Source organism: Phenylobacterium sp. (assembly GCF_036264965.1).
Lineage (GTDB): Bacteria > Pseudomonadota > Alphaproteobacteria > Caulobacterales > Caulobacteraceae > Phenylobacterium.
Genome location: NZ_DATAPY010000127.1, coordinates 1 through 53793, shown reverse-complemented (window position 1 = coordinate 53793; position 53793 = coordinate 1). Strand labels below are relative to the sequence as shown.

The window sequence follows — 53793 nt, the reverse complement described above, 5'->3', positions numbered from 1 at the left end:
CTACGACCCGGCCAACTGGCAGCAGACCAAGCTGACTTTCACGGCCGACCCGAAGTCGGTCGACACCAACGATTCCGCCTTCAACAAGCAGATCGCCGGCTACCTCGACGCCGACAAGTTCCCGGCCATCACCTTCGTCTCGACCGCCGTGGCGGGCGGAGAGGACGGCAAGGGAACCGTGACCGGCGACCTGACCTTGCACGGCGTCACAAAGCCGGTGACCCTCGACGTCACCTTCGACGGCGCGGGCCACGGGATCACGCCCTTGGGCACGCGTCTCGGATTTTCCGGCTCGGCCAGGATTAAAAGGTCGGATTTCGGAGTCAGTAGCGTGATCCTCAACCAGTTCACCGGCGACGACGTCGACGTGATCTTCGAGGTCGAGTTCGAGAAGAAATAAGCCCCAGGAAGGCCCCGAATGACCGCCACTCGTTTCGCTCCAGTCGGCCGCACCCGCTACGCCACAGTCGCGATCGTCCTGCACTGGATCATCGCGCTGGCCATCGTGACCCAGGTGAGCCTGGCGTGGCGCTTTGCCGACGACCGCAGCCCGACGGGCTTCGCGCTCACCCAGCTGCACAAGTCGATCGGGGTGACGATCCTGTTCCTCAGCCTGATCCGGCTGGGCTGGCGCCTCGCCAACCCGCCGCCGCCGGAACCGGCGGGCCTGGCGACCTGGGAGCGCGTGCTGTCGAAAGCCGTCCACTGGGGCTTCTACGCGATCATGATCGGCATGCCGCTGACCGGCTGGCTGATGGTCTCGGCCAGCCGGACGGCGATCCCGACGGTGCTGTTCTGGACGGTCCATCTGGCGAACATCCCCGGCGTCGATAATCTTTCGCCGGCGGCCAAGGGCATCGCCCGCAGGATCGGCCAGACGAGCCACGAGCTGCTGGCGTTCGGCTTCTACGGGCTCTTCGTTCTGCATATCGGCGGGGCGCTGAAGCACCAGCTCTTCGAGCGCAACATCCCGGTGCTGGCGCGCATCGCGCCGGGCTCGGTGTCCGGCCGCTGGTGGGAGCCGCGCCTGTGGCTGATCGCGCTGGCGGTGGTCGGCGCCGCCGCCTTCGGCTGGCTGGTCCAGCCGCCGCATCCGGCCTCGGGCCCGGCGCCGGCCGAGGCCGCCCCTGCGGAACCCTTCTTGCCTGAGGCCGCGCCCGCGGCTCCGGGGACGCCCGCGACCGCCGCGCCGCCGGCGGCCGGCGCCAAACCGGCCGCGGCTGCCCCGACGGGCGCCGTCGCCTGGAAGGTGGCGCCCGGCTCCAGCCTGAACTTCCAGACCAGCTGGAGCGGTGACGCCGTGCACGGCCGGTTCAACAGCTGGAAGGCCGACATCCTCTTCGGCCCCGACGCGCTCGATAAATCCAAGGTCGTCGTCACCATCGACATGACCTCGGCCAAGACCGGCGACGATCAGCGCGACGCCTCCCTGCCGGCCAGCGACTGGTTCGACGCCGCCGCCCATCCGAAGGCGGTGTTCACCGCCACGAAGTTCGAGAAGAAGGGCGAGGGCGCCTACGTCGCCCACGGAACCCTCGACCTGCGCGGGGTGAGCAAGCCGGTGGACCTGCCGTTCAAGCTGAAGATCGTCGGCGACAAGGCCCAGATGAGCGGCGAGACCAGCCTCGACCGGACCCTGTTCGGCGTCGGCCAGGGGGAGTTCACCGCCACCGACCAGGTGCCGGCCAAGGTCACGGTTCGCGTGCAACTGAACGCCCAAACGACCGCGGCGGGCGACAAGCGGTAGGTCCGCGCCGTTGACAGGGTGAGGCGGTGGCCGGAGCTTTCCGTCAGCTTCGCCACATGACCGTTAGGACCTGACGATGAGAACCCTGCTCCTGGCCGCCTGCGCCGCCGCCAGCCTGGCCGCGGCCGCCGTGGTCGCCGCGCCGGCGGTCCCCGCCTATGTCTCCGCCGCCGTCGCCGACAAGGGCCGCGACGACGACCGCGACGCCGATGCGCGGCGCCATATCGCCGAGGTGGTCGCCTTCTCCGGCGTGAAACCCGGCGACAAGGTCGTCGACCTGATCCCGGGCTCCGGCTACTTCACCAAGGTCTTCTCGAAGATCGTCGGCCCGAAGGGCCACGTCTACATGATCTGGCCAGACGAGTACGCCAAGGAGGCCCAGCCGGACCCGATCAAGAACCAGGGCCTGGCCCGGACCGGCTATCCCAACACCTCGGTGATCCTGCAGCCCGGTGCGGCCTTCGCTGCGCCCGAGCCCGTCGACCTGGTGTTCACGGTCCAGAATTATCACGACTATCCGGACAAGTTCATGGGCAAGATCGACCTGATGGTCTTCGACCGTGCGGTGTTCAAGGCGCTGAAGCCGGGCGGGACCTTCTTGGTGGTCGACCACACGGCCGAGGCCGGTTCGGGCCTGCGCGACACGGACACCCTGCACCGCATCGACCCGGCCATCGTCAAGAAGCAGGTGACCGACGCCGGCTTCGTCTTCGAGGGCGAGAGCACGGCGCTGAAGAACCCCGCCGACGACCTGAAGAAGATCGTGTTCGACAAGGCCATCCGCGGCCACACCGACCAGTTCATCTTCAAGTTCCGCAAACCCAAGTAGGCGTATCGGGCCTGGGCGGTGTAACCCACCGCCGTGGACGACGCCGCCGACATCGCAAACGCCGCCGCCGCTCTACGGGCCGGCGGCCTGGTTATCCTGCCGACCGAGACGGTCTACGGGCTGGCGGCGGACGCTTCCAATCCGCGCGCGGTGGCGAAGGTCTATGAGGCCAAGGGCCGGCCGGCCTTCAATCCGCTGATCGCCCATGTGGCGGACGTGGCGACCGCGCGCCGGATCGCCCGCTTCGACGACCGGGCCGAGCAGCTGGCAGCGAGGTTCTGGCCGGGGCCATTGACCCTGGTGCTGCCGGTGGCCGACGCGGCCGCGGTCTGCGACCTGGCCCGCGCTGGCCTCGATACGGTGGCCGTCCGCGCGCCGGCCCATCCCCTGGCCCACGCCCTGCTGGACGCCTTCGGCGGTCCGCTGGTCGCGCCGTCCGCCAATCGCTCGGGTCGGCCCAGCCCGACCTCCTTTGCCGACGCCATGGCGGAGACCGGAGCGGCCGCCGCCGCAGGTCTCGACGGCGGGCCTTGTCAGATCGGGCTGGAGTCGACGGTGGTGGCCCTGCTGGACACGCCGCGCCTGCTGCGGCCAGGCGCCGTCACCCGCGCCGAGATCGAGGCGCTGATCGGGCCGCTTGCGGAGGCCGAGGCCGACGCCAGGCGTTCGCCCGGCCGGCTGACCCGCCACTATGCGCCGGACCTGCCCCTGCGGCTGAACGCCACCGCGCCGCGCGACGGCGAGGTGTGGCTGGGCTTCGGCTCGGGCTTCCCCGAGCCCCTGAACCTCAGCCTGACCGGCGATCTGGCCGAAGCCGCCGCCAACCTCTTCGCCTATCTGCGCGCCGCGGACCGCTCCGGCGCTCAGGGCATCGCGGTGGCGCCCATTCCCGACGACGGGCTCGGCGAGGCGATCAACGACCGCCTGCGCCGCGCGGCGGGGTTTGTGGGCTAGGATCGCGGCGCTACACTGCGGCCATGACCGCTCCCGTTCCCGCCGATGTGCTCTCCCGCCTGAAGGCCGTGTTGGGCGAGGGCGGCTGGAGCCAGGACCCGGAACGGCTGGCGCCCAAGCTGCTGGAATGGCGCGACCGCTGGAGCGGGGAGACGCCGTTCCTGGCGCTTCCGAAGACCACGGCGGACGTCGCGGCGGTGGTGGGCATCTGCTTCGAATCCGGGACCCCGATCACCACCCAGGGCGGCAACACCGGCCTGGTCGGCGGCCAGATCCCGCAGGGCGAGGTGCTGCTGTCCACCGAACGGATGCGCGCGATCCGCGAGAGCGACGCCTTCGATGATGTGCTGGTGGCCCAGGCCGGCGTCACCCTGTCAGCCATCCACGAGGCGGCCGCGGCGATGAACCGGCGTTTCCCTCTCGGCCTGGCGTCGGAGGGCTCGGCGACGGTCGGCGGCTTCGTTTCCACCAACGCCGGCGGCACCCAGGTGCTGCGCTATGGCATGACCCGAAACCTGGTGCTTGGCCTGGAGGCGGTGCTGCCCAACGGCGAGGTCTGGAATGGCCTGAAGCGCCTGCGCAAGGACAACACCGGCTACGACCTGAAGCAGCTGCTGATCGGCGCGGAGGGCACGCTGGGCGTGGTCACCGCGGCGGCCCTGAAGCTGTTCCCGGTGATGGCCTCGCGCGCCGTGGCGATGATCGGGCTGAAGAGCCCGGAGGCCGCGCTGAAGCTGCTGGTCCGCGCCAAGGACGAGACCGGCGGGGCGGTCGAGGCCTTCGAGCTGATGGGCCGCCTGGGCGTCGATTTCGCGCTCAAGAACATCGCCGGCACGCGCGACCCGCTGGCCGGCGTGCATCCCTGGTACGTCCTGGCGGAGTTCTCTTCCGGCGAGCCCGGATCGGCCGAGGCCTCGATGGAGCGCTTCCTGGCGTCCGGTCTGGAGGACGGGCTGATCGCCGACGCCGTGGTCGCCCAGACCGACAGCCAGGCCAAGGCGCTGTGGGCGATCCGCGAGAACCAGTCGCCCGCCCAGAAGCCGGAAGGCGCGACCTGGAAGCATGACATCTCGGTTCCGGTGAGCCGGGTCGCCGACTTCCTGCGCGAGGCGACCGCGGCGATGGAGGCCTTCGCTCCCGGCTCGCGCATCGCCGCCTTCGGGCACATGGGCGACGGCAACATCCACTACGACGTCCTGCGCGGCGACGGCGCGCCGGACGCTCGCCACGCTGCCAAGCGCGACGAGGGATCCCGCATCGTCCACGACATCGTCGCCTCCATGGGCGGCTCGATCAGCGCCGAGCACGGCCTGGGCTCGATGAAGACCGAGGAAGCCCGGCGCTACAAATCTCCCGTGGAGATTGAGGCCCTGTCGGCGATCCGCCGCGCGCTCGACCCCAAGCGGATCATGAATCCGCGGGTGCTATTCTAGCGGGCCGCCTTGGCCGCCAACTTGGCGACCAGCGTATCGCCCCACTCGCCGATCGCCTTGGCGTTGAAATAATAGAGCGCCTGTCGCGCCGTCGGCTGCTGGGCTGGGTCGAGGCCGAGCCGCTTGAGCAGCCAGGCCGACTCCGCAGGATTGGCGCAGCCGATGCCGTTGGAAAAGAACGCGAGGCGCCCGTTGGCGCGCACGCAGGCGGCCACGTCTGTGGGCGCGGCGGCCCAGGCAGCGTCGAGCTTCGGCCTGTCCAGCCGCCTGGCCGCGAGCAGCGAGGCGGCGGCATAGGTCTGCACGGCTTCCGATCCGGTGATCGTCTGGATCCAGTCCGGCGGGATGTCGCTTCGCCTGGCGCAGAGCGCGGCCTTGGCCTTGAGCGGGCCACCGAGCTTCTCTAACGCGGCCGCGCCGGCGCCCATATCCAGCTGATAGGCCGCCAGGATCCGGGTGTGCTCGGCCGACGAAAGCTTGGACCAGATGCAGGCGCCTAAGGGTCCGGCGCAGGCCGCGCCGCTCAGCGCGACTGCCGCCGCGAGGCCGAGGAACAGCGCCCTGGCGGCGCGTGGGAAAGTCATGGCCGCGGTGATGATCCACAATGGCTTGGCCATCAAGACGGACGATCGGGTCGTGGGCTCTTGGCTTGGCCTGCGGGACACGGCAAAGCATCGCGCGATGCTCATCGTCCTTTCCCCGGCCAAGGCGCTCGATTTCACCACGCCGCCGTTCAGCGCGCCGATGAGCGCGCCGCAGATGGCCGACCACACCGCCGAGCTGGCGGCCGTCGCCAAGAAGCTGCGGGTCATCGACCTGAAACGGATGATGGACCTCTCAGACACGCTGGCGAAGCTGAACCGCGAGCGGTTCCAGGCCTTCCAGCCGGCCAGCGAGGAGGGCCTGCAGGCGGCCTTCGCCTTCAACGGCGACGTCTACCTGGGCCTGAAGGCGCGGGAACTGGACAAGCGGGCGCTGGGTTGGGCGCAGGACCACCTGCGCATCCTGTCCGGCCTCTACGGCGTGCTGCGACCGCTCGACGCCATCCAGCCCTATCGGCTGGAGATGGGCGTGCGGATCAAGACCAGGCGGGGCGCCAGCCTCTACGACTTCTGGGGCCCGCGGGTGTCGCAGGCGCTGGACGCCGCGCTGGCCGGCCACCGGCGCAAGGTGGTCATCAACTGCGCCAGCCAGGAATATTTCGGCGCCGTCGATCGCGCGGCGCTCAAGGCCGGCGTCGTCACCTGCCGCTTCCTGGAAGAGAAGGACGGCGAGGCGCGGATCATGTCGTTCTTCGCCAAACGGGCGCGCGGCGCCATGGCCCGCTTCGCTATCGACAACCGGATCGACAAGCCGCAGGACCTGAAGGCCTTCGACATCGACGGCTACCGCTTCGTCCCGTCGCTTTCCGGCGAGGACGAGTTCACCTTCGCCCGGCCCCAGCCGCCGCCGGTCGCTCAGGTGCGCGCGGCGGCGAAGGCGCGAGCCTGATCAGCGGCCCTTCGGAAGGCCGTCGATCGTCTCCAGGATGGCGCTGAGCGGGGGGCGGACCTTGTAGTCTTCCTCCGCCAGCTTGGCCTTCAGGACGCCCTGGGGCGAGATCACATAGATCGAGGCGTAGGGCACGCCCCAGGCGAAGGTGTCGGGCTTGTAGCGGATGTCACGCAGCTTCCAGGCGTCGATGGTCACCGAGCCTGGATCGGACAGCAGCGGATAGGGGATTTCGCGCTTCTCGGTGAACTGGGTCAGGACATCCGTCGGGTCATAGCTGATCGCGGCCAGCTTATAGCCGCGCGCCCCTAGCGGACCGGGCGCGTCTTTCATGTCCATCAGCTGCTTCTGGCAATAGGGGCACCATTTGGCGGACCGGAAGAACACCAGGACGAGGCCGTTCTTCCCGGAGAGCCCGCGCACATTGACCGGGGCGCCCTTGAGGTCGGTGGCGTGCAGCGCCGGGACCTTGGCGCCGAGCGGCGGACCCACGTCCCAGGCCGCGGCGCTCGCCGCCAGGGGCAGCAACAGGGAGACAGCGAGGCTGAGGACGGCGGCGAGTTTCATGATGTTCTCCGGCGTCCGCACGACGCCCCAGGTCATTCGCCGCACGGGGATGCACGGTTACATCGTCGCGCGCTTGACGGGGCGCGACGATCCGGGGCTTTTGCCTCCCAACGCTTGTTTGAAAAACGCAAAGGGGAGGCATCGGTCATGGCGTTCAAGCCGTTCGATCTGACGGGGAAGGTGGCGCTGGTCACCGGCGGCAATGGCGGCATCGGCCTCGGCATGGCCGAGGGCCTGGCCGCCGCCGGCGCCAAGGTGGCGATCTGGGGCCAGAACCCCGACAAGAACGCCAAGGCCGAGGCGGCGCTGAAGGCCTACGGCGGCGAGGTGCTGGTCCAGAAGGTCGACGTGGCCGACGAAGCCGCGGTCGTGGCCGGCGTCGCCGAGGTGATCAGGACCCTGGGCCGGCTCGATTTCTGCGCCGCCAACGCCGGCATCGGCGGCGGCGCGCCTTTCGACGAAATGACCACCGAAAAGTGGCGCCGGGTGACCACGGTGAACCTGGACGCGGTGTTCTGGACCTTCCGCGAAGCCGTCCGCCACATGGTCGAGCGCGCCAAAGACGGCGACCCGGGCGGCTCCCTGGTGGTGACCTCCTCGACCTCCGCCATTCACGGCGCGCCGCGCAACGAGGCCTATGCCTCCACCAAGGCCGGCGTCCTGGCCATGGTCCGGGGCCTGGCGGTCGAGTACGCTCGCCACGGCGTGCGGGCCAACTCCATCCTGCCCGGCTGGATCGCCACGGACATGACCGCGGGCGCCCAGGGCAACGACAAGTTCAACGATCAGGTGATCCGCCGGGTGCCCTTCCGCCGTTGGGGCGAGGGCGACGACTTCTCCGGCATCGCGGTCTATCTGGCCTCGGACGCCTCGCGCTTCCACACCGGCGACAGCTTCGTGATCGACGGCGGCTACACGATCTTCTGATCCTTGCTTGTTGCTGCGCAGCGGCGCCCGTCGATTTTGACACGAGGACCACCAAGGACACGAAGATCACGAAGAGGCAGTGCGCTTCGCGAGCGATGAGAGCTGTCCTGCTACGCCATCGTCTGGCTTTGGCCTGCGGCCGGCGAGCTGGCAGAGCGCCTTCGTGGTCTTCGTGCCCTTGGTGGTCCTCGTGTTTTTCTTTCGGGCCTTCGGCCGGACAACCGCCCTGGGCTATGCTTGTCCCAACCAAGAAACGGGAGGCCATCGATGACCCTGCACACCGAGCTCTGTGACCTCCTGGCCGTAAAGCATCCGATCATGCTGGCCGGCATGGGTGGGGTTTCCTACGCCGAGCTGGTCGCCGCGGTCTCGAACGCCGGCGGCTATGGCGTGCTGGGCATGGCCGGCCGCTCGCCCGACTTCATCCGCGACGAGATGCGCAAGGTGAAGTCGCTCACCGACAAGCCGTTCGGCGTCGACCTGCTGGCGGCCAGCCCCGACAGCCTGACCGCCAGTGTGGAGATCATCATCCAGGAGGGCGCGTCCGCCTTCGTGGCGGGCTTGGGCGTGCCGATGCCGATCATGGAGAAGCTGAAGGCGGCCGGCCTGAAGGTGATGGTAGTCTGCGGGGCGGTGAAACATGCGGTGAAGGCCGAACAGGCCGGCTGCGACGCGGTCATCTGCCAAGGCGGCGAGGGCGGCGGACATACGGGCTTGGTCGGCACCATGCCGCTGGTGGCCCAGGCCGTGGAGGCCGTGAAGATCCCGGTGGTGGCCGCGGGCGGGCTCTACGACGGCCGCGGCCTGGCCGCCGCGCTCAGCCTGGGCGCCGTGGGCGTCTGGATGGGCACGCGGTTCATCGCTTCGGAAGAAGCCCACGCCGGCCAGATGTACCGCGAGGTGATCGTCGAGGCCTCCGACGAAGACACCATCCGCACCCGCAGCTATTCAGGCAAACCCATGCGGGTAAAGAAGAACCCCTACGTCGAGGAGTGGGAGAGCCGGCCGGCCGACATCCAGCCCTTCCCGCAACAGGCGATCCTGTCCAGCCGCGCCGGCGTCATGGGCGGCATCGGCGGCCAGGTCGAGGGCCTCGACATCGACCGCTCAGCCTTCGCCATGGGCCAGTCGGCCGGCGGCGTCCGCGACGTCGCCCCGGCCGGCGAGATCGTGGCCCGGATCATGGCCGAGGCGGAAGCGGCGATCGATCGGGTGGCGGGGTTGCGGGCGAGGGAGGTGGCATAAGCCCGGTTTAGGGCAATCTGCTGCCGTGAACGCGTTTCACGGGGATGGCGTCCAGGTCCACACCGTCGAGGCACCGAACGTTCACCGCCCAAAGATTCGGCGCTGTTCGAGGGCGCCTGAAGGGGAGGATTCCGCAGTTAGGACAGAAGTAGTCCGTGGCTTGGCGCGTGTGAAATTTGTAACGGGAGAGATTTTCCAGCGGCGTGAGCAGTTTGAAGTCCGAATCCAAGACGCGGTGGATTAGCGCCCCGCGCCGCCGGCATATTGAGCAGTCGCAGACTCGTACATGATCGAGTTCGACCTGGACCTCGAACCGGACGCGACCGCAATGACAACTGCCGCTGTAGGTCGCCATGGTCCTGATCATGCATCGCTCTGTGCCAGTTGCGAAGACGGCGTTGTCGGTGGCTTGTCTTTGGAAAGGCGTCCCTCCGGAGGGACCGAACCATAGATTTCATGGCGGCCAATCTGCCTTCCCGTCTCGGCAACTGAAGGACGGCGCGGAGCGCCGCCGCGGGGCGGCCGGCCAGGGGCCGGTCCTTGACTTGCCGAGACCGGAAGGCTCGCATCTCCCGTGAGATTTAAGGCGGGGAAGCGCCGAAGGGCGCTCCCGCAACGGGCGACAGGGCCGGCGATTGAAGTCGGAATTTCTCGACTTTTCTCGACGCCGGGCCTACCGCGAACATAACGAGAACTACCGCTCTTTGACAATGTGCGAAGGTGGCAGAGGGCGCATGCGACTCTCCCTGCCATCGTACTATCTCGGGACAGGGCTCACGATCCGCTCCTCTCCCCCGACGCGGCACGCGCGGGGGGAGAGGAGGCTCCGCTGAATGTCGATCGCCCCTACGGCGCGCTCGCCAGGTACCCGTTCGGGTCTTTCAGGAAGTTGCGGAACTCGGCGATGCAGCCGGTCCAGGCGGCGACCTGGGTCTTCATCCGGTCGCGGCCATCGTCCTCGAACAGCAGGGTCGAATAAATGACATGCGGCTTCGCCGATTTGTCCTCGTAGCCGCGGCACATGGCCGAGGTCTGGTTGAAGGCGTTGAGCTGGGCGAAGGTCGGCCCGGCCTGGTCGACCATGTTGTCGAACAGCACCGCCTTGCAGACCCGCCCCTGGGCGTTGCAGCCGGCGTACTGGGCGGAGAAGTTGGCGGCCGCGGAGGTGACGGTGACCATGACCGCGTCGTCCTCCCGGCGCGACACCACGCCCTTGGCTCCGACGGTGGCCAACAGCGTCACCAGGCTGGCCGGGTCGCGGGCGTCGAAGGGCTCTTCGGGCTTGGCGGCGGGCTTGGCCGGCGCGGCGGCGGTCGCGGCCGGCGGGGCGGCCGGCGTCTTGGGCGCGGCGGGTTTGGGCGTGGCGCCCATCGCCAGGACCGCGCAGGCCAGGAGGGCGGTGGTCTTCCAGAACATGGATCGTCGCTAGCAGACCTCGCCGCGGGTTTCCATGGCGCGGGCCTCCAGCCGTGACTAAGCTCGCTCCAAAGTTGAGGGGAAGTCCATGGTCATCACGATTGTCGCCGCGATCTTCGTGATCCTGGCCCTGTTCGTCGCGGTCGGGGCGATCAAGATCGTGCCGCAGGGCCGCGAGGTCACCGTCGAACGGTTCGGCCGCTACACCCGCACCTTGAAGCCCGGCATCAGCTTCCTGACGCCCTTCGTCGAGGGCATCGGGCGGCGCATCAATATGATGGAACAGGTGCTGCAGGTGCCGCAGCAGGAGGTGATCACCAAGGACAATGTCACCGTCCAGGTCGACGCCATCGTCTTCATCCAGGTGATGGACGCCGCGGCCGCGGCCTACCGGGTCAGCCAGCTGGACTTCGCCATCACCCAGCTGACAATGACCAACCTGCGCACCGTGGTCGGCAACATGGAACTCGATGAGGTGCTGTCGCAGCGCGATCACATCAACTCGCGCCTGCTGGAGGTGATCGACGCGGCGACCAATCCGTGGGGCGTCAAGGTGGCGCGGATCGAGATCAAGGACCTGCAGCCGCCGCCGGACATCACCAACGCCATGGCCCGCCAGATGAAGGCCGAGCGCGAGCGCCGGGCGGTGATCACCGAGGCCGACGGCGAGAAGCAGGCGGCGATCACCGTGGCGGAAGGCCAGAAGCAGTCGGCGATCCTGCAGGCCGAGGGCCGCAAGGAGGCCGCCTTCCGCGACGCCGAAGCCCGCGAACGGTCCGCCGGCGCCGAGGCCAAGGCGACGGAGCTGGTCTCCACCGCCATCGCCAAGGGCGACGTCAACGCGATCAACTACTTCATCGCCCAGAAATATGTGGAGGCCTTCGCCAAGCTGGCCGAAAGCCCGCAGCAGCGCACCGTGATCGTGCCCGCCGACATGGCCTCGCTGGTCGGCTCGATCGCCGGCATCGGCGAACTGGTGAGGACCGCCCAGGCCGAGCAGCCGCCGATCCCGCCGCGCCCGGCCAATCCGGCGGCGCGGTCGGCAACGCGCGGCGGCACGGCGGTCCCGCCGGCGGGGAGCTGAGCCATGCCTGACCCGATGAGCCTCTATCTCGCGCACCCGTTCTGGGCCTGGGCGGCGGTGGCGGCCCTGTTCTTCGTGGCCGAAGCGATGACCGGCTCCGGCTGGCTGTTGTGGCCGGGCGGCGTCGCGGTGCTGGTGGCCTTCCTGGCGACCTTCGCGGGCCTGACGCCGTTCGACGCGGTGCTGGTCTGGGTCCTGCTGACCATCTCCTCGATCCTGCTGGCCCGGCGCTACCTGCCCAAGTCGCTGTTCCGACCGCTAGGCGCCGACATCAATGACAGCGCCGGGCGCATCATCGGCCACCAGGGCCGCGCGGTCGTCGCCTTCGTGGGGCGCTCCGGCCGTGTGTTCGTCGACGGCAAGGAATGGGCGGCCGAGCTTGAGGACGGTGAGACCCTGGCGGCGGGCGCGCGAGTCGAGGTCACCGGCGTCGCCGGAGCCCAGCTGCGGGTTCGCGGAGCCTGAGCGAAGGCGCCCGTCCAGCGTGCAACGCTGTTGGCTAAGCCTTTGGAACCGCGCCGAAGTTTCACATCGGAGCGCCCTCGTCTTGACCCCCATGCGGTTCCTGGCGCTTATGTGCGCCGAACGGGTCGAGCGCCCGGTACAAACGTCCAGGAGAGACTGAAGTCATGAGGCCAATCGGATTGGGGCTCCTCGTCGCCCTTGTCGTCGCCGTGATGGCGCCGGCCGCCGCCATGGCGGCTCCGGCCGTCAAAGCGCCCACCGTCGACGCCGCCGCGCGCAAGCAGGGCATGGCCGACGCGCCCGCGATCATCCAGGCGGCTGGAATCGAGTGCCCGGTGTCCGACGCCCGCCTGGCGGGCAAGGGCGCCAAGGACCCCAAGACTGGCCTCCAGCCCAGCGTCTATGAAGTCGCCTGCGGCCCGGGCTCGATCGGCTTCCTGCTGCAGACCAACGGCACCGCGCCGCCCAACGTCTTCAGCTGCCTGGTGGCCAACTATCCGGCTGACATGACCAAGCCGGGCAACCCCTGCATCCTGCCGGCCAACCTCGACCTGATGCCGGCGATCGCCACCCTGGCCGCCAAGGCGAAGGTGCCCTGCACGCCGGACGGCGTTCGCGGCATCGGCCAGACCGCCACCAACACCATCTTCGAAGTTTCGTGCCCTGGCGGGGCCGGCTACATGGTCACCGCCAGCGCCCCGCTGCTGGTGTCCAAGGACGCCAGCGCGCTGAACTGCCTCGCCTACGACGCGGCCAACGCCAATGTGAAATGCATGATGGGCACGCCCGCCGCGCGCCTGGCGATCGCCGACAAGTTCGCCGCGACCGCCAACGTCGGCTGCACGGTGAAGGACCGCCGCTTCGTCGGCCTGCTGACCGACGGCACCGAGGGCTATGAGTTCTCCTGCGCCGACGGCAAGGGCTGGATCGTCAAGGCGAACACGACCGGCCAGGTCACCCAGAGCCTCGATTGCGCCAAGGTGCCGCCCGGCACCTGCACGCTCACCGACACCCGTGCGGCGACCGCCGAACAGGCCGGCCTCTACACCAAGCTGGCCAAGGGCGCCGGCTCCAACTGCGCCGTGACCCGCTACGCCATCTTCCCGAGCCAGGGCGACAAGGAAGTCGCCGAGCTGGTATGCGGCGATGGCAATGGCGCGATCGGCATCTTCCCGGCCAGCGGCAAGGGGGTGGTCTACGACTGTGGCCACGCGTTGCTCGCGGGCTACCGCTGCACCCTCGGCAAGGTCGACTACGCGGGCCTCACCGCCGACCTGAAGAAGTTGGACAAGAAGGACTGCACGGTGTCCGCGACGGGCCAGCCGCTGAAGTCGACCACCGGAAGCATGCGTCTGGAAGTGGCCTGCGCCGACGGCCTGCCGGGCTACATGGTGGAATACACCGACCCGGGCACGCCGAAGGAAGCGGTCGCCTGCTCCTTCGCCGGCAACTGCATCCTGCCGACCAATAAGAAGAAGGGCTGACCCTTCCCTCATCGGCCAAGATCGGGGCCCGCGGTTCGCGCCGCGGGCCTTTTTCTTTGTCTGCTAGATCGCCGCTTCGATGAACATCGGGCCGCGTTGGGCCATGGCCGCGGCGATGGCCGCCTCGAACGCTTCGGCCGTCTCGCAGCGCACGGCGGGCAAGCCCAGACCCTCGGCCAGGGCGACGAAGTCGATCTTGGGATCGCCGAGGTCCAGTAGCTTGCGTGCTTGCGGCCCGGCATCGCCGGCGCCGGTGCGCTGCATCTCGATGTTGAGGATGCGGTAGGTGTAGTTGGCGAACACCACGACGGTGATGTCGAGGTTCTCCCGCGCCATCGTCCACAGCGCCTGGATCGTGTACATCGCCGCCCCGTCGCCGTTGAGCGACAGCACCTTGCTGTCGGGGGCGGCGACGGCCGCGCCGATGGCCAGCGGCAGGCCGGCGCCGATCGCGCCGCCGGTGAGCGCCAGAACCTCGTGCGGCCGTGCGGTGACCGCGGCCGCGGCGACGCCGGCCCCGGAGGTGACGCTGTCATCGCAGACGATCGCGCCCTCCGGCATGTGCCGCGCGATCGAGGCTCCGACGGCATAGGCTGTGAGCTTACCGGTCGGCGCGGCGTCGGGCAGCGCCAGCGACTGGACCGGCCCCGCCTTGGGCGCGCCGAGCGCGTCGGCCAGGGCGGCTAGGCCGGCGACGGCGTCCTCGCTGCGTTGGGCCAGAGTCAGGGTCTCGCAGCCCTCGGGGACCAGGACGCTGGGGCGGTTCGGATAGGCGAAGAAGGCCACCGGCATGGCGGTCCCGGCGTAGACCATCAGGTCGACGCCCTCGAGTTCGGCCAGGGCCATCTCGCCGAAGTATTGCATGCGCTTGGGCGCGAAGGCGCCGGCCCCCCGCGAGGTGCGGGCGATGAAGGTGTCGCTGTAGATCGTAACGCCCGTGGCCTGCAGGCGCGCAGCCTCCTTTAGGCCGGCGGCGAGGCAAGCCTGGCCGCCGATCAGGATGACGGGGTTCTTCGCCGCCTTGATGGCCCGCGCAGCGGCCTCGACGGTTGACGCGGCCGGCGCCGGGCGCATCGCCTTCTGGGCGATCACGGGCTCGCCCTCGGCGGGGAGCCAGGCGCTATCCGCCGGCAGGATCAGGCTGACGGGGCCGCCCGGCGGACCGTAGCTGGCGGCCACCGCTTCGGCGGCGAGGCTGGCGACCGTGTCCGGGCTGTCGGCCGACCTGGCCCACAGGGAGTTGGGCTTCACCAGGGTGGCGATGTCGGAGTTGAGCGGCGCGTCGTACTGGCGGTGGTAGGTGGCGTGGTCGCCGATCACGTTGACGATCGGGGTGAAGGCGCGGCGCGCGTTATGCAGGTTGGCGACCCCGTTGCCGTAGCCTGGTCCCAGGTGCAGCAGGGTGCAGGCGGGCTTGCCGGCCATGCGACCGTAGCCGTCGGCGGCGCCGGTCGCCACGCCCTCGAACTGGCAGAGGACCGGGCGCATGTTCGGGTTGCGGTCCAGGGCCGCCACGAACTGCATCTCGCTGGTGCCGGGATTGGCGAAGCAGGCGGTGACCTCATTGGCCACCAGGGTCGAGAGCAGGGCGTCGGCGCCGTTCATCAGAACACCATCACGTCGGAGGAGGGAGGATTGGCGAACAGCCGCTCGATGGCCTCGGCGCGCCTTTGACGGGCCAGGGCCTGGGCGATGTAGCCCTTGTCGGTGATCTCGCCGGAGACCGGGTCCGGCGGGTCGGGCAGGACCAGGGCGCGGGCCACCCGGCCGCCGGAGCCACGGGCCTTGGCGTTGAAGGTGGTGAGGCCTGCGCGCACGGCCTCGGCGATGGCGTCCGCCGTCAGCTGCGGGTTGGGGTAGAGCAACAGGCCCACGGCCTCCTGGCCCTCGCCGCAGACCACCGCATCGGTGACTGCCCCGCCAATGGCGCCCACCGCGCCGATGCGCAGATCGCCGACGCCCACGAAGGTGCCGCTGGCCAGCTTGAAGTTCTCTGACAGGCGCCCGTCGAAGACCATCCCCTGCGTCGGATCGGCCGGATCGACCAGTCGCGCCGCGTCGCCCAGGATGTAGAAGCCCTCGTCGTCGAAAGCCTCCGCCGAGCGCTCCGGCAGGCCGAGGTAGCCGGCGGTGATCTGCGGCCCCTTCACCCGGAAATCGAGCTTGCCGGCCATGGGGACCAGCCGCACCGACGTCCCCGGGACGGGCAGGCCGATCAGGCCCATGATCTCGTTGGGCCAGTGGACGTTGCAGGCCGTCGGGCCGGTCTCGGTGGCGCCGTAGCCGGAGGCGAAGCTGATCTTCTCGCCGACGGTGCGGACGGCCACCGCCTGGATGCGGTCAGCGGTCGCCTGGCCCAGCGCCGCGCCGCCGTACTGCAGCACCCGTACGCGCTCGAAGAACCGCCGCGCCAGAGCCTCGTCCTTCTCCAACTCGTCGACGAACAGCATCCAGCCGGCCGGCACCATGTTCTGATAGGTGGGCGAGACCTCGTGCAGGTTCCTGACCGTCTCGCCGAACCGCGCGGCTGTCGGTTGGCCGTGGTCAATGTAGAGGTTTCCGCCGCGATAGAGCGACATGTGCAGGATGGAGTTGGCGCCGAGGCTGTGGCTCCAGGGCGCGGAGTTGACCATCACCGGCGGATCGGGGTCGTCGAAACAGGCGGCGATCTGGGCGGAGTTCAGCGTTACGTTGGCGTGGCTGCAGATCACCGCCTTGGGGTGGCCGGTCGAGCCGGATGTCAGCAGGTACTTGGCGGTGTCGGAGGGGGTCGCGGTCGCGGCCGTGGCGGGCCCGCGCGCCAGGTCGGCGAAGGCGGCGTCGCCGGCGCGGGCGTTCTGCGAGGCGATGACTGGCAGGCCAGCCAGATGCGGCGCGGCCAGACCCTCGGCGAACAGGGCCGCGTCGTCGGTGTAGACCGCGCAGGGCTTCAGCACCTCGCAGGCCCGCGCCAGCCGCTCCGGGTTGGCGCCCTTCAGCCCATACTGCGGCGAGACCGGCGCGATCGGCACGCCCCGGCTCATGGCGGCGTAGGCGATCAGGGCGTGCTCGACGCCATTGTGCGCCAGGATCAGCAGCGGGCCCGGCCCTTCGACGCCGAGGGTCTTCAGGCCGCCCGCGAGCGCCATCACCTGCTGATGCGCTTCGGCGAAGGTCACCATGCGCCAGCCCTCGCCCGACCGCTCGGCCAGCCACACGCGATTTGGCGCCGCGTCCGCCCAATGGACCAGCGGCGCCGTCATGGTCTGGAACCGCGTCGAATAGGGCGTGGGATTGGTCAGCATCATTTCGCCGCCGTCGCGGTGCTCGACCTCCAGCCGACGCAGCGCGTAGCGCGGGTCGCGGAAGGGCGCAGTCGTGGCTCTGAGTTCGCCGTCCATACGGAGCCTTATTCCAAGCGCCGCGCGCGAAGGAAAGGCGCTAAGCGCTCAACTCAGCCAGCCGGCGTACCAGGAAGAGCCGCTCCGCGGGCGCAGGCTGCAGGGCCAGGGCCGCGCGCAGGGCTTCGGCCGCCTCGGCGTCACGGCCGGCCTTGGCGAAAAGGCCCGCGCGGGCGGCCTGATAGGGGAGCCAGCCCGCCAGGCGCTCCGGGCCTTCGACGGCGCTGAGCGCGGCCAGGCCCGCGTCGGGCCCCTGCGCTTCGGCCAGAGCGACGGCGCGGTTGACGGCGGCGATCGGCGAGGGGCGCACGGTCAGCAGCGCGTCGTAGAGCGCCACCACATGGGCCCAGGCGGTGAAACCCGTCTCCAGGCGCGTGGCGTGGACGCCGTGGATCGCGGCCATCAGCTGATAGGGGCCGCTGCGGGCCAGTTCGGCGGCGCGGCGCAGCAGGGCCATGGCCTCGCCGATCAGGCGGCGGTCCCAAAGGCGCACGTCCTGTTCCGAGAGGGGGATCATGGCCCCGGCGTCGTCCAGCCGGGCGGGACGGCGCGCCTCGGTCAGGCGGATCAGGGCGGCCAGGCCCAGGACCTCCGGCTCGTCAGGCGCCAGCTCTGCCAAGAGGCCCGAAAGGCGCAGGGTCTCGGCGGCGAGGTCGGCGGCGTCGCCCGCGCCGGCGGCGTCCTCGTAGGCCTGGGCGTAGGCGATCTCCAGAGTGGCCAGCACGGCGTCCAGCCGCTCGGGCCAGGCGTCGGGTCCGGGGATCTCGAAACGGATGCCGGCGTCGCGGATCTTGCGCTTGGCCCGCGTCAGGCGCTGCAGCGTGGCGACCTCGGTGGTCAACCACGCACGGGCGATCCGTTCCACGGAGAGGCCGTAGAGTGTACGCAACGTCAGCGCGATCCGAGCCTCGGGCGCGAGCGCGGGGTGACAGCACACGAAGATCAGCCGCAACCGCTCGTCTGGGATCGGTTCGAAGGCCGCCATCAGGATGGTCTCCGGGTCGGGCTCCGGCTCCGGCGCGTCGCGGACCGCGTCGGCGCGCACCTTGGCCCGACGGCCAAGGTCGAAGGCCCGACGGCGGCCCACAGCATAAAGCCAGGCGGCCGGATCGCGCGGCGGTCCGTCGCGCGACCAGGTCTCCACGGCCCTGAGACTGGCGAAGGCGAAGGCCTCCTCGGCCATGTCCAGGTCGCGGAAGCGCATGGCGAGCGCCGCGCGGATGCGGTCGCCCGCCTCGCGCACGGCCTCGTCCAGGATGCGCTCCGCCTGCACGGCTCAGCCCCTTAGGCCTCGCCGAGCGGCCAGATCGGGCGCACCTCGACGGCGTAGTTCGGCCCGCCGGGGATTTTCTTGGCCCAGCCCACGGCCGCGTCGAGGTCGGGCGCCTCGACCAGATAGTAGCCGCCCAGCTGCTCGCGGGTCTCGGCGTAGGGGCCGTCGTGCAGGCTCTGCACGCCGCCGGTGGTGCGCACGGTGGTGGCGGTGTCGGAGGAGCGCAGGCGGTTGCCTCCGACCATGGCGCCGCTCTCCTGCAGCTCCGCGCCCAGGCGCATGTGGGCGGCGGTGATCTCCTGCATGACCGCCTGGTCGCGCAGGGCCTCGTCGCCGTAAATGATCAGCAGATATTGCATGGTCTCGTCCTCTTGGAGTGCGGCCAGCTTGGCCGACGCGAAGGGTCGCGTCACGGGAGAGACGCGCCGCCTGGCTCGGATTCGACAGCTGTCCTGGACGCCGCCCCCGCGGGCGGTGAGTAGTTCTCGATCAGCTTGCGCAGGTCGGCGATGGCGTAGGCGGCGGGCGAGCGACGCTGACGCCAGACGAGCAGGCCGACCGCGCCCAGGGTGGCGGCGATGAACGGGATCGGGCCGAACAGCCAAGCCGCGGCCGCGAGCGCGAAATAATAGCCGCGCACGCCGGCGTTCACCGAATGCAGCGCCGGGTTCAGCAGCCGGCCCGCCGCGTCGCCGAACGCATGGTGCGTGTCGTCGTCGGCATGCTCGGGCGTCGCGCCGATGGCGGCCAGGACATAGTTCAGCTGGCGGATGCCCCAGATGAAGTCGAGCAGGCCCCGGGCGAGCGTGACCACCACCAGGGCCAGCTCAAGTTCGAACAACAGCCGCGAGGAGGTCTTGATCACCGCAAGGCTGGAGACGTTGCGGAAGCTCGCCTGGCCGCCGAACAGGACACCGGCCGTGGCGGCGATCAGGATCAGGTTCGACGAGGCGAAGAAGGATGACGAGCTCAGGGTCTGGGCCAGCAGCTGGCCATCCATGAAGCGGTTCTGGCGCTTGGCCATATTGTGCATCCAGGCGCTGCGCACCACCGCCAGGTCGGTGTTGATCACCGCTCCGCCTCGGCGGCCCAGCAGGGTCAGCAGGGGCTGGTAGAACAGCCAGCAGACGCCGAACAGGCCGAGTGCGGCAATGTTCAGCGGGCTAAGATCGATGGGTCCAAGGTCAATCATCGGCGATCAGGCTGGTCACGTTGGTGTTGCGAAGCCGCGCCGCGGCTATGGCGCCGGCCATCATGACGATGGCGACGTAGATGTAGAAGCCGCTCTCGATCCTGGCCTGCTTCAGCCACTCGGCGACATATTCCGCCGTGCCGCCGAACAAGGCGTTGGCCAGCGCATAGGGCAGGGAGACGCCCAGCGCCCGCACATGGGCCGGGAACAGCTCGGCCTTCACCACCGCGTTCACCGCCGAATAGCCGGAGTGGCAGAGGATCAGGATCATGATCAGGCCGAACGCCGCCCATGCCGAGGTCGAATGCGAGATGGCGGTCATCACCGGATAGGTGGCCAGCGCGCCCAGGCCCAGGCCCACCGCGATGGTGGTCCTGCGGCCCACGAAGTCGGACAGCCAGCCGACCAGGGGCTGGATCGGCATATAGACCACCAGCACCGCGGCCATGATCGCCGTGCCGGTGTCCTTGGAGAAGCCGGCGGTGTTGACCAGGAACTTCTGCATGTAGGTCGTGTAGGCGTAGAAGGCCAAGGAGCCGGCAGCGGTCAGGACCAGCACGATCGCGAACTCGCGCGGGTGCTGGCGGATCAGCGTCAGGGTGCGCCCGCGCTCAGCCCGGGAAGCCGTCTCGTTCAGATAGGCGCGGGTCTCGTCGAGGCCGGTGCGGATCCAGAAGACGACGATCGCCAGCAGGCCGCCGACCGCGAAGGGGATGCGCCAGCCCCAGGCTGCCAGGTCGGCCTTCGACAGCACGTGCTGCAGGATGACCAGCACCAACAGCGCCGCCACCTGGCCGCCGATCAGGCTGGTGTACTGGAACGAGGACCAGAAGCCGCGGTGTTTGCGGCCGGCCATCTCCGACATATAGGTGGCGCTGGCCCCATACTCGCCGCCGAGCGACAGGCCCTGGACCAGGCGCGCGGCCAGGAGGCCCAGCTGCGCCAGGACCCCGATCTGGGCGAAGGTCGGCAGGACCGCGATGGCGAAGGAGCCCAGGCTCATCAGCGCCACCGATAGCGTCAGCGCCGCGCGCCGCCCGGCCCGGTCAGCATAGACCCCCATCAGCCAGGCGCCGGCCGGCCGCGCCACGAAGCCGGCGGCGAAGATGGCTGCCGTCTGCAGCTGCTGGGCGACGGCGTCGCCCTTCGGGAAGAAGTGGGCGGCGAAATAGAGGCTGGTCGAGGAATAGGCGAACCAGTCGTACCACTCGACCAGATTGCCGGCCGAGCCGCCGAGGATCGCCTTGATCCGCTGCAGTGGCGACATCCGCTCGGTGGCGCCCACCGTCGCTGCGACTTCAGCCATGCATCCCCCGATTGCTCCGAGGGATGCTAGGCGAGTTTGATCGCTACGTCAGGGTGCGCGGAAGCTAGATGCGTCCGAGCAGCACCAGAACGATGATGATGACCAGGATCAGGCCGAGGCCGCCGCTCGGGAAATAGCCCCAGCTGCGCGAATGACCCCAGGTCGGCAGGGCGCCGACCAGCAGCAGGATCAGGATGATGATCAGGATAAGGCCCACGCGTCTCTCCTCCGTGTGACGTCCGAGGCCACGCCAACGGACGGCTACTGCGGAGGTTCCGGCGGCGGACTAGTCTGCGAGATCGGCGGTATGCAGGTGGGCGTCGGTGTCCTTCACGCCGAGCGAATACATCAGTCCGATCCACCCGCCCTTCACCCGCGGCAGGACGGTCAGCGTCAGAACCGCGAGCGCGACCAGGATGATCGGTAGCGAGATGGCCGGGTTCGAGCGCCAGACGACGGAGAAGAACAGCATCGGGGCCACCACCAAGTGGCCGATCAGCAGGATGGTGACATAGGCCGGGCCGTCGTCCGCCGGGTAGCGAGCCAGGTCGGTGTCACAGACCTCGCAACGGCCGTTGACCTTCAGGTACTTCCAGAACAACGCGCCCTTGCCGCAGGCCGGGCAGTGGCCCGACAGGCCCCGGAACACCGAGCGCCGCAGTGGATAAACGATCTCTGCCATGCCGGCCGATATGGGCCTAGTGCAGGCATAAAGAAACCCTGGCGGGCGATCCGTCGCACCGCCGCGAGCGTTCTTTTTTCGCCGCGTTCGTGAGTTTTGGGCCGCGAAGGCCCGAACGCCTAGTGCTTGGCGTCGTCAGCGGTCCTGGTGACCGCGTGGCCGGCGGCCGAGACGTCCTTGCCGACGCCGGACACGGTATTGCAGCTGGCCACCAGCAGGGCCGAAGCGGCAGCGAACAGAACGATCAGGTTACGCATCGAATTCCCCTCCGAATGGGCAGGCATTTCGCCGCTGATCGGGCGACAGTCAAGCTCCCGGCTTGTCCGGCGCTGTCTGAAGCGTGGCCGACCTGTCGTCTTTTCCGTCGGCGCGGCGAACTTCGAGCGGCCGTCAGTGGTTGATAGGGCGGACCGGGGAAGGCGTCTCCGGTCCGGAACCCGAAAATCGGCAGGACGCGATCGCTGTGAGGCAAAGCTCCGCCCCTATCACGATCGAATTCCTGCTCATCAGGAGGAGACAGGCGGATGCCTACTGACAGTGGTCGTTTCGATGCGCCGGCGGACGCGGCTCTCATGCCGTTTCGCTGTTATGCCGCGTTCCTGGCGTCGGCGCAGGAGGGCGCCCTCGCGTTCAGCCAGGCGGCGACGGAGATGACGGCCGGCGCGCTGTCCCTATGCGCCCAGCAAGCCCAGGCCCGCCTGGGTTGGGCGCAGGCCGCGGGACAGGCGCTTGGGGACCTGTCGAATCCCACGATGGCCGCCTATGCGGCGGCCGGAAGACGTCTTGAGTCGGGGAACCACACCCAGGAGGTTGCGATGAAAGTCAGTGAGTGCATGACGCGCGAGGTTCAGATCGTCGACCCCAACGAAACCATCGGTGGCGCGGCGAAGGCCATGGCGAAGCTCGACGCCGGTATCTTGCCGGTGGGCGAGAATGATCGGCTGGTCGGCGTGATCACCGACCGCGACATCGCCATCCGCGCGGTGGCCGCGGGCATGGGGCCGAACGCCAAGGTCGGCGACGTGATGAACTCGGAGGTTAAGTATTGCTTTGACGACCAGGAGATTGACGAGGTCCTGCGCAACATGGGCGAGCTCCAGGTGCGCCGGTTGCCGGTGCTGAACCGCGCCAAGCGGCTCGTCGGCATCGTGTCCCTCGGCGATCTGGCGGCGAACGGCCAGGCCGGGCGCGCCGCCGACGCCCTGAGCCACATCTCCCGACACGGCGGTCTCCACTCGCAGACCGCCCACTGAGCGGGGGCTTCGGCAATAGGGAGGAATCTGCCGGCAGGCGTCCCTTCTCCGGCGACAGGAGGCGGGACACACTCGCCGCCATGAGTTCCGGAGCCCTCGGCCAGATGATCCTGGCCGTCCATCTGCTGGTCATCGCCTTCAACGGGCTGGGCCTGATCGCCATCCCGCTGGGCGCGGCGCTGGATTGGCGGTGGGTGCGTGTGCGGTGGTGGCGGGCCCTGCACGTCGCGTCATGGGCGGCGGTGGCGCTGCAGGCGGCGCTCGGCCGGGCCTGTTTCCTGACGATCTGGCAAGACCGGCTCACCGGCGCCGCGTCGGCTCCGCCGCTGATCCAGCGCTGGGTCGATCGGGCGATCTACTGGCCCCTGCCGATCTGGGTGTTCGCGGCGATCTACCTGGCGCTGTTCGCGATGGTCGTAGGATTGTGGTGGCGGGTTCCGCCGCGCCTCAGTGCTTGGCCAACACGACGCCCATAAGCCAGCCGGCGCCCTGGGCTGTGACGAAAACCTCGTGCGGCGGCAGGGCGTCGATCTGCCGGACAAAGTCGGGAGGTAGGCCCGTTGACCTGACCTGGCTGCGCGACCAGGCGAAAGCGACGCGGTTCGCCTTCAGGAAGTTTTCCACATCCGGCAGGGTGTGCAGCGGTCCCAACTGCTTCACGAACTCGTCCGGCAGCGGCCCCGTCCGCAAGGTCTCCATGTCGTAGATCGCGGGGATCGGTATGGGGACCACGCCTGGTGTCGGCTGGGCGCCGGCAGCGCCGGCCGCCATGGCCAGGGCGGCGGCGAGGATCGGCAGGCGGCGCGGCTGGGCCATGCTAGTCGGCGTCCATCTTCAGGGCGGCGATGAAGGCTTCCTGCGGGATCTCCACCTTGCCGAACTGGCGCATGCGCTTCTTGCCGGCCTTCTGCTTGTCCAGGAGCTTGCGCTTGCGGCTCATGTCGCCGCCATAGCACTTCGCGGTGACGTCCTTGCGTAGCGCCCGGACCGTCTCGCGCGCGATGATCCGCCCGCCGATCGCCGCCTGGATCGGGATCTGGAACATGTGCGGGCTGATCAGGTCCTTCATCTTCTCCACCATGCCGCGGCCGCGCGCCTCGGCGCGGTCAGCGTGGACCAACATGGAGAGCGCGTCCACCGGCTCGGAATTCACCAGGATGGTCATCTTCACCAGGTTGCCGACCCGATAGTCCTCGATGGCGTAGTCAAAGGAGGCGTAGCCCTTCGAAACCGATTTCAGTCGGTCGTAGAAGTCGAACACCACCTCGTTCAGCGGCAGGTCGTAGACCACCAGGGCGCGGGAGCCGACGTAGGAAAGCTCGCGCTGCGACCCGCGGCGATCCTGGCAGAGCTTGATCACGCTGCCGAGGTACTCATCCGGGGTCAGGATGGTGGCCTTGATCCACGGCTCGGCGATGGTGGCGATCTTCACCGGATCGGGCATGTCGGCGGGGTTGTGCAGCTCGACTTCCGTGCCGTCGTTCAGGCCGATCTTGTAGATGACGCTGGGCGCCGTCGCGATCAGGTCGAGGTCGAACTCGCGGCTGAGACGCTCCTGGATGATCTCCAGATGCAGGAGGCCCAGGAATCCGCAGCGGAAGCCAAAGCCCAGCGCCGCCGAGGTCTCCATCTCATAGCTGAACGAGGCGTCGTTCAAGCGCAGGCGCCCGATGGCGGCGCGCAGGTCCTCGAAGTCGGCGGCGTCGACGGGGAACAGGCCGCAGAAGACCACCGGCTGCACGTCACGGAAGCCGGGCAGGGCGGTGGCGGCGGGGCGTTTCTCGTCGGTGATGGTGTCGCCGACCGCGGCCTGGGCCACTTCCTTGATCTGGGCGGTGATGAAGCCGATCTCGCCGGGGCCCAGCTCGTCCACCTCGGTGCGCTTGGGGTTGAACACCCCGATCCGATCGATCAGGTGCGTCGAGCCCTGCTGCATCATCTGCACCCGCTGGCCCTTGCGCAGCGAGCCGTCGATCACCCGCACCAGCACCACCACGCCCAGGTAGGCGTCGTACCAGGCGTCGACCAGCAAGGCCTTCAGCGGCGCGGCCGCATCGCCCTTGGGCGCCGGGAGGCGGTGGACGATGGCTTCCAGCAGTTCGTGGATGCCGGCGCCGGTCTTGGCCGAGGTCAGGACGGCGTTCGAGGCGTCGAGGCCGATGACGTCCTCGATCTGCTGGCGGATCCGCTCGGGCTCGGCGGCCGGCAGGTCGATCTTGTTCAGGACCGGGATGATCTCGTGGTTGTTGTCGATGGCCTGGTAGACGTTGGCCAGCGTCTGGGCCTCGACGCCCTGGCTGGCGTCCACCACCAGGATCGAGCCTTCGCAGGCGGCCAGCGACCGCGACACCTCGTAGGCGAAGTCCACGTGCCCGGGCGTGTCCATCAGGTTCAGGACATAGGTCTGCCCGTCGTCGGCCTTGTAGGAGAGGCGCACGGTCTGGGCCTTGATGGTGATCCCGCGCTCGCGCTCGATCTCCATGTTGTCGAGCACCTGCTCGGTCATCTCGCGCTGGGTCAGCGCGCCGGTCTCCTGGATCAGACGGTCGGAGAGCGTCGACTTGCCGTGGTCGATGTGCGCCACGATGGAGAAATTGCGGATTTGGGAAAGCGGGGTGGTCATGTTGCGCCCGCGTCTAGCACATTCCTTCGCCTCCGCGAGAGAGACGCCCCGGCGAGTTCGCCAAACACGGTTAATCGGGCGTTAAGGCGACACAATCCATCACGACTCTTGGGCGGATTCGAAATCTATGACCTGAGGAGGACTTTGCGCCCATGGACCGTCGAACCCTTATCGTTTCGGGGCTGATGACCCTGGGGGCCGCGCGGCTGGCGAACGCCGAGCCGATCATGCTGCCGCCGGCCCGCAAGCGCGACGTGGCCGCCGCCTCGCCGACGTCGATCGACGACCAGCTGGCGCAGGCCCAGCCGCCGCCTCAGGCGCCGCCGCCGCCCAATTCCACGCCCAGCTATCCGACGGCAGGTCCCACGGACACCTCGGGAACGCCGGCCGTACAGCAGTCGACCTATTCCGAGGATGAGATCGTCCACTCGGTCTCAGATTTCATGGGCGTTACGGCGGAATCGGCCGGCGGCGCGGTGGAGCGGATCTTCAAGAAGAACGGCCGGCCCACCGCCTATATCGCCGGTGAAGAAGGCTCCGGCGCCATCGCCGTCGGCGCGCGCTACGGCCGCGGCCTGCTCTATATGAAGGGCCGCCAGCCGATGGAGGTCTTCTGGCAGGGCCCGTCGGTGGGCTGGGACTTCGGCGGCAACGCCAGCCGCGTGTTCACCCTGTGCTACATGCTTGAAGACCCGCGCGACATCTTCCAGCGGTTCCCGGGCGTCGAGGGCTCGGCCTATTTTGTCGGCGGCCTCGGCGTGAACTACCAGCGCGCCAACGACATCATCCTGGCGCCGATCCGCGCCGGCGTCGGCTTCCGCCTGGGCGCCAACGTCGGCTACCTGGCCTACACCCGCAAACGCAGCATCATCCCGTTCTAGAGCCCTTCCCACTCAGGTTGGATCAACCTGAGTGGACAAGAAGGGCTCCAGATATGGACGACGACCCTGTTCTTTCCCGGCTGACTTCATTCAAGTCGGCCGGGACAGGGTCTAGGGCGGAAGCTCAGCTCCTGAGCTTCGCGCCCAGGGCCTTTTCCGCCGCCATGACGATGCGGGCCGACAGGGCCTCGATCTCCGGGTCCGCGAGCGTCTTTTCCGTCGGCTGGACGGTGACCTCGACAGCGACGGACTTCTGGCCTTCCGGTACGCCCTTGCCCTGGTAGACATCGAAGACGCGAGCCTCGGCGATCAGGGCCTTGTCGGCGCCCAGGATCGGCCGCACCAGCTCGCCAGCCGGCGTCGCCTCGTCCACCAGGAAGGCGAAGTCGCGGCTGAGCGGCATGAGCGGCGAGAGCGTCAGGGCAGCCTTAGTCTTGGTGGCCTTCTTCTTCGGTTCCGGGATGGCGCCCAGGTCCAGTTCGAACGCCAGCATCGGCCCTTCGGCGTCGAGGTCCTTCAGCACCCGCGGGTGCAGCTCGCCGAACTCGGCGACGACGTTCTTGGGCCCGAGCTGCAGACGTGCGGAACGGCCTGGATGCCACCACGGCGAGGCCTGGCCCTGCACGATCTGCAGGCTGGGCGCGCCCATCTCCTCCAGCAGAGCCATCAGGTCGGCCTTCAGCGCGAACAAAGGATCGGATTTGTCGCCCGCCCAGCTGCGCGCCGGGTGCGGGGCCACCAGGGCCGCGACGACGGTCAGCTGGTCGCCCGGCTGGTCGCCCTTGAAAGTCGGGCCGACCTCGAACAGCGCGGCGTCCGCGAAACCCCGGCGCGCGTTCCGGGCCGCGGCCTCGATCAGGTTCGGCAGGATCGACGGACGCATGCAGTCGAGGTCCGAGGCGATCGGGTTGGTCAGCACCAGTTTCGGATCGCCGCCGCCGAACATCCGCGCCCAGGCGGTGCGCATGAAGCTCCAGGTGACGGCTTCTTCGTAGCCGCGCGCGGCCATGGCGCGTCGCGCGTTGCGCATGCGCGCCTGGCGTACGGTCAGCACGCCGCCGGCCGGGCGCGGCATCTCGGGCAGGGGCTCGGCGGGCAGGGCGCCGAAGCCCTCGATCCGGGCCACTTCCTCCACCAGGTCGGCCTTGCCGTCCACGTCGCGCCGCCACGTTGGCGGCGTCACCATCTCGCCGCGCACCGCGAAGCCGAGGGCCGTCAGGATGGCGTCGATCCGCGTGCTGGCCACATCGAGGCCCGACAGCTTCTTCACATAGCCATGGTCGAACTCGAAGGCCGCCGGCGGAGCGGGCGCGTGGCCGGCGACGCGGACGTCGCAGGGCTCGCCGCCGCAGAGGTCGAGGATCAGCCGCGTGGCCATCTCCAGGCCGTCGACCACGAAGCCGGTGTCGACCCCGCGGGCGAAACGGTACTGGGCGTCGGACGTGATCCCGAGCGTGCGGCCGGTCTGGGCCGTGCGGATCGGGTCGAAATAGGCGCTTTCCACGAAGACGTCGGCAGTAGTCTCGCTGACCTTGGTGCTCTCGCCGCCCATGACGCCGCCCAGGCCCACGGCGCCGGAGCCGTCTGCGATGACGCAGACCTCAGGGCCGGCTTCGTAGGTCCTGCCGTCGAGGGCCTCGAGTTTTTCGCCCTCCCGGCCCAGGCGCGCTTCGATGAAGCCGCCACTGAGCTTGGCGGCGTCATAGACGTGCAGCGGCCGGCAGCGGTCGTAGGACATCAGGTTGGTGATATCGACCAGCGCCGAGATGGGGCGCAGGCCCACCGCCGTCAGCTTGCGCTGCAGCCAGGCGGGCGAGGGGCCGTTCTTGACGCCCCTGATCAGCCGCCCGGCGAAGATTGGGCAGGCGTCGCCGTCGACGCGGATCTCGATCGTGGTCGGGCCCTTGCCGGGCACGGGCGCGACCGAGGTGTCCTTCAGCTGGCCCAGGCCGGCCGCCGCCAGGTCCCGGGCGACGCCCACGACGCCCAGCCAGTCGGGCCGGTTGGGCGTGACCTCGAAGTCGATCACGGCTTCCAGGCCGAAGGCGTCGGCGGCGGGCAGGCCGACTTCCAGGCTGTTCGGCAGTTCGACGATGCCGTCCGCCTCGGAATCGATCTCCAGTTCGCGGCCCGAGCAAAGCATACCGTTGGAGACCACCCCGCGCACCGGCCGCGCCTCAAGCGTGATGCCGGAGCCGGGCACGTAGGCGCCGAGCGGGGCGTAGATGGTCGTCAGGCCGGCCCGAGCGTTGGGCGCGCCGCAGACGATCTCCTTACGACCGTCGACCGTGTCGACCTGGCAGACGCGCAGGCGGTCGGCGTTGGGGTGCTGCACGGCCTCGACGACCTTGGCCACCGTAAAGGCGGCCAGCCTCGCCGCTGGGTTTTCCACGTGCTCGACCTCCAGGCCGGCCATGGTCATAGCGTCGACGACCTGATCGACCGTGGCGTCGGTTTCCAGATGCTCCTTGAGCCAGGAGAGCGTGAACTTCATGGCGCTCTCCTCAGCTCAGGCCGGTGGCGGGATTGGGCGCGGCGAAGGCCGAGAAGCCGTAGTGCTCCAGCCAGCGCACGTCCGATGCGAACATGTCGCGCAGGTCGGGCATGCCGTACTTCAGCATCCCCAACCGGTCGATGCCGAAGCCGAAGGCGAAGCCCTGCCAGATGTCGGGGTCGAGGCCGCAGTTGCGCAGCACATTGGGATGCACCATCCCGCAGCCGACCACCTCCAGCCAGTCATCGCCCTGGCCGATCTTGATGTCGCCGCCGGAGCGATCGCAGCGCACGTCCATCTCCGCCGACGGTTCGGTGAAGGGGAAGTGGTGTGGCCGGAAGCGGGTCTCCACCAGGGGCGTCTCGAAGAACCGGGCGATGAAGGTCTCCAGGGTCCACTTCAGGTGGCCCATGTGGATGGCCTTATCGATCACCAGGCCCTCCATTTGGTGGAACATCGGCGTATGGGTGGCGTCCGAGTCCGAGCGGTAGGTGCGGCCGGGCACGACGATGCGGATCGGCGGCGTCTGGCTGGTGGCGATCCAGGACGGCAGCCTGTCGTTCTGGCCCTGCTGCATGGTGCGGATCTGCACGGGGCTGGTGTGGGTGCGCAGCACCTTGCGCTCGCCCTTCTCGTCCTCCGGCAGCCAGAAGGTGTCGTGCATCTCCCGCGCCGGGTGCTTGGGCGGGAAATTGAGGGCCGTGAAGTTGTGGAAGTCGTCCTCGATGTCGGGGCCTTCCGCCAGGCCAAAACCCATCTCGGCGAAGATGGCGATCATCTCGTCCTGAACCTGCATGGTCGGATGCACGCGCCCGCGGCGTTCCGGCGGCGGCGGCAGGGTCAGGTCGACGCGCTCGGCGGCCAGCTTGGCGTCCAGCTCTCCGGCCTCCAGCTCGGCTTTGCGCGCGGCGATGGCGCCGGCGATGCGGTCGCGCAGGCCGTTGATCAAGGGGCCCCGCTCGCGGCGTTCGTCCGGGCTCATCGAGCCCAGGGTCTTGAGCAGCTCGGAAATGGAGCCGGACTTGCCGAGCGCGGCGACGCGCACGGCTTCCAGCGCCGCCACGTCGGACGCGGCGGCGACAGCTGCCGAAAGTTCGGCCTCGAGTTTGGTCAGATCGGTCATGTGACGGGTGTCCTACCCTGCGGTCTTCATGGGGAGAAGAGGGCAGCAAAAAGCCCTCCGGCTGTTCGGCCGAAGGGCTTTGGAATGCTTCGAGGTCTAGACGACCCTCAGCCTCAAGCCAGCGCGGCGCGAACCTTCTCTGCGATGGCCTTGAAAGCGGCTGGGTCGCTGCCCGCGATATCCGCGAGGACCTTGCGGTCCATTTCGATCCCGGCCCGATCAAGACCGTGGATAAATCGGGCGTAGGTCATGCCCTCTTCGCGGGCCGCGGCGTTGATCCGTTGGATCCACAGCGAGCGGAACTGACGCTTGCGGACCTTGCGGTCGCGGTAGGCGTACTGGCCGGCCTTGTCCACGGCCGCCTTGGCGGTGCGGATGGTGTTCTTGCGGCGCCCGTAGAAGCCCTTGGCCTGCTCGAGAACCTTCTTGTGCTTGGCGTGGGCGGTGACGCCCCTTTTCACGCGTGCCATCTGTCAGCGCTCCTTAGCTGAGACCGTAGGGCAGGAAGATCTTGATGGTCTTCGCGTCGGACGCGCTCATCACCTTCGTGCCACGGTTCTGACGGATGTACTTGGCGTTGTGGGAGAGCAGGCGGTGGCGCTTGCCAGCCACACCGGCCTTGATCTTCCCGGACGCAGTGAGTTTGAAGCGCTTCTTAGCGCCTGACTTCGTCTTCAGTTTCGGCATTTCACTGCGGAGCGATGAAGCCCCGTCCTCTGGCGTATTGATGAGCCGCCCTGGCATGCCATGGGCCAGGCGGCTCCGAAGGGTGGGGCTGATAGACGAAAGACCTCGCGAAAGCAAGGGTCGGCGCGCGGCGGCCTCGATCAGCCGGGCGCGCCGAGTTGGCGGCTCGGGTGGGCATTGGCGAACGCTTCCAGGGCGTCGCAGCGTTCGATGATCCGCGCGACCGTGGGCGTCTGCGCAAGGTCGATCCGCAGGTTGCGGGCGGCGATCCCAAGATTGCCCAGGCAGATGTCGGCGAAGGTGACGCTGTCGCCGTGGCAGAAAGCGCCGGTCGCTGAGGCGCCGGCCAGCCGGGTTTCCATGGCGGCCAGGCCGCGGGCCACCCAGTGGGTGCTCCACGCGTGCACGGCTGCCTCGCCGAGCCCTGCCTCGGCCGCCAGGTAGGTCCGCACCCGCGGCACGATCAGCGGGTGGGTGTCGCTGACGACCAGAGCGGCCAGCGAGCGCACGCGGGCGCGGCCGCGCAGGTCGGCGGGCAGCAGCGCCGGTTGCGGATAGCGTTCCTCAAGATATTCCAGGATGGCCATCGACTGGGTGAGCGGCGCCTGGCCGGGCTCGATCAGGGCCGGCACGGCCCCTTCCGGGTTCACGGCCAGGAAGTCCGGTGCGAACTGCTCGCCGGCGTCGAGGTCGATGGCGAGCTCGCGCACGGCGACGCCCTTCAGGGCCAGGGCCACCCGGACCCGATAGGCCGCCATGGAGCGCCAGAAGCCGTAGAGGACGAGCGAGGGTTGATCGGGCATGGCCAAGTTCTCCTCTCCGCCGCGCGTCACGCGACGTTATGCACCCGCTGGCGCACCTGCGCTGCGAACCAGAGCCCTGGCAGGATCAGCAGCGCCGCCACGGCGAACGGCGCGCCGATGCTCAGCGAAAAGAGCTCGCCCGCCAGAACCGGGCCGCCGATGCGGGCCAACGCCATGCCGCTCATATTGAGGCCCAGCATCTCGCCCTGCCGGTCGGGCGGTGCGGCCTGCGAGATCAGGGCGGTCAGGTTCGGGAAGCAGATCGACTGGCCGATGCAGACCAGGGCGAAGCCTGCCATGGCCACTGGCCAGATCGGCGAGAGCCACTGCACCACCAGGCCAAACCCCATCAGCACCAACCCGCCGGTCAGCGTCCTGGGCTCGCCGTAGCGGCGCACGAGGCGGCCCGACAGCCAGCCCTGGCAGAAGGCGCCCAGGAGGCCGATGCCCATGAAGGCCAGGCCGATCTGCCGGGGACCCCAGCCGAAGCGAGCCTGGGTCCAGAGGCCGTAGGTCGCCTCGATGCCGGCGAAGCCCACAACGACGATGAAGCTGATCGCCAGGATGCGGCTGATGACGTCGTGCGCCCAGGCCTCCTTCAGACCTTCGATCCGCGGCCGGTGCGGCCGATGCGACGAAGCTTCGGGCCGGCTCTCGCGCACGAAGACCACCACCGCCAAGGCCGAAGCCACCGCGAAACCCGCGGCCACCAGTAGGGGCAACTGGAAGCCCAGCGCGCCGCGGCTGGGCTGGGCCAGCAGGCCGCCGATCGCCGGGCCGGTGGTGAAGCCGGCGCTGAAGGCCGCGCCCATGATCCCCATCCGCGCGGCGCGCTTCTCCGGCGGGGTGATGTCGGCCATCGCGCCTTGCAGGGTCGAGATGTTGCCGGCGAAGATGCCGGTCATGAAGCGGATCGCGAAGGCCGCCCAGATGTTGGGCGCGAAGGCCAGGGCGGCATAGCTCACCGCCACCGCGGCGATGGTGACGATCAACACCGGCTTGCGCCCGATCCGGTCCGACAGCCGGCCCCAGAACGGCTCGCCCAGGAACTGGCCGAAGGAGAAGGCCGAGAACATCAGGGTGACCTGCCAGGCCGGGGCGTTGAACGCCTTGGCGAAGAACGGCAGCAGGGGGATCACCAGGCCGAAGCCGGCGATCATCAGATAGATCACCGTCAGCAGGACGATCAGCGCCCGGCGCTCGGCGGCGGCCTCGGGCGTGATCGCGCTCATCCCTCGGCCTCCCAGCCGACATGGCCCTGCACTGTGCGCGGCGGCGCCCGGCGCGCGGCGCTGAGCGCCAGGAGGATCGCCGGCGCTACGATCAGCGCCCCCTGGATAAAGGGCGCATTGATGCTGATGTTGGCGAAGGTCAGGCCGGCCGACAGCGGCCCCACGAACCGTGCGAAGGCGCCCGAGGCGTTGTTGAGGCCGAGGATCTGGCCCTGCCGATGCGGGTCGGCGGTGCGCGAGATCAGGGCGCCTACATTGGGCCAGGCCACCGACTGGCCGATGGCGGTGACGCACATCAGGGCGGTGGTCATGACGAGGCCCGTGGAGAACGGTTGCAGCACCGAACCCAGCGCATTGACGCCCATGCCGATGGCCAGCATGCGGCCCTCGCCGAACCGCTCCGACAGCGGGCCGGTGATGAAGAACTGGGTGAGGGCGGCGACCAGGCCTACGGCGGCGAAACAGACGCTGATCTGGCGCGGGCCCCAGCCAAACCGCGCCAGGCCCCAGAGGCCGAAGGTCGACTCGATGCCCGTGAAGGCGAAACCCACCAGGAAGGTTAGCAGCATCAGCCGTCCGATCACCGGATTGCTCACTGCCTCGCCGATGGCGGCCCAGCGGCTGGGCCGATGGCTGATCGACTGGTCGCGGATTTTGCTCTCGCGGATGAAGAGGATGATGCCCGTCACCGCCACGGCCGACAGCGCCGCGGCGATGAACAGCGGAATCCGGAAGCCGATCGGCCCCATGTCGGTGTGAGCGAAGGCGCCGCCGACCGCGGGGCCCACGATCATGCCGACGTTCCAGGCCGCGCCCTGCCGCGACAGCATCCGCGCGCGCCGCTCCGGCGGCGTGACGTCGGCGATATAGCCCTGGATCACCGCGCCATTGCCGCTCATCAGCCCGCCCAGGAACCGGATCACGAACGCCGCCGCCACATTCGGCGCGAACGCCAGCGCCAGGTAGCAGAGGCAGTTGCCGGTGATGGTCGAGATCAAGAGCGGCTTTCGCCCATAGCGGTCCGACAGCCGCCCCCAGAAGGGCTCGCCGAAGAAGCCGCCCATGGCGTAGGCCGAGAAGATCAGCGCGATCTGCCACGGCGCCGCGTGCATCGACTTGGCATAGAAGGGCAGCAACGGGACGATGATCCCGAAGCCCAGCATGTTGATGAAGATGACGGCGATCAGCGACGGCGCGGCCCACTGGGACGGCGTCGACGCCTCCCGCGGCGCAGTGTCGGACATGGGCGGGTTGGTAAGCCTGGCGTGTTGCAACGGCAAGGCTGGTGGCGCGCGCTTCGGCCGATCGTGGCCCCGCGTTGGCGCCGGGCCACAGTGCGCGCGCTTACGGGTTCTGCTTTTTCAGCTCTTCGCGGAAGTGGGCGTCGGAGCGGTCGACGAAGTTGCGGCAGCCGGCGGGATCGACGAAGGCGTCGGCCTTGCCGGCGTCCAGCGCCGCCTTCTTCGCCTTCATGTTGAAGAACGAGCCGTGGCTGGCGATGAACACCTCGCACGGTGCGCTGCGCCAGAAGGCGAAGCTCTTGCGGTAGTCCTCGGTCTGGCCCGGATAGGTCTCGGTCTTGCCGAGCTTGTAGCCGGGCAGCACCGAGGCCGAGCAGAGGTCCAGCGCCTGGCGCACCTTGCCGGCCACGGTGACCGGGAAGGTCCAGGTGGTGCAGCCCGCGGTGTGGCCGCCGGTGATGTGGGCGGTCAGCGTCCAGCCGCCCAGGCTGACCTTGTCGCCGTCCTTCACCGTCACGTCCGGCTTCACCGCCTCGTAGTAGAAGCGGTCGCCCTTGAGGAACGGGTCGCCGTGGCCGCCGGCGGCGACGATCGCCCCGTCCGCGGCGCTGGCGTAGAACTTCACGTCCGGCGCGGCGGCGCGCTTGATCTCCGCCAGGCCCGCGGCGTGGTCGAAGTGCTCGTGGGTGTTGAGCAGGATTCTGATGTTCTTAGGGTCGAACCCCAGGGTGCGGATGTTCTGCAGCACCTGATGGCCCACCGGCGCGTCGCCGCCGTCGATGACGATCAGGCCGGCCTTGGTGACGATCAGAAAGGACGTGTAGTCCGAGGCCCCGACATAATAGAGCCCCTCGCCGATCTTGAACGGTGCGAAGGGCTCGTGGCCGGACTCGATCGACTGGCCATGGGCCGAAAACGCGAGAGCGGCCGCCGTGACGGCGACCGCTCCCGGGATCTTCAGGTTTGCCCGGCTCACCGAGGGGCCAGGATCATGATCATCTGGCGGCCCTCCATGCGCGGTTCGTACTCGCACTTGGCGATGGGCTCGAAATCCGCGCGCACCCGTTGCAGCAGCTTCATGCCGAGCTCGGGGTGGGCCAGTTCACGACCGCGGAAGCGCAGGGTGACCTTCACCTTGTCGCCCTCCTCGAAGAAGCGGTTCATCGAGCGCTGCTTCACTTCATAGTCGTGGATATCGATATTGGGGCGGAGTTTGATCTCCTTGATTTCCTGAACCTTTTGCCGCTTCCGCGCCTCGTTCTTCTTCTTCTGCTCCTGGAATTTGAACTTGCCGTAGTCCAGGATCTTACAAACGGGCGGATCCGCGTTGGGGACGATCTCGACCAGATCGAGGCCCGCCTCCTCGGCGGCCTCCATGGCGGAAGATGTGGGCATCACACCCTGCTTCTCGCCGTTCTGATCGATGAGCAGAACCTTGGGGACGCGGATTTCATCATTGATGCGCAGCCCGTCCTTGACGGGAGGGGCGTTCATGGGACGGCGAATAGGCGAGGCTCCTAAGGTTGTTTCAACACAAACACCGGCGCACGCGAACGGGCTCCGGCCGACACAACCTATATGATTTAGCGCCTCTGCGCTATCAAGCCGCGCCCCGGCCGGAGGGCAGCAGAGAGGCCGCCGCCTGCGCCACTTTCGCCACAGGCAGTTCGGCCAATTTCGGCGCCTGCAGCACCGCCACCTTGCCGCGCGGCGCCGATAGCTCAGGGTCCGACGCGCTGGAGAACAGCACCACCGTCGGCGCCCCGGCCGCGGCCGCCAGGTGCAGCGGCCCGGTGTCGTTGCCGACCGCCAGAGCCGCCTTGGCGCCCAGGATGGCGATGGAGGCGAAGTCGGTGCGGCCGGTCAGGTCGCGCGTGCCGGGCGCCTGGCGCTGGATCGCCTGGGCGAGCGCCGCCTCCTGCGGTCCGCCGATCACCACGATGTCCAGGCCGCGCGCGTAGAGGATGCGGGCCAGCTCGCCGTATTTCTCCACCGGCCAGCGCTTCTCCGGGCGGTGCGCCGAGCCGCCGGGCACGAACATGGCGTAGGGCTTGGGCCTCACGCCCGCCGCCGGCGGCCGCGCCCCGGCGCCGCCCGCCAGCACCCAGGCCAGGTCCGGCGCGGGCGCGGTCCCAGGCTCGGTCGGCGCGTCCGGCCAGATGCCGGCGTACATCAGTTGGTCGGCCTGGCGCTCCAGAGTGTGCATGCCGTTGCGCAGGGGATTGCTGTGCGGCAGCGACGCCCCGAAGGCGACGCCCGACCACGCCGGCGGATGGGGCCGCATGACCTGGAAGATGCGGTTGGAATGGCCGGAGGTCTGCAGATCGTAGACCCGGTTGAAATGGGCGTCGCGCAGGCGTTTGCGCAGCGCGATCCACTGGGCGAACCCCTCGGGCCGGCCGTCGGTCCACACCGCGTTGAAGTAGGGCGAGGCCTTGGCCAGGGCCTCGAAGGGCGGGGTGGTCAGCAGCGTGATGTGCGCCTTGGGATGGGCCTGCCGGATCTTCTTCATCGCGGCCAGCGCCAGGACGAAATCGCCCAGCGCGGAAAGCTTGATCACCAGAATCTTCTGAACCTCGCGCCGGGCCATCAGGCGGCCTCGTGCGGCTGGCGCCGCGCCTCCAGCACGCGCTCGTAGGCGGCGAGCGTCGCGGCGCACATCACATCGACCCGGTAGAGCTGACGGGTCCGGTTCATGCCGGTCTCGCCCATCTTGGCGCGCTCGCCGGCGCCTAAGTCGATGGCCCGAGCCATGGCGGTCGCCCAGGCCGCGGCGTTCTCCGGTGGGACCAGCCAGCCGGTGATCCCGTCGACCACCGTCTCGGTCGTGCCGCCATGGTTGGAGGCGATCACCACGCGGCCCATGGCCTGCGGTTCGACGGCGGTGCGGCCGAAGCTTTCGGGGACGGTGGTGGGCAGCAGCGCGACATCGGCCAGCAGGAACGCGGCGGGCATGTCATCACAGTGTCCGACCAACCGGATCTGCTTGTCGAGCCCGGCTGCGGTGATCGCCGCGATCAGCTCCTCGCGATATTCGGTGCGGCCCTGATCGTCGCCGGCGAAGAGGATCAGGAAGTCGTCGCGGCCCTGGGCGGCCAGCCGCGCGGCGGCCTCGATGATCGTCAGGTGGCCCTTGAGGCGGGTCAGCCGCCCGGCCAGCAGGAAACGCGTGCGGCGGTCGGCGATGTCGATCCCCCAGGCCTCGCGCAGCGCCGCCATCCGGTCCGGCGTCACCCACGCGGGGTTGAACCGGTCCAGGTCCACGCCGCGCGGAATGGCGATCACCTTGTCGGGGTCAACGGCATGTTCGGCCAGAACGTGGCTGCGGGTATAGTCGGAGTTGGCGATCACCAGGTCGCCGCGGGTCATGACCGCGTTGTACCAGCGCTTCAGGCCGCTCTGGGCCTTGTAGACCCCGTGATAGGTGGCGACGAATGGCGTGCCCGTCGTCCGCGCTGCCCAAAGGGCCGCGAAGGCCGGCGCGCGGGACCTGGCGTGAACCAGGCTCACGTTTTCCGAGCGGATCAGGTCCACCAGCCGCGCGGCGTTGCCCAGCATCACCAGCGGGTTCTTCGACTGCACCGCCATCTGGGCCAGACGCCCGCCGTCGGCTTCCAGCCGCGCCGTCATCCGCCCGCCGCGGGTGGCGACGAAGGCGCGGCCGCCGCCGGCGATCACCGCGCGGGCGACGTCGATGGTGGTCTGCTCAGCGCCGCCGGTTTCCAGCTCCGGGACGACCTGCAGCAGAGTGAAGTCAGGGGGAAGGGCCACACCCTTCACTTACCCCGAAACGAGGTGGCGTAAAGGCCGCCGCGCGCTATCTGTCGACGGATGAGTGAACGCGCCGGTACCCTCGACCGCCCCGACGGCGAACGCCTGGCTTGGCGCGCGGTCGATGGCGTCGGCCCGACAGTCGTCTGGCTGGGCGGATTCCGCTCCGACATGACCGGGACCAAGGCCGAGGCTTTGGCCGAATGGGCGCAGGCGAAAGGTCGCGCTTACCTGCGGTTCGACTACCTCGGCCACGGCCAATCCAGTGGAGATTTCCAGGCCAAGGGGACGATCACCCGCTGGCGCGAGGACGCGCTGGCGGTGCTGGATGCGTTGGTCGACGGCCCTGCGATCCTGGTGGGCTCGTCCATGGGCGGCTGGATCGCCTGCCTGGCCGCCATGGCGCAGCGCGGGCGGGTCGCCGCGATGGTGCTGATCGCGCCGGCGCCCGACTTCACCGAGAAGCTGATGGCTCCTGAAATTCCGCCGGAGGGCCGCGCGGCCCTGGCCGCTGACGGGGTCTGGCTGCGGCCGTCCGAGTACGGCGATCCCTATCCGATCACCCGGGCCCTGCTGGAGGACGGGGCGCGCTGGTCGATCCTCGGCTCCGAGCCTGTGCCGATCGAGGTTCCCGTGCGCATCCTGCAGGGCGGCGCCGACCCGGATGTGCCGTGGCGCCACGCGCTCGAACTGGCCAATGCGCTGAGCGGCCAGGACGTCACCTTCACCCTGATCAAGGACGGCGACCACCGGCTGTCACGGCCCCAGGACATCGCCCGCCTGATCGCGGCGGTGGAGGAATTCTAGCCGCGCTCCGCCGCCAATATCGCCGCCAGCCCCTCGCGATAGGTCGGATAGGCCGGACGCCAGCCGAGCTCGGCCTTGGCCCGGGCGTTCGAGACGCGCTTGCTCTCGGCGTAGAAACGCAGCGCCGCTGGCGACAGTCCGGCCTCGGCGAGCGGGACTTCCGGCGGGATCGGCAGGCCCAGGAGCCGCGCCGCATAGGCGATCACCGCGCTGTTGGGGCAGGGCTCGTCGTCGCAGAGATTGTAGACGCCGCCCGCGCGCGGCCGCGCGATCGAGGCCTCAAGGCCGGCGGCGAGGTCATCCACGTGGACCCGCGAGAAGACCTGGCCGGGGCTCACGATCCGCCGCGCCTGCCCGGCCCGCAGGCGGTCCAGGCCCGAGCGGCCGGGGCCGTAGATGCCGGGCAGGCGAAACACCTGCACAGTGAGGCCCATGCCGCGGCCGATCTCCAGCCAGTCGCGTTCCGCGCTCACCCGGCGCGCGCCCTCCACCGATTGTGCGGCCAGCCGGCTGGTTTCCGTCACCCAGCCGCCGTGGCGGTCGCCGTAGACCCCGGTGGTGGAGAGGTAGCCGATCCAGTCCGGAAAGGCGTTCGCCGTGGCGAGGGCGGGGACCAAGGCCTGCAGACCCGGGCAGCCCTGCGCATCCGGCGGCGAGGTGACCAGCACGGCCTGGACATCGCGCAGGGCGAGCGCGAGGGCGCGTTTGTTCCCGGCGGGGATAGGCGTGACGCCTTCGACGTCCAGCTTCGCGCGATCGGCCGGATGGCGGATCGTCGCCGATACGCTCCAGCCCTGAGGCTGTAGACGCCGGGCCAGGGCTCGGGCCGAGAAGCCATAGCCGAAGACGAACAGCCGCAACCGCTATTCCGCCGCCTGCAACGCGCCGGTGTCCTGCGCGGCGTCTTGGGCCGCCTGGGCCCGCTCGGCGTTCCAGCAGGAGACGCAGGGGATCTTCGACAGGTCCGCGCGGTGGGCGTAGCGGCGGGCGATCTCGGCGATATCCAGCATCAGCCCATCCTGCAGGGTGATCGGCTCCAGGCCCAGCCCCAGGAGCCGGCGGTTCTCGACCAGCAGCTCGTTCTCCTCAGCCTCCTGGCGTGGATTGGGCAGGTGCGCGACTTCGGCGCCGGTCAGGGCGGCGACCATTTCAGCCAGATCGCGGACCCGCCAGCACTCGGTCATCTGGTTCATCACCTTGACCCGATCGCCGCGCGACGGCGGGTGCTGCAGCGCCAGTTCCACGCAGCGCACGGTGTCCTGGATGTTGATGAAGGCCCGCGTCTGGCCGCCGGAGCCGTGGACGGTCAGCGGGTAGCCCACGGCCGCCTGCATCAGGAACCGGTTGAGTACGGTGCCATAGTCGCCGTCGTAGTCGAAGCGGTTGATCAGGCGAGGGTCCAGCCGGGTCTCTGCCGTCTGGGCGCCCCAGACGATGCCCTGGTGCAGGTCGGTGATCCGCATGCCGTCGTTCTTCGCGTAGAACTGGAAGGCCAGCGCATCCTGGGTCTTGGTCAGGTGGTAGATCGAGCCGGGGCTGGCCGGATAAAGGATCTCGCGCTCGGCCCAGCCGTCGCCGGTCTCGACCTTGACCGTCAGATAGCCCTCGGGGATCGCCACGCCGGCCGTGCCGTAGCCGTAGACCCCCATGGTGCCGAGGTGGGCGAGGTGGATGTCGAGCCCGCTCTCGACGATGGCCGCCAGGATGTCATGGGTCGCGCCGACATTGCCGGCGACGGTGTAGCGCTTGTGCGCCGCCGACTTCATCGAATAGGGCGCGGCCCGCTGTTCGGCGAAGTGGACCACGGCGTCCGGGCGAAAGCTCCTGAGCAGGCCCACCAGGGCCTCGAAGTCGCGCCCGACCGTCAGGTCGTGGGCGGCGATGCTGCGGCCGGAAACCTCGCGCCAGGCGGCGAGCCGGGTCTCCAGGGGCTCGATGGGGGTGAGCGAGCCGGCGCCCAGCTCCTCGTCGATGCGGCGGCGCGCGCCGTTGTCGACGATGGCCACCTCATGGCCGCGGGCGGACAGGTGTAGCGAGGTGGGCCAGCCGCAGAACCCGTCGCCGCCGAGGATCAGAACGCGCATTCCCCGCTCCGTTCGATGTCCCCCGCAACTGCGCTAACGCGCGAACGCGGCGTTCGCCAAACCGAATCTGGATGAAATCCGGTTCCTCCGGGCTAGGCCGCCCGTGCGACAGTCCGGTGACGCCGGTTACAGCAGCGCCTTGATCGCCGCCCGCGCCTCGTCGGCCAGGTCGGGGCGGCGTAGGGCGAAGGCGACGTTGGCGCGCAGGAGGCCGATCTTGTCGCCGCAGTCGTAGGTCGTCCCCTCGTATTCCAGAGCGTGGAAATCTTGGGTCTTCATGAGACTTGCCATTCCATCCGTCAGCTGGATCTCGCCGCCGGCGCCGCGCGGCTGGGTCTCCAGGATGTTGAAGATCTCCGGCTGCAGGATGTAGCGGCCCGAGATGAACAGGTTCGAGGGCTCGGTTCCCAGCGGCGGCTTTTCGACCATGCCGGTCATGCGGTTCAGCCGCCCGTCCTGCGCATCGAGCGCGACGATGCCATACTTGTTGGTCTCGCCCTCGGGCGCCGGCTCCACGACCACGATGTTGCCGCCGACCTTGTCGTAGGCGTCGACCGCCTGGGCCAGCGCAGCGCGGTCGGCGGCCATCAGCATGTCGGGCAGCATCACCGCGAAGGGCTCGTCGCCGATCACCTCGCGGGCGCACCAGACCGCGTGGCCCAGACCGAGGGGCGCCATCTGGCGGATGAAGCTCATCTCGCCGGGCGTCCCTAAATCGCGGCGGACGTCGGCGAGGATGTCGAGTTTGCCTTTGGCTTCCAGGGCGTTCTCGACCTCCGGCATGGCGTCGAAATAGTCTTCGATCGCCCCCTGGCCGCGGCCGACAATGAACACGAAATGCTCGATGCCCGCGGCGCGGGCCTCCTCGACCACATAGGACAGGATCGGCCGGTCGACGACGTTCAGCAGGTTTTTTGGCGTGGTCTTGGCGCCCGGCAGCACCCGCGTGCCCAGCCCCGCCACCGGCAAAACAGCCTTGCGAACCCGCTTGCTCATCCAGGACCCTCTTACGATCGACAAGTTCGGCGACGCCGCCTTCGGTGCTAGAGGAGTAGGGCCTTGAAATCCACCGCGGCTGCGACGAAAAATCGCGTTGGACGCACGATCACGATTTCGGGAACTCACGAAGCCGTGTAAGAGTCGTGACGTTAGTCGGGGGATCGTCCCTCCATAGTCCTCCAGGGGAGCCTTTCCATGAATATGCGTATCATCACCTCCGTCGCCGTCGCCGCTGGTCTGGCCCTGAGCCTCTCCGCTTGCCAGAAAAAGGCCGACGACGCCGCCACCACGACGACCACGACCGCCACGGATTCGGCGGCGGCTCCGGCCGCGGCGACCCCGCCGGCCGCTGACGCTTCCGCGACCGCTCCGGCCGCTGCCGCTCCGGCCGCTCCGGCCGCCGACGCCGCTGCCGCTCCGGCCGCGCCTGCCACGGGCTCGATGTCGTCGACCACGACCACGACCAAGAAGTAAGTCTTAAGACCCTCTGGGTCTGGACTAGGCGCGGCCGCCCCCTAACCGGGGCGGCCGTTGTCGTTTGGGCCCTATTCGACGGTGACCGACTTCGCCAGGTTCCGGGGCTGGTCCACGTCGGCGCCCTTCTGGACGGCGACGTAGTAGGCCAGCAGCTGGATCGGCGCGGCCATCACCAGCGGCGCGATCAGGGGATCGCTCTTAGGCGCGGTGACCACCACCCGCGCGCCGGCCGGGGCGTGTTTCTGGCCCTCCGGATCGGTGATGAACACCACCTGGCCGCCGCGGGCCATGACCTCGCTCATGTTCGAGGCCGACTTCTCGAAATAGCTGTCGAAGGGCGCCAGGATGACGATCGGGGTCTTTTCGTCGACCAGAGCGATGGGGCCGTGCTTCAGCTCGCCGGCGGCGTAGCCTTCGGCATGTATATAACTGATTTCCTTTAGCTTTAATGCCCCCTCCAGGGCCAGAGGGTACATCGGCCCGCGTCCCAGGAAGAGCACGTCGCGCGCCTTGGCGATCTCCACCGCCACGGCCTTCACGGCGTCTTCCAGGTTGATCGACTCGGCGATCAGCCGCGGCGCGCCCAACAGCACGCGCACCAGGCGCTGTTCTTCCGCCACATCGATCCGGCCCCGCGCGCGGGCGGCGGCGACCGCCAGGGCCGTCAGCACGCTGATCTGCGCGGTGAAGGCCTTGGTGGAGGCGACCCCGATCTCCGGCCCGCAATGGATCGGCCAGACTACATCGACCTCGCGGGCCATGGTGGATTCCTGGGCGTTGACCACGGCGGCGGTCTGCATGCCCTTGGCCTGGCAGAGGCGCAGCGCGGCCAGGGTGTCGGCGGTCTCGCCGGACTGTGACATGCCGATGGCCAGGGTGCCGGGCTTCAGCGCCGGCTCGCGGTAACGGAATTCCGAGGCGATCTCGACGTCCACCGGCAGGTCGGCCAGCTGCTCGATCAGATATTTGCCCAGCAGACCGGCGATATAGGACGTGCCGCAGGCGACCACCTGGATACGCTCCAGCGCGGCGAAGTCGACGCCCCCGGGCATGGCCGCGCGGTCAGCCAGGGTGTCCACATAGGCCGCGATCGTGCGCTGGCACCCCTCCGGCTGGTCGTGGATCTCCTTTTCCATGAAGTGGCGGTAGTTGCCCTTTTCCACGAGGGCGGCGGAGGCGGCGACGGTGCGAACCTCGCGCTCCACGGCGTGGCCCAGGGCATCGAAGATGCGGGCCTTGCCGTGGTCGATGGCCACGTAGTCGCCTTCCTCGAGGTAGGCGATCTTGTTGGTGAAGGGCCCGACCGCCAGGGCGTCGGAGCCGATGAACATCTCCCCTTCGCCATAGCCGACCACCAGGGGGCTGCCCTTGCGGGCGCCCATCACGAGCTCATCCTCGCCGTCGATCAGCACCCCGATCGCGTAGGCGCCGCTAAGCTGGTCGAGGGCGGCCTTCAGCGCAGCTACCGGCTCCTTGCCCGACGCCAGCTCCGAATCGATCAGGGCGGCGATCACTTCGGTGTCGGTCTCGCTGTCGAACGTGCGGCCATCCGCCTTCAGCATCTCGCGCAGCTCGGCGTAGTTCTCGATGATGCCGTTGTGCACCAGGGTCACACGACCCTGGGTGTGCGGGTGGGCGTTACGGGTCGAAGGCCCACCATGGGTCGCCCAGCGGGTGTGGCCGATGCCGACGGTGGCGTTCAGCGGGTCGGCGGCCAGCACCTCTTCCAGCGCCTTGATCTTGCCCGCCGCTCGGCGGCGCTGGACATGTCCGTCCACCACGCCTGCGACGCCGGCCGAATCGTAGCCGCGGTATTCAAGACGCTTCAGGCTGTCGATCAGACGTTCCTGTACGGAGCTTCGCCCAACGATGCCGATGATGCCGCACATGGGGTAAGACGTCCTTATGTGGTACTGCGTCACGGGTTGAGCCGCAGCGAAGCGGCTTTATCATCCGCCGCAACCACGTCGACTAAATCTGGGTTTCGGATCGTTTCGAGAGCACCCGATGAGCAAACGCGCCTACTTCGGCACTGATGGCATTCGCGGCGAAGCCAACCGCTTCCCCATGACCGCGGAGGTGGCTCTGCGCGTCGGCATGGCGGCAGGCAAGCTGTTCATGTCCAAGGATGACCGCCGCCATCTGGTGGTGATCGGCAAGGACACCCGCCTGTCGGGCTACATGATCGAGCCGGCTCTGGTGGCGGGTTTCACCTCGGTGGGCATGGACGTGCGTTTGTTCGGGCCGTTGCCGACGCCAGGCGTGGCCATGATGACGCGCTCGCTGCGCGCCGACCTGGGCGTGATGATCTCGGCCTCGCACAACGCCTTCTCCGACAACGGCATCAAGCTGTTCGGCCCCGACGGCTACAAGCTCTCCGACGGCCAGGAGCTGGAGATCGAGGCTCTGATGGACCAGGGCCTGCAGGAGAACCTCGCCCAGCCTATGGGCCTGGGTCGCGTGCAGCGGATCGACGACAGCCAGGCGCGCTATGTGGAGATCGCCAAGGCGACCTTCCCGCGCCGGCTGAGCCTGTCGGGCATGCGCATCGTCATCGATTGCGCCAACGGCGCCGCCTACAAGGTCGCCCCCGAGGCGCTCTACGAGCTGGGCGCCGAGGTCATCCCAGTGGGGGTCAGCCCCAACGGCTTCAACATCAACGAAGAGGTCGGCTCCACCTCCCCGGCGGCCATGCAGAAGCTGGTCAAGGACTACCGGGCCGACATCGGCATCGCGCTGGACGGCGACGCCGACCGGCTGGTGATCTGCGACGAGAAGGGCCTGATCGTCGACGGCGATCAGATTATGGCCCTGATGGCCGCCGACTGGGCGCAGCGCGACAAGCTGCGCGGCGGCGGCGTGGTGGCGACGGTGATGTCGAACCTCGGCCTCGAACGGTTCCTGAAAGCCCGAAAGCTGACGCTGGAGCGCACCCCGGTGGGCGACCGCGCGGTGATGGCGCGCATGCGCGAGGGCGGGTTCAACCTGGGCGGCGAGCAGTCCGGCCACATCATCCTCTCCGACTTCTCCACCACCGGCGACGGCCTGCTGGCGGCCCTGCAGGTGCTGGCCGTCCTGAAGGAGAGCGACAAGCCGATGAGCGCACTGGCCCGTCAGTTCGAGCCCGTGCCGCAAAAGCTGGAGAACGTCCGCTTCGCCTCCGGCAAGCCGCTGGAGAACGAAGAGGTCATCGCCGTGATGGCCAACGCCGAACAGCGGCTAAACGGGTGCGGCCGCATCCTGGTCCGGGCCTCAGGCACCGAGCCGCTGATCCGAGTCATGGCCGAGGGTGACGACGAGAAGCTGGTCTCCCAGGTGGTGAAGGAGATCGTCGGGGCGGTGAAGAAGGCGGCCGTCACCGCCTGACAGACCGGCGTTAACCTTTACGCACGGCAACCCTACCCAAGCACTAAGCATTGTGACATTCTCGTAATGTCCGAGCCGCTCGACCGGCTCGGCGTAAAAAGACTGCTTGGGAGCAAACATGGCCTACCACGTCACCTACGGGGGTGCGTCGAGGCGTCGGGCGAAGGGATTAAGCTCCTTGGCCTGTCTGGCGTTCGTCGCCCTTCTCGGAATGGCCTTCTGGGCCGGCGCGGTCTGGATCGGCCAGGCGCTGTTGCAGGTGCTGGCGCTCGGGTCCTAGCGACCGCGGCAGACCAGGCCCTCCGCCCGGGCCGTTTTAGGCGCCGGGTCGTCCCACGCTGCTGTAGGCGAAGCCCCGCGCGCGCATGTCGGCGGGCTTATAGATGTTGCGCAGATCGACCATCACCGGGGCCTTCATCAGGAGCTTGATGCGGTCCAGGTCGAGCGCCCGGAACTGATCCCACTCGGTGATGATGACCAGAACGTCGGCGCCCGCGGCCACGTCGTAGGGATCGTCCTTGAAGTCGACGCCGGTGAGCATCTGGCGCGCCTCATGCCCCTCGGGATCGAAGGCCTGCACCTTGGCGCCCTTGTCCTGCAGCGTCGGGATGATGGCCAGCGACGGCGCGTCGCGCATGTCGTCGGTATTGGGTTTGAAGGTGAGCCCGAGCACGCCGACCGTCTTGCCCTTCACGTGGCCGCCCAGCGCCTTGACCACCTTGCGGGCCATGGCGCGCTTGCGCTCGTCGTTGACCTTCACCGTAGTCTCGACCAGCTCCAGCGGCGCGCCGGCGTCGCGGGCCGTGCGGACCAGGGCGATCGTGTCCTTCGGGAAGCAGGAGCCGCCATAGCCGGGGCCGGCGTTCAGGAATTTTCCGCCGATGCGCCCATCCAGGCCGATGCCGCGGGCCACCTGCTGCACGTCGGCGCCCACCGCCTCGCAGAGGTCGGCCATCTCGTTGATATAGGTGATCTTCAGGGCCAGGAAGGCGTTGGCGGCGTACTTGATCAGTTCGCTGGTGCGTCGGTTGGTGAACAGGATCGGCGTCTCGTTGAGATAGATCGGGCGGTAGAGCTCGCGCATCACCGCCTGGGCCCGTTCGTCCATCGTGCCTACGACGACGCGATCCGGGTGCTTGAAATCCTCGATCGCCGCGCCCTCGCGCAGGAATTCGGGGTTCGAGACCACAGCGACGTCGGCGTCGGGGTTCACGCGCTTGAAGATCGCCTCGATCTCGTCGCCGGTGCCCACCGGCACAGTGGACTTGGTGACGACCACGGTGAAGCCTTGGACTAGGTTCGCGACCTCTTCGGCCGCGGCGTAGACGTAGGAGAGGTCCGCATAGCCGTCGCCGCGCCGCGACGGGGTTCCGACGCCGATGAACACCGCATCGGCTTTGCGCACGGCCTCGGTCGCGTCGGTCGAGAAGAACAGCCGCCCAGCCTTCACATTGCTGGCCACCAGCAGGTCCAGGCCCGGCTCGTAGATCGGGATGCCGCCTGACTGCAGGCGCTCGATCTTGCCCGCATCCTTGTCGATGCAGGTCACCGAGTGCCCGAAGTCGGCGAAACAGGCGCCGCTGACGAGGCCCACATAGCCCGTCCCGATCATCGCCACGTGCATTCAGGACTCCTCAAACCGGGGGTGCGGCGTGCTTTCAGCACGCCCGCGTGAATTCCGCCAGCCGAGGCGCGGCACAGAACGGAATTATATCGTGGGCCGGCGTTCCATTCGCGTTGCGACTTGGATCTTCGCCGCAAACCTGACGCGATAGCGCCTTGGACCTGACCCGAACCGGACATCGATCTGAACCATCGTTCGGCGAGACTAATGGCCTGAAGTTGGGTGTGGGCACGAAAGGTTCGATCAAAGGCATGGCTACTCGCAAGACTCTCACGACCTACGCGGTCGCGGCCGCGGCCCTGTGCGCCGCCGGCACGGCCGGCTACGCGGTGCACGCGGGCGTCGGTCCGGATGGTGCGGTGAATGCGCGTCCGATCCCCAACACGTCGGCGGCCGCGCCGGCGTCCTTCGCCGACATCATCCAGCGCGTGGCGCCGACGGTGGTGTCCATTGAGGTCGAGGGCAAGATCGGCCCGCGACAGATCGGTCTGGACGGCGATGACCAGGGCGACGGCGGTCCGCCGCAAGGCCTGCCACCCGAGCTGCGGCGCTTCTTCCAGCAGATGCCGCAACAGCAACAGCGGGCCCAGCCGATGCATGGCGCCGGCTCCGGCTTCTTCATCTCCGCGGACGGCTACCTGGTGACCAACAACCATGTGGTCGAAGGCGCCGACAAGATCACCGTCCACACCTCCGACGACCGCACCTTCACCGCGCGGCTAATTGGCCGTGACGCCGCCACCGACCTGGCGGTGATCAAGGTGGACGCGCGCGACCTGCCGTTCGTCAGCTTCGAGGAGCGCGGCAAGCCGCGGGTTGGCGACTGGGTGGTGGCCGTGGGCAACCCCTTCAACCTGGGCGGTTCGGCCACGGCCGGCATCGTCTCGGCCTTGGGCCGCAAGAACGTCTCCGGCTCCAACTACGTCGACTTCATGCAGATCGACGCCCCGATCAACCGCGGCAACTCCGGCGGGCCGACCTTCGACCTGTCCGGCCGGGTGGTGGGCGTGAACACCGCCATCTATTCGCCGTCCGGCGGCTCGGTGGGCATCGGCTTCGATATCCCCGCCGACGTCGTGGCCTCGGTCTCCAGGCAGCTGATCTCCACCGGCAAGGTGACCCGCGGCTTCATCGGCGCGTCGGTCCAGGACGTGACGCCGGAGATCGCCGACAGCCTGGGCCTGAAGGGCAAGGGCGCGCTGGTGGCGGAAGTCACCGAGGGCGGCCCGGCGGCGGCGGCGGGCGTCCAGCCCGGCGACGTGGTGCTGCAGGTCAACGGAACGCCGATTTCCACGGCCTCGGATCTGACCCGCGCTGTGGGTCTGGCCCGCGCCGGCGAGCCGATCCGCCTGCAGGTGCGCCGCGAGGGCCAGGTGCGCGAGATCACTGTGCGCTCGGGCCTGCGGCCCTCCGAGGAGTCGCTAGCCTCCAACGACCGCACCGCACCACGTGGCGGAGCGGCTGACGAAAGCCCCATGCTGGGCGCGCTCGGCCTGCAGGTCGCGCCCGACACCCAGGGCAAAGGCGTCCGCGTCGCGGGCGTCGATGACAGCTCCGACGCGGCCCAGAAGGGTTTGCGCCGCGGCGACCTGATCCTGCGGGCCGGCGACCGGGCGACCAACTCGCCCACCGACCTCAAGGCCGCCGTCGCCGAGGCCAAGAAGGCCGGCAAGAAGTCGGTGCTGCTGTTCGTCGCCCGCGGCGCCGTGCACACCTTCGTGCCGGTGGAGATCGGCCAGGGCTGATCGCCCTCCCGATCCGAACGGATATCGGCCTCCCGTCCCTCGGACGGGAGGCCGTTTTCGTCTGCGGGCCGTGTTCGCGGCCTAGATCAGGTTGGTGACCCAGGAGGGAAGCTCGGCGAGCTGGGTCTGCAGGCCGGCGACGTCCACCGAACCCTCGCCGTGGGCGATGGCGGTGTAGATTCCGCCGCCGCCCGGCCCCGTGGCGAACACTTCGAACGAGGTGTGGCTGCCGTGGTTCGTGGTCTCCTCGACCAGCCCGGAGCCGATCTGGGCGAAGCTCACATGGCCGCCCAACGCGATGCTGCTGGTCGTGCCGTCGGCGTTCACCTGCTCGGCCGCCGTGACGGAACCGCCGGTGCTGAAGGTGAACGCGGCCCGCTCCTGAGGCTCGACATCGAGGGCGGTGGCCGCTGAGCCCAGCGGGACGAACGTGGTCTGGTCGGAGGCGAGCGCGTAGAGCGTCTGGCCGCTGGGCTGGACGAAGGTCAGCGTCTCCAGCCCGTCGCCCTGGGCGAAGGTCTCGGTGATCACGCCGGTTCCGACCGTGAACATCGCGTCGGGCGGGATCGGCACGGCCTCGCTGTGGCTGTGCCCGCCCTCGCTGGTCGTGAACTGCTCGGCCGTCACCGTATTGCCGGAGACTGTGAAGGCGAACCCGCGGCCGCCGCCGTCGCCGGTCAGCGTCGTGGGCGAGTTCACGGCCTCGGTGACGCTGGCCACCTGATAGACGGCGGGATTGGACGCTTCCGCCGCGTAGTCGATCGTGGTGGTCGAATGCACGCCCGCCAGGGTCTCGGTGACGGTCCCGGTCCCGACCGTGAAGGTCGCGTCCGAGGGGATGTGCGGACTGAAGGTCTGCGATCCATCAGTCACCTGGATCGCGGTCACGGTCCCGCCGGCGATCGTGAACTGCAACGTCCGGTCGGCGTCTGCTTCGACGCGGTCGTCGAGGCCGCCCAGCAACAGGCCGACACCCAGGCCTTGCGGGCCGGCGTTCATGCCAAGGGCGTCGTCGCTGGGGCCCTGGCTGTCATTGCCATGGTCGCCGCTGTCGCCTTGAGCGTTTTGGGATTGGTCGTGGCTCATCGGGCATCCTCAAACGGGCGCGCGCGCATACGCACGTCACAACGATCAGCCCCTTGGGCGCGACAATGCTCGAGGTCGACTAAGGCTCCACGAAATCGAGTCCGGGCGGCGGGATTTCAAATAGAAACCCCACGGACACCATGGGCGCGGCTCAAATCTCTTGGTTGTAGGCGCCGACCTGCGGGCGCTTGGCGAGGCGCGGCTTCACCTCTTCGCGGAACAGGCGGCGCATGTCGTCCTCGCTTTGGGTCGACTCCACGACGACCACGATCTCGGGCTTGTTGGACGAGGCGCGGACCAGGACCCAGGACCCGTCCTCGAGCGCCACGCGCACGCCGTTGACGGTGATCAGGTCGGCGATTTTGCGGCCGAGGATCGTACCGCCGGCGTCGCGCAGCGCGGTGTATTCGGCGACCACCTCGTCCACCAGGCCGTACTTCACCTCGTCGGCGACGTGCGGGCTCATGGTCAGGGAGGTGTAGGCGACCGGCAGGGCCTTCTTCAGGTCCGAGAGCTTCTTGCCCGGGTTGCGGTCGAGCATCGACAGGATCGCCGCGGCGGCCACGATTCCGTCGTCATAGCCGCGTCCGATCGGCGGATTGAAGAAGAAGTGGCCGGACTTCTCAAAGCCCGCCAGCGCGCCCAGCTCGGCGGTCTTGCGCTTGATGTAGGAGTGGCCGGTCTTCCAGTAGACGGTCTTGGCGCCATTGCCCTTCAGCACCTCGTCGGTAGCGAAGAGGCCAGTCGATTTCACGTCGACGACGAAGGTCGCGTTCTTGTGCAGGCCCGACAGGTCGCGGGCCAGCATCAGGCCGATCTTGTCGGCGAAGATCTCCTCGCCCTCATCGTCCACCACGCCGCAGCGGTCGCCGTCGCCGTCGAAGCCAAGCGCCAGGTCGGCGTCGTACTGGCGCACCGCGTCGGCCATGGCGTGCAGCATGACGCTGTCTTCCGGGTTCGGATTGTACTTCGGGAAATTCCAATCGAGCTGGCAGTCCATCTCGACCACCACGGCCACGCCCATGCGGCGCAGGGCCTCGGGCGCGAAGGCGCCGGCCGTGCCGTTGCCGCAGGCGCAGACCACCTTCAGCGGTCGGTCGATGCTCGCGCGGCTGGCGGCGTCGGCGATGTAGCGCTCGGCCACCCCATCCACATGGGCCAGGCTGCCGCCCGGCCGCTGCTTCCAGGTCCCGGAGAGCACGATCTCCTTCAGCCGGCCCATCTCGTCGGGGCCGAACGTGAGCGGGCGCTGGGCGCCCATCTTCACGCCGGTCCAGCCGTTCTCATTGTGGCTGGCGGTGACCATGGCCACGCACGGCGCGTCCAGGTCGAACTGGGCGAAATAGGCCATGGGCGAGGTGGCCAGGCCGATGTCCACGACCTCGCAGCCGGCGGCCACCAGGCCGATGGTCAGGGCCTGTTTGATGCTGAGCGAATAGGACCGGTAGTCGTGGCCGATCACGATCCGCTTCTGGCCCAGCTCGTGGATGTAGGTGCCGAGGCCCAGGCCCAGCGCCTGGATGCCCAGCAGGTTGATCTCCGGCCCGAACAGCCAGCGCGCATCGTATTCGCGAAAGCCGGTGGCTTTCACCAGTGGCAGGTTCTCGAAATCGTAGGTGTTGGAGACGAGGTCGGCGCGGGGAGCGGGCAGCATCGGAACTCCGAAATGGCTTGTGCGTCGCAGGGTCGGCGGGTGGGATACCGCGCAGGTCCTTCAGGAATGTGTATCGCCTGGGGCTCGGTTCTACATCACCCCGGCGCGCAACAGGTCGTGGATATGCAGGATGCCGACCGGCTTGCCGCCCTCGACGACGAACAGCACGGTGACGGCCGGCGCCGGATCGCTCATCAGCGCCAGGGCCTCGGACGCCAGCATCGATGGCGGCACGGTCTTCTTCGGACCCGAGGTCATCACCTGGCCGGCGGTATGGCCCATCAGGCCCTCGATATGGCGGCGCAGGTCACCGTCGGTGATGGCGCCCGCCAACGCGCCGTCCGGGCCGGTCACGCCGACGATCCCCCAGCGCTTCTCGGTCATCACCAGCAGGGCGTCCTGCATCGGCGTATCGGCGCCCACCAGTGGCAATTCGCCGGATCCATGCATCAGATCGCCAACGGTGCGCAGCATAGCGCCTAACTTGCCGCCCGGATGGAAGACCCGGAAATCCTGCGGCTTGAACCCGCGCCGCTCCAGCAGGGCGACCGCCAGCGCGTCACCGAGCGCAATTTGCAGGGTGGTCGAGGTGGTGGGCGCGTTCAACTCGTCGGCGGCCTCCGGCGCATCGGGGATCAGCAGCACGATGTCAGCGGCGCGGCCGAGGGCGCTGTCGGCGACGGCGGTGATGGCGATCAAGGGAATCGAAAACCGCACTGCATAGGCGATCACGTCCGCCAGCTCGCGGGTCTCCCCGGTCTTGGAGAGCGCCAGGATCACGTCGCCCGCGCCGATCATGCCCAGGTCGCCATGGCTGGCCTCCGTCGCGTGCACGAACATGGCCACCGAGCCGGTCGAGGCCAGGGTGGCGGCGATCTTGCGCGCCACGTGGCCGGACTTGCCGATGCCGGTCAGCACGATGCGCCCGCCCGTCTCGCCTGTCTGGACGTCGAACAGCGTCTCGACGGCCTTCGCGAAGGCCTCGTCGAGTTCGGCGCCCATCTGGCCCAGGGCCAAGGCCTCCGCCGCCAGCACGCGGCGGCCGACGGCGACGGCGTCGAACCCGGTCATTGCGTCTGATCCGTCATTGAGAGGGCGCGAGCGCCTGGGACTGCATGTCATGGAGCGCGGCGCGCTGCTGGTTGGTGCGCCGCTGCGCCGCCAGGGCCTCGCGCTGCATGGCCGCCTGCATCGCAGGCGTGCGCTGCACGGGCACGGAGCCGAAGGGTGCGGGCGAGCGGTCGCCCAGGCCCTGCGGCCAGATGCTGGCGAAGGCCACCGCGGCGACGGCGGCCAGCGCCAGGACGGGCAGGTAGAGACGGTCGAGCATGCCGGGTTCTATAACCGCTTCGCCCGCGCCGGACCAATGCGTTGGCGCAACGGCCGTCAGCGGATAGAAGGCGCTCCTCGCTTTTCGCCCACGGAGCCCGCGCCTTGCCCACCCTGATCCTGCTGCGCCACGGCCAGAGCCAGTGGAATCTGGAGGACCGCTTCACCGGCTGGGTCGACGTCGATCTGACCGCCGAGGGCGAGGCCCAGGCGAGGAAGGGCGGGGAGCTGATCGCGGCCGCCGGCGTCGCCATCGACCGCTGCTATACCTCGGTGCTGACCCGCGCGATCCGCACCTCCTGGCTGGCGCTCGCCGCCGCCGGGCAGGCCTTCGTGCCGGAGGTCAAGGACTGGCGCCTGAACGAGCGCCACTACGGCGGCCTGACCGGCCTCAACAAGACCGAGACGGCGGCCAAGCACGGCGCGGACCAGGTCAAGATCTGGCGGCGCTCCTACGACGTGCCGCCGCCGCCGCTGCCGCCGGGCGGCGAGTTCGACTTCTCCAAGGACCGCCGCTACGCCGGCGCGGTCCTGCCCGATACGGAGAGCCTGGAGACGACCCTCTTCCGGGTGCACCCCTACTGGGAGGCCGAGATCGCCCCCCGGCTCGCCGCCGGCGAGACCCTCCTGGTCGCCGCCCACGGCAATTCCCTTCGCGCCATCGTCAAGCTCCTCTTCGGCCTGGGGGGCGAGGAGATCGTTGGCGTGGAGATCCCGACGGGAAATCCGCTGCTCATCGCGCTGGACGGGGCCTTGAAGCCGGTCAGCGCGCGCTATCTCGACGCGGCTCGCGCCCAGCCGCTGCCGCGGGCTGGCTGACCGACGGCGACGGACCTTCTCGCCCTGTGGGAGACGGGACATGTTGTGCGGATGACCGACGACGAAACCTGGATGCGCCGCGCGATCGAACTGGCGCGGGCCAATGTCGGCAAGACCGGCGACAACCCCTCTGTCGGCTGCGTCCTGGTGAAGGACGGCGCCGTGGCCGGCGAGGGCGCGACGGCGGCCGGCGGCGAGCATGTCCCAGATGCTGTCGCCG

Annotated in this window: 55 protein-coding genes and 1 pseudogene; 21 read left to right on the top strand and 35 right to left on the bottom strand. The window is 68.9% G+C overall.

Annotation, left to right across the window (positions count from 1 at the left end):
- From VHS75_RS17170 to VHS75_RS17150, 5 genes are all read left to right on the top strand, one after another.
- A partial coding sequence (locus VHS75_RS17170; RefSeq protein WP_329639835.1) for a YceI family protein occupies positions 1 to 400 on the top strand: 400 nt, incomplete at its 5' end.
- 18 nt (positions 401 to 418) lie between these two features.
- Positions 419 to 1747, top strand: a complete 1329-nt coding sequence (locus tag VHS75_RS17165) for a YceI family protein (RefSeq protein WP_329639834.1) — start codon at positions 419 to 421, stop codon at positions 1745 to 1747.
- A gap of 76 nt (positions 1748 to 1823) precedes the next feature.
- Positions 1824 to 2576: a methyltransferase gene (locus tag VHS75_RS17160; RefSeq protein ID WP_329639833.1), complete on the top strand. Its 753-nt coding sequence runs from the start codon at positions 1824 to 1826 to the stop codon at positions 2574 to 2576.
- A gap of 33 nt (positions 2577 to 2609) precedes the next feature.
- Positions 2610 to 3530 (top strand): L-threonylcarbamoyladenylate synthase, encoded by a 921-nt coding sequence (locus VHS75_RS17155; RefSeq protein WP_329639832.1) that lies wholly within the window; start codon positions 2610 to 2612, stop codon positions 3528 to 3530.
- A 23-nt stretch (positions 3531 to 3553) separates the two neighbouring features.
- A complete protein-coding gene (locus VHS75_RS17150; RefSeq protein WP_329639831.1) occupies positions 3554 to 4963 on the top strand; it encodes an FAD-binding oxidoreductase in 1410 nt (469 codons plus the stop codon).
- Here the strand turns inward: VHS75_RS17150 and VHS75_RS17145 are convergent.
- Entirely contained in the window at positions 4960 to 5580 is a 621-nt protein-coding gene (locus VHS75_RS17145; RefSeq protein WP_329639830.1) for a hypothetical protein, read from the bottom strand. The genes VHS75_RS17150 and VHS75_RS17145 overlap by 4 nt on opposite strands.
- Positions 5581 to 5644: 64 nt before the next feature.
- On the opposite strand from VHS75_RS17145, the gene yaaA reads away from it, so the two are divergent.
- On the top strand, positions 5645 to 6454 hold the full coding sequence (gene yaaA, locus VHS75_RS17140; protein ID WP_329639829.1) for a peroxide stress protein YaaA: 810 nt from the start codon (positions 5645 to 5647) through the stop codon (positions 6452 to 6454).
- On the opposite strand, the gene VHS75_RS17135 is transcribed toward yaaA, so the two are convergent.
- Positions 6455 to 7021, bottom strand: coding sequence for a peroxiredoxin family protein (locus tag VHS75_RS17135; RefSeq protein WP_329639828.1), 567 nt, complete (start codon positions 7019 to 7021; stop codon positions 6455 to 6457).
- Positions 7022 to 7168: 147 nt separating this feature from the next.
- Here VHS75_RS17135 and VHS75_RS17130 point away from each other — a divergent pair, with 147 nt between their 5' ends.
- Together VHS75_RS17130 and VHS75_RS17125 are read left to right on the top strand one after the other, a co-directional pair.
- On the top strand, positions 7169 to 7948 hold the full coding sequence (locus VHS75_RS17130) for an SDR family NAD(P)-dependent oxidoreductase (RefSeq protein WP_329639827.1): 780 nt from the start codon (positions 7169 to 7171) through the stop codon (positions 7946 to 7948).
- Between the two features lie 267 nt (positions 7949 to 8215).
- Positions 8216 to 9193, top strand: coding sequence for a nitronate monooxygenase family protein (locus tag VHS75_RS17125; protein WP_329639826.1), 978 nt, complete (start codon positions 8216 to 8218; stop codon positions 9191 to 9193).
- 7 nt (positions 9194 to 9200) lie between these two features.
- Here VHS75_RS17125 and VHS75_RS23125 read toward each other — a convergent pair whose 3' ends face one another.
- Both VHS75_RS23125 and VHS75_RS17120 read right to left on the bottom strand, forming a co-directional pair.
- Positions 9201 to 9548, bottom strand: a complete 348-nt coding sequence (locus VHS75_RS23125; protein WP_414694352.1) for a GFA family protein — start codon at positions 9546 to 9548, stop codon at positions 9201 to 9203.
- A gap of 491 nt (positions 9549 to 10039) precedes the next feature.
- The gene (locus VHS75_RS17120) at positions 10040 to 10609 is read right to left on the bottom strand and encodes a hypothetical protein (RefSeq protein ID WP_329639825.1); all 570 of its coding nucleotides are present in this window, start codon (positions 10607 to 10609) and stop codon (positions 10040 to 10042) included.
- A gap of 88 nt (positions 10610 to 10697) precedes the next feature.
- On the opposite strand from VHS75_RS17120, the gene VHS75_RS17115 reads away from it, so the two are divergent.
- From VHS75_RS17115 to VHS75_RS17105, 3 genes are all read left to right on the top strand, one after another.
- The gene (locus VHS75_RS17115) at positions 10698 to 11693 is read left to right on the top strand and encodes an SPFH domain-containing protein (RefSeq protein ID WP_329639824.1); all 996 of its coding nucleotides are present in this window, start codon (positions 10698 to 10700) and stop codon (positions 11691 to 11693) included.
- 3 nt (positions 11694 to 11696) lie between these two features.
- Entirely contained in the window at positions 11697 to 12158 is a 462-nt protein-coding gene (locus tag VHS75_RS17110; protein ID WP_329639823.1) for an NfeD family protein, read from the top strand.
- A 164-nt stretch (positions 12159 to 12322) separates the two neighbouring features.
- A complete protein-coding gene (locus VHS75_RS17105; protein ID WP_329639822.1) occupies positions 12323 to 13642 on the top strand; it encodes a hypothetical protein in 1320 nt (439 codons plus the stop codon).
- A gap of 63 nt (positions 13643 to 13705) precedes the next feature.
- Here the strand turns inward: VHS75_RS17105 and VHS75_RS17100 are convergent, their stop codons facing one another.
- The 9 genes from VHS75_RS17100 to VHS75_RS17060 all read right to left on the bottom strand — a co-directional run bounded on the left by VHS75_RS17100 (position 13706) and on the right by VHS75_RS17060 (position 21732).
- The gene (locus tag VHS75_RS17100) at positions 13706 to 15247 is read right to left on the bottom strand and encodes an acetolactate synthase large subunit (protein WP_329639821.1); all 1542 of its coding nucleotides are present in this window, start codon (positions 15245 to 15247) and stop codon (positions 13706 to 13708) included.
- Positions 15247 to 17022 (bottom strand): feruloyl-CoA synthase, encoded by a 1776-nt coding sequence (locus VHS75_RS17095; RefSeq protein ID WP_329639820.1) that lies wholly within the window; start codon positions 17020 to 17022, stop codon positions 15247 to 15249. Before VHS75_RS17095 ends, VHS75_RS17100 begins: the two co-directional genes overlap by 1 nt.
- 40 nt (positions 17023 to 17062) lie before the next feature.
- Positions 17063 to 18295, bottom strand: coding sequence for an RNA polymerase sigma factor (locus tag VHS75_RS17090; protein ID WP_329639819.1), 1233 nt, complete (start codon positions 18293 to 18295; stop codon positions 17063 to 17065).
- 11 nt (positions 18296 to 18306) lie between these two features.
- The gene (locus VHS75_RS17085; protein WP_329639818.1) at positions 18307 to 18708 is read right to left on the bottom strand and encodes a YciI family protein; all 402 of its coding nucleotides are present in this window, start codon (positions 18706 to 18708) and stop codon (positions 18307 to 18309) included.
- Positions 18705 to 19487 carry a DUF599 domain-containing protein gene (locus VHS75_RS17080; RefSeq protein ID WP_329639817.1) on the bottom strand — a complete coding sequence of 261 codons (783 nt, stop codon included), beginning with the start codon at positions 19485 to 19487 and terminating at the stop codon, positions 18705 to 18707. The genes VHS75_RS17085 and VHS75_RS17080 overlap by 4 nt, the downstream gene beginning before the upstream one ends.
- Positions 19480 to 20793: an MFS transporter gene (locus tag VHS75_RS17075; RefSeq protein ID WP_329639816.1), complete on the bottom strand. Its 1314-nt coding sequence runs from the start codon at positions 20791 to 20793 to the stop codon at positions 19480 to 19482. The genes VHS75_RS17080 and VHS75_RS17075 overlap by 8 nt, the downstream gene beginning before the upstream one ends.
- Before the next feature lie 64 nt (positions 20794 to 20857).
- A complete protein-coding gene (locus VHS75_RS17070; RefSeq protein ID WP_329639815.1) occupies positions 20858 to 21010 on the bottom strand; it encodes a DUF3309 family protein in 153 nt (50 codons plus the stop codon).
- A gap of 69 nt (positions 21011 to 21079) precedes the next feature.
- A complete protein-coding gene (locus VHS75_RS17065; protein ID WP_329639814.1) occupies positions 21080 to 21475 on the bottom strand; it encodes a DUF983 domain-containing protein in 396 nt (131 codons plus the stop codon).
- 119 nt (positions 21476 to 21594) lie between these two features.
- The gene (locus tag VHS75_RS17060; protein ID WP_329639813.1) at positions 21595 to 21732 is read right to left on the bottom strand and encodes an entericidin A/B family lipoprotein; all 138 of its coding nucleotides are present in this window, start codon (positions 21730 to 21732) and stop codon (positions 21595 to 21597) included.
- 393 nt (positions 21733 to 22125) lie between these two features.
- Here VHS75_RS17060 and VHS75_RS17055 point away from each other — a divergent pair, with 393 nt between their 5' ends.
- Both VHS75_RS17055 and VHS75_RS17050 read left to right on the top strand, forming a co-directional pair.
- Positions 22126 to 22728 carry a CBS domain-containing protein gene (locus VHS75_RS17055; protein WP_329639812.1) on the top strand — a complete coding sequence of 201 codons (603 nt, stop codon included), beginning with the start codon at positions 22126 to 22128 and terminating at the stop codon, positions 22726 to 22728.
- Positions 22729 to 22808: 80 nt separating this feature from the next.
- Complete coding sequence (locus tag VHS75_RS17050) at positions 22809 to 23204, top strand: DUF2784 domain-containing protein (RefSeq protein WP_329639811.1); 396 nt, start codon at positions 22809 to 22811, stop codon at positions 23202 to 23204.
- Here VHS75_RS17050 and VHS75_RS17045 read toward each other — a convergent pair.
- Together VHS75_RS17045 and lepA are read right to left on the bottom strand one after the other, a co-directional pair.
- The gene (locus tag VHS75_RS17045) at positions 23176 to 23544 is read right to left on the bottom strand and encodes a hypothetical protein (protein WP_329639810.1); all 369 of its coding nucleotides are present in this window, start codon (positions 23542 to 23544) and stop codon (positions 23176 to 23178) included. The genes VHS75_RS17050 and VHS75_RS17045 overlap by 29 nt on opposite strands.
- Position 23545: 1 nt before the next feature.
- Positions 23546 to 25351, bottom strand: coding sequence for a translation elongation factor 4 (lepA, locus tag VHS75_RS17040; protein ID WP_329639809.1), 1806 nt, complete (start codon positions 25349 to 25351; stop codon positions 23546 to 23548).
- 152 nt (positions 25352 to 25503) lie between these two features.
- On the opposite strand from lepA, the gene VHS75_RS17035 reads away from it, so the two are divergent.
- A complete protein-coding gene (locus VHS75_RS17035) occupies positions 25504 to 26232 on the top strand; it encodes a DUF1134 domain-containing protein (protein WP_329639808.1) in 729 nt (242 codons plus the stop codon).
- A 124-nt stretch (positions 26233 to 26356) separates the two neighbouring features.
- Here the strand turns inward: VHS75_RS17035 and pheT are convergent, their stop codons facing one another.
- The 11 genes from pheT to VHS75_RS16980 all read right to left on the bottom strand — a co-directional run bounded on the left by pheT (position 26357) and on the right by VHS75_RS16980 (position 37583).
- Complete coding sequence (gene pheT / locus VHS75_RS17030; RefSeq protein ID WP_329639807.1) at positions 26357 to 28726, bottom strand: phenylalanine--tRNA ligase subunit beta; 2370 nt, start codon at positions 28724 to 28726, stop codon at positions 26357 to 26359.
- Positions 28727 to 28736: 10 nt separating this feature from the next.
- Positions 28737 to 29849, bottom strand: a complete 1113-nt coding sequence (pheS, locus tag VHS75_RS17025; protein ID WP_329639806.1) for a phenylalanine--tRNA ligase subunit alpha — start codon at positions 29847 to 29849, stop codon at positions 28737 to 28739.
- Positions 29850 to 29962: 113 nt separating this feature from the next.
- Positions 29963 to 30319, bottom strand: coding sequence for a 50S ribosomal protein L20 (rplT, locus tag VHS75_RS17020; protein WP_329639805.1), 357 nt, complete (start codon positions 30317 to 30319; stop codon positions 29963 to 29965).
- A 13-nt stretch (positions 30320 to 30332) separates the two neighbouring features.
- On the bottom strand, positions 30333 to 30536 hold the full coding sequence (rpmI, locus tag VHS75_RS17015) for a 50S ribosomal protein L35 (RefSeq protein ID WP_293368644.1): 204 nt from the start codon (positions 30534 to 30536) through the stop codon (positions 30333 to 30335).
- A 140-nt stretch (positions 30537 to 30676) separates the two neighbouring features.
- Positions 30677 to 31339 (bottom strand): maleylacetoacetate isomerase, encoded by a 663-nt coding sequence (gene maiA / locus VHS75_RS17010; RefSeq protein ID WP_329639804.1) that lies wholly within the window; start codon positions 31337 to 31339, stop codon positions 30677 to 30679.
- 26 nt (positions 31340 to 31365) lie between these two features.
- Positions 31366 to 32571, bottom strand: a complete 1206-nt coding sequence (locus VHS75_RS17005; protein WP_329639803.1) for an MFS transporter — start codon at positions 32569 to 32571, stop codon at positions 31366 to 31368.
- Positions 32568 to 33815, bottom strand: a complete 1248-nt coding sequence (locus tag VHS75_RS17000; RefSeq protein ID WP_329639802.1) for an MFS transporter — start codon at positions 33813 to 33815, stop codon at positions 32568 to 32570. The genes VHS75_RS17005 and VHS75_RS17000 overlap by 4 nt, the downstream gene beginning before the upstream one ends.
- Before the next feature lie 100 nt (positions 33816 to 33915).
- Positions 33916 to 34788: a subclass B3 metallo-beta-lactamase gene (bla, locus tag VHS75_RS16995; RefSeq protein ID WP_329639801.1), complete on the bottom strand. Its 873-nt coding sequence runs from the start codon at positions 34786 to 34788 to the stop codon at positions 33916 to 33918.
- A complete protein-coding gene (gene infC / locus VHS75_RS16990; RefSeq protein ID WP_324358005.1) occupies positions 34785 to 35306 on the bottom strand; it encodes a translation initiation factor IF-3 in 522 nt (173 codons plus the stop codon). Before infC ends, bla begins: the two co-directional genes overlap by 4 nt.
- Positions 35307 to 35412: 106 nt before the next feature.
- Positions 35413 to 36402 (bottom strand): glycosyltransferase family 9 protein, encoded by a 990-nt coding sequence (locus tag VHS75_RS16985; protein WP_329639800.1) that lies wholly within the window; start codon positions 36400 to 36402, stop codon positions 35413 to 35415.
- Entirely contained in the window at positions 36402 to 37583 is a 1182-nt protein-coding gene (locus tag VHS75_RS16980; RefSeq protein WP_329639799.1) for a glycosyltransferase family 4 protein, read from the bottom strand. The genes VHS75_RS16985 and VHS75_RS16980 overlap by 1 nt, the downstream gene beginning before the upstream one ends.
- Before the next feature lie 60 nt (positions 37584 to 37643).
- On the opposite strand from VHS75_RS16980, the gene VHS75_RS16975 reads away from it, so the two are divergent.
- Positions 37644 to 38390, top strand: coding sequence for an alpha/beta hydrolase (locus tag VHS75_RS16975; RefSeq protein WP_329639798.1), 747 nt, complete (start codon positions 37644 to 37646; stop codon positions 38388 to 38390).
- On the opposite strand, the gene VHS75_RS16970 is transcribed toward VHS75_RS16975, so the two are convergent.
- The 3 genes from VHS75_RS16970 to VHS75_RS16960 all read right to left on the bottom strand — a co-directional run bounded on the left by VHS75_RS16970 (position 38387) and on the right by VHS75_RS16960 (position 41470).
- The gene (locus tag VHS75_RS16970; protein ID WP_329639797.1) at positions 38387 to 39250 is read right to left on the bottom strand and encodes an SDR family oxidoreductase; all 864 of its coding nucleotides are present in this window, start codon (positions 39248 to 39250) and stop codon (positions 38387 to 38389) included. The genes VHS75_RS16975 and VHS75_RS16970 overlap by 4 nt on opposite strands.
- 3 nt (positions 39251 to 39253) lie before the next feature.
- Positions 39254 to 40474, bottom strand: coding sequence for an NAD-dependent epimerase/dehydratase family protein (locus VHS75_RS16965; RefSeq protein WP_329639796.1), 1221 nt, complete (start codon positions 40472 to 40474; stop codon positions 39254 to 39256).
- Positions 40475 to 40600: 126 nt separating this feature from the next.
- Complete coding sequence (locus tag VHS75_RS16960) at positions 40601 to 41470, bottom strand: UTP--glucose-1-phosphate uridylyltransferase (protein ID WP_329639795.1); 870 nt, start codon at positions 41468 to 41470, stop codon at positions 40601 to 40603.
- Positions 41471 to 41668: 198 nt separating this feature from the next.
- Between VHS75_RS16960 and VHS75_RS16955 the strand changes: the two genes are divergently transcribed.
- Positions 41669 to 41947 carry a hypothetical protein gene (locus VHS75_RS16955; RefSeq protein WP_329639794.1) on the top strand — a complete coding sequence of 93 codons (279 nt, stop codon included), beginning with the start codon at positions 41669 to 41671 and terminating at the stop codon, positions 41945 to 41947.
- 71 nt (positions 41948 to 42018) lie between these two features.
- On the opposite strand, the gene glmS is transcribed toward VHS75_RS16955, so the two are convergent.
- The gene (gene glmS / locus VHS75_RS16950; protein ID WP_329639793.1) at positions 42019 to 43839 is read right to left on the bottom strand and encodes a glutamine--fructose-6-phosphate transaminase (isomerizing); all 1821 of its coding nucleotides are present in this window, start codon (positions 43837 to 43839) and stop codon (positions 42019 to 42021) included.
- Between the two features lie 118 nt (positions 43840 to 43957).
- Here glmS and glmM point away from each other — a divergent pair, with 118 nt between their 5' ends.
- Together glmM and VHS75_RS16940 are read left to right on the top strand one after the other, a co-directional pair.
- Positions 43958 to 45316: a phosphoglucosamine mutase gene (gene glmM, locus VHS75_RS16945; protein WP_329639792.1), complete on the top strand. Its 1359-nt coding sequence runs from the start codon at positions 43958 to 43960 to the stop codon at positions 45314 to 45316.
- Between the two features lie 118 nt (positions 45317 to 45434).
- Complete coding sequence (locus tag VHS75_RS16940) at positions 45435 to 45596, top strand: hypothetical protein (RefSeq protein ID WP_329639791.1); 162 nt, start codon at positions 45435 to 45437, stop codon at positions 45594 to 45596.
- Between the two features lie 36 nt (positions 45597 to 45632).
- On the opposite strand, the gene VHS75_RS16935 is transcribed toward VHS75_RS16940, so the two are convergent.
- Positions 45633 to 46940: a UDP-glucose/GDP-mannose dehydrogenase family protein gene (locus VHS75_RS16935; RefSeq protein WP_329639790.1), complete on the bottom strand. Its 1308-nt coding sequence runs from the start codon at positions 46938 to 46940 to the stop codon at positions 45633 to 45635.
- 251 nt (positions 46941 to 47191) lie between these two features.
- Between VHS75_RS16935 and VHS75_RS16930 the strand changes: the two genes are divergently transcribed.
- Positions 47192 to 48685: a Do family serine endopeptidase gene (locus VHS75_RS16930; RefSeq protein ID WP_329639789.1), complete on the top strand. Its 1494-nt coding sequence runs from the start codon at positions 47192 to 47194 to the stop codon at positions 48683 to 48685.
- A gap of 81 nt (positions 48686 to 48766) precedes the next feature.
- On the opposite strand, the gene VHS75_RS16925 is transcribed toward VHS75_RS16930, so the two are convergent.
- The 4 genes from VHS75_RS16925 to VHS75_RS16910 all read right to left on the bottom strand — a co-directional run bounded on the left by VHS75_RS16925 (position 48767) and on the right by VHS75_RS16910 (position 52755).
- Positions 48767 to 49771 carry a hypothetical protein gene (locus tag VHS75_RS16925; protein ID WP_329639788.1) on the bottom strand — a complete coding sequence of 335 codons (1005 nt, stop codon included), beginning with the start codon at positions 49769 to 49771 and terminating at the stop codon, positions 48767 to 48769.
- Between the two features lie 151 nt (positions 49772 to 49922).
- Positions 49923 to 51425, bottom strand: a complete 1503-nt coding sequence (locus VHS75_RS16920; protein WP_329639787.1) for a phosphomannomutase/phosphoglucomutase — start codon at positions 51423 to 51425, stop codon at positions 49923 to 49925.
- 90 nt (positions 51426 to 51515) lie between these two features.
- On the bottom strand, positions 51516 to 52496 hold the full coding sequence (locus tag VHS75_RS16915; RefSeq protein ID WP_329639786.1) for a KpsF/GutQ family sugar-phosphate isomerase: 981 nt from the start codon (positions 52494 to 52496) through the stop codon (positions 51516 to 51518).
- A gap of 13 nt (positions 52497 to 52509) precedes the next feature.
- Positions 52510 to 52755, bottom strand: a complete 246-nt coding sequence (locus VHS75_RS16910) for a hypothetical protein (protein ID WP_329639785.1) — start codon at positions 52753 to 52755, stop codon at positions 52510 to 52512.
- Positions 52756 to 52859: 104 nt separating this feature from the next.
- On the opposite strand from VHS75_RS16910, the gene VHS75_RS16905 reads away from it, so the two are divergent.
- Both VHS75_RS16905 and VHS75_RS16900 read left to right on the top strand, forming a co-directional pair.
- The gene (locus tag VHS75_RS16905) at positions 52860 to 53573 is read left to right on the top strand and encodes a 2,3-diphosphoglycerate-dependent phosphoglycerate mutase (protein WP_329639784.1); all 714 of its coding nucleotides are present in this window, start codon (positions 52860 to 52862) and stop codon (positions 53571 to 53573) included.
- Between the two features lie 51 nt (positions 53574 to 53624).
- A pseudogene (locus VHS75_RS16900) lies at positions 53625 to 53793 on the top strand (hypothetical protein); the annotation flags it as partial.

Bases quoted from the DNA above. Each gene is read 5' to 3' on its own strand.
- VHS75_RS17165 (WP_329639834.1), top strand. From the start codon at position 419: ATGACCGCCACTCGTTTCGCTCCAGTCGGCCGCACCCGCTACGCCACA.
- VHS75_RS17160 (WP_329639833.1), top strand. From the start codon at position 1,824: ATGAGAACCCTGCTCCTGGCCGCCTGCGCCGCCGCCAGCCTGGCCGCG.
- VHS75_RS17150 (WP_329639831.1), top strand. From the start codon at position 3,554: ATGACCGCTCCCGTTCCCGCCGATGTGCTCTCCCGCCTGAAGGCCGTG.
- VHS75_RS17145 (WP_329639830.1), bottom strand. From the start codon at position 5,580: ATGGCCAAGCCATTGTGGATCATCACCGCGGCCATGACTTTCCCACGC.
- yaaA (WP_329639829.1), top strand. From the start codon at position 5,645: ATGCTCATCGTCCTTTCCCCGGCCAAGGCGCTCGATTTCACCACGCCG.
- VHS75_RS17135 (WP_329639828.1), bottom strand. From the start codon at position 7,021: ATGAAACTCGCCGCCGTCCTCAGCCTCGCTGTCTCCCTGTTGCTGCCC.
- VHS75_RS17130 (WP_329639827.1), top strand. From the start codon at position 7,169: ATGGCGTTCAAGCCGTTCGATCTGACGGGGAAGGTGGCGCTGGTCACC.
- VHS75_RS17125 (WP_329639826.1), top strand. From the start codon at position 8,216: ATGACCCTGCACACCGAGCTCTGTGACCTCCTGGCCGTAAAGCATCCG.
- VHS75_RS23125 (WP_414694352.1), bottom strand. From the start codon at position 9,548: ATGGCGACCTACAGCGGCAGTTGTCATTGCGGTCGCGTCCGGTTCGAG.
- VHS75_RS17120 (WP_329639825.1), bottom strand. From the start codon at position 10,609: ATGTTCTGGAAGACCACCGCCCTCCTGGCCTGCGCGGTCCTGGCGATG.
- VHS75_RS17115 (WP_329639824.1), top strand. From the start codon at position 10,698: ATGGTCATCACGATTGTCGCCGCGATCTTCGTGATCCTGGCCCTGTTC.
- VHS75_RS17110 (WP_329639823.1), top strand. From the start codon at position 11,697: ATGCCTGACCCGATGAGCCTCTATCTCGCGCACCCGTTCTGGGCCTGG.
- VHS75_RS17105 (WP_329639822.1), top strand. From the start codon at position 12,323: ATGAGGCCAATCGGATTGGGGCTCCTCGTCGCCCTTGTCGTCGCCGTG.
- VHS75_RS17100 (WP_329639821.1), bottom strand. From the start codon at position 15,247: ATGAACGGCGCCGACGCCCTGCTCTCGACCCTGGTGGCCAATGAGGTC.
- VHS75_RS17095 (WP_329639820.1), bottom strand. From the start codon at position 17,022: ATGGACGGCGAACTCAGAGCCACGACTGCGCCCTTCCGCGACCCGCGC.
- VHS75_RS17080 (WP_329639817.1), bottom strand. From the start codon at position 19,487: ATGATTGACCTTGGACCCATCGATCTTAGCCCGCTGAACATTGCCGCA.
- VHS75_RS17075 (WP_329639816.1), bottom strand. From the start codon at position 20,793: ATGGCTGAAGTCGCAGCGACGGTGGGCGCCACCGAGCGGATGTCGCCA.
- VHS75_RS17065 (WP_329639814.1), bottom strand. From the start codon at position 21,475: ATGGCAGAGATCGTTTATCCACTGCGGCGCTCGGTGTTCCGGGGCCTG.
- VHS75_RS17060 (WP_329639813.1), bottom strand. From the start codon at position 21,732: ATGCGTAACCTGATCGTTCTGTTCGCTGCCGCTTCGGCCCTGCTGGTG.
- VHS75_RS17055 (WP_329639812.1), top strand. From the start codon at position 22,126: ATGACGGCCGGCGCGCTGTCCCTATGCGCCCAGCAAGCCCAGGCCCGC.
- VHS75_RS17050 (WP_329639811.1), top strand. From the start codon at position 22,809: ATGAGTTCCGGAGCCCTCGGCCAGATGATCCTGGCCGTCCATCTGCTG.
- VHS75_RS17045 (WP_329639810.1), bottom strand. From the start codon at position 23,544: ATGGCCCAGCCGCGCCGCCTGCCGATCCTCGCCGCCGCCCTGGCCATG.
- lepA (WP_329639809.1), bottom strand. From the start codon at position 25,351: ATGACCACCCCGCTTTCCCAAATCCGCAATTTCTCCATCGTGGCGCAC.
- VHS75_RS17035 (WP_329639808.1), top strand. From the start codon at position 25,504: ATGGACCGTCGAACCCTTATCGTTTCGGGGCTGATGACCCTGGGGGCC.
- pheT (WP_329639807.1), bottom strand. From the start codon at position 28,726: ATGAAGTTCACGCTCTCCTGGCTCAAGGAGCATCTGGAAACCGACGCC.
- pheS (WP_329639806.1), bottom strand. From the start codon at position 29,849: ATGACCGATCTGACCAAACTCGAGGCCGAACTTTCGGCAGCTGTCGCC.
- rplT (WP_329639805.1), bottom strand. From the start codon at position 30,319: ATGGCACGCGTGAAAAGGGGCGTCACCGCCCACGCCAAGCACAAGAAG.
- rpmI (WP_293368644.1), bottom strand. From the start codon at position 30,536: ATGCCGAAACTGAAGACGAAGTCAGGCGCTAAGAAGCGCTTCAAACTC.
- maiA (WP_329639804.1), bottom strand. From the start codon at position 31,339: ATGCCCGATCAACCCTCGCTCGTCCTCTACGGCTTCTGGCGCTCCATG.
- VHS75_RS17005 (WP_329639803.1), bottom strand. From the start codon at position 32,571: ATGAGCGCGATCACGCCCGAGGCCGCCGCCGAGCGCCGGGCGCTGATC.
- VHS75_RS17000 (WP_329639802.1), bottom strand. From the start codon at position 33,815: ATGTCCGACACTGCGCCGCGGGAGGCGTCGACGCCGTCCCAGTGGGCC.
- infC (WP_324358005.1), bottom strand. From the start codon at position 35,306: ATGAACGCCCCTCCCGTCAAGGACGGGCTGCGCATCAATGATGAAATC.
- VHS75_RS16985 (WP_329639800.1), bottom strand. From the start codon at position 36,402: ATGGCCCGGCGCGAGGTTCAGAAGATTCTGGTGATCAAGCTTTCCGCG.
- VHS75_RS16975 (WP_329639798.1), top strand. From the start codon at position 37,644: ATGAGTGAACGCGCCGGTACCCTCGACCGCCCCGACGGCGAACGCCTG.
- VHS75_RS16965 (WP_329639796.1), bottom strand. From the start codon at position 40,474: ATGCGCGTTCTGATCCTCGGCGGCGACGGGTTCTGCGGCTGGCCCACC.
- VHS75_RS16960 (WP_329639795.1), bottom strand. From the start codon at position 41,470: ATGAGCAAGCGGGTTCGCAAGGCTGTTTTGCCGGTGGCGGGGCTGGGC.
- VHS75_RS16955 (WP_329639794.1), top strand. From the start codon at position 41,669: ATGAATATGCGTATCATCACCTCCGTCGCCGTCGCCGCTGGTCTGGCC.
- glmS (WP_329639793.1), bottom strand. From the start codon at position 43,839: ATGTGCGGCATCATCGGCATCGTTGGGCGAAGCTCCGTACAGGAACGT.
- glmM (WP_329639792.1), top strand. From the start codon at position 43,958: ATGAGCAAACGCGCCTACTTCGGCACTGATGGCATTCGCGGCGAAGCC.
- VHS75_RS16940 (WP_329639791.1), top strand. From the start codon at position 45,435: ATGGCCTACCACGTCACCTACGGGGGTGCGTCGAGGCGTCGGGCGAAG.
- VHS75_RS16935 (WP_329639790.1), bottom strand. From the start codon at position 46,940: ATGCACGTGGCGATGATCGGGACGGGCTATGTGGGCCTCGTCAGCGGC.
- VHS75_RS16930 (WP_329639789.1), top strand. From the start codon at position 47,192: ATGGCTACTCGCAAGACTCTCACGACCTACGCGGTCGCGGCCGCGGCC.
- VHS75_RS16925 (WP_329639788.1), bottom strand. From the start codon at position 49,771: ATGAGCCACGACCAATCCCAAAACGCTCAAGGCGACAGCGGCGACCAT.
- VHS75_RS16920 (WP_329639787.1), bottom strand. From the start codon at position 51,425: ATGCTGCCCGCTCCCCGCGCCGACCTCGTCTCCAACACCTACGATTTC.
- VHS75_RS16915 (WP_329639786.1), bottom strand. From the start codon at position 52,496: ATGACCGGGTTCGACGCCGTCGCCGTCGGCCGCCGCGTGCTGGCGGCG.
- VHS75_RS16910 (WP_329639785.1), bottom strand. From the start codon at position 52,755: ATGCTCGACCGTCTCTACCTGCCCGTCCTGGCGCTGGCCGCCGTCGCC.